The sequence below is a fragment of the Massilia sp. 05N420 genome (assembly GCF_056397205.1).
The window spans coordinates 113,544-169,481 of record NZ_JBFTMX010000016.1 but is presented as its reverse complement, the minus strand read 5'-3'; the positions used below and the strand labels follow the sequence as shown (position 1 = coordinate 169,481).

Annotated in this window: 50 protein-coding genes (2 of these 50 running past the window's edge); 22 read left to right on the top strand and 28 right to left on the bottom strand. The window is 65.5% G+C overall.

Going from position 1 to position 55,938, the window contains the following annotated elements; genetic code table 11:
* The 3 genes in view from AC1DIX_RS13265 to AC1DIX_RS13255 are tightly spaced (at most 60 nt apart) and all read right to left on the bottom strand, a layout consistent with a single transcriptional unit that may run on beyond the window.
* A protein-coding gene (locus AC1DIX_RS13265; RefSeq protein WP_477324837.1) for a glutathione S-transferase family protein crosses the window boundary here: on the bottom strand, positions 1–580 show its 5' portion. The gene continues 38 nt to the left of window position 1, outside the view; only the first 580 of its 618 coding nucleotides appear in the window; it begins with the start codon at positions 578–580; its stop codon lies beyond the left edge, outside the window.
* A 60-nt stretch (positions 581–640) separates the two neighbouring features.
* A complete protein-coding gene (locus AC1DIX_RS13260) occupies positions 641–1,333 on the bottom strand; it encodes a helix-turn-helix transcriptional regulator (RefSeq protein ID WP_477324835.1) in 693 nt (230 codons plus the stop codon).
* A complete protein-coding gene (locus AC1DIX_RS13255) occupies positions 1,330–1,866 on the bottom strand; it encodes a DinB family protein (RefSeq protein ID WP_442122307.1) in 537 nt (178 codons plus the stop codon). Before AC1DIX_RS13255 ends, AC1DIX_RS13260 begins: the two co-directional genes overlap by 4 nt.
* A 166-nt stretch (positions 1,867–2,032) precedes the next feature.
* On the opposite strand from AC1DIX_RS13255, the gene AC1DIX_RS13250 reads away from it, so the two are divergent.
* From AC1DIX_RS13250 to AC1DIX_RS13235, 4 genes are read left to right on the top strand one after another with little or no spacing between them, the layout of a single operon-like run.
* A complete protein-coding gene (locus AC1DIX_RS13250) occupies positions 2,033–2,287 on the top strand; it encodes a hypothetical protein (RefSeq protein ID WP_477324833.1) in 255 nt (84 codons plus the stop codon).
* Between the two features lie 11 nt (positions 2,288–2,298).
* On the top strand, positions 2,299–3,189 hold the full coding sequence (locus AC1DIX_RS13245; protein WP_442122305.1) for a sensor histidine kinase: 891 nt from the start codon (positions 2,299–2,301) through the stop codon (positions 3,187–3,189).
* Positions 3,186–3,974 (top strand): LytR/AlgR family response regulator transcription factor, encoded by a 789-nt coding sequence (locus AC1DIX_RS13240; RefSeq protein WP_477324831.1) that lies wholly within the window; start codon positions 3,186–3,188, stop codon positions 3,972–3,974. Before AC1DIX_RS13245 ends, AC1DIX_RS13240 begins: the two co-directional genes overlap by 4 nt.
* A gap of 54 nt (positions 3,975–4,028) precedes the next feature.
* On the top strand, positions 4,029–4,460 hold the full coding sequence (locus tag AC1DIX_RS13235) for a VOC family protein (protein WP_477249958.1): 432 nt from the start codon (positions 4,029–4,031) through the stop codon (positions 4,458–4,460).
* Between the two features lie 13 nt (positions 4,461–4,473).
* Here AC1DIX_RS13235 and AC1DIX_RS13230 read toward each other — a convergent pair whose 3' ends face one another.
* Entirely contained in the window at positions 4,474–5,250 is a 777-nt protein-coding gene (locus tag AC1DIX_RS13230; RefSeq protein ID WP_477324829.1) for a DUF2076 domain-containing protein, read from the bottom strand.
* Positions 5,251–5,310: 60 nt separating this feature from the next.
* Positions 5,311–7,068: an ABC transporter ATP-binding protein/permease gene (locus tag AC1DIX_RS13225; RefSeq protein WP_477324827.1), complete on the bottom strand. Its 1,758-nt coding sequence runs from the start codon at positions 7,066–7,068 to the stop codon at positions 5,311–5,313.
* A gap of 245 nt (positions 7,069–7,313) precedes the next feature.
* On the opposite strand from AC1DIX_RS13225, the gene AC1DIX_RS13220 reads away from it, so the two are divergent.
* Positions 7,314–7,724: a DUF4259 domain-containing protein gene (locus tag AC1DIX_RS13220; protein ID WP_477324825.1), complete on the top strand. Its 411-nt coding sequence runs from the start codon at positions 7,314–7,316 to the stop codon at positions 7,722–7,724.
* A 31-nt stretch (positions 7,725–7,755) separates the two neighbouring features.
* Here AC1DIX_RS13220 and AC1DIX_RS13215 read toward each other — a convergent pair whose 3' ends face one another.
* From AC1DIX_RS13215 to xapA, 6 genes are all read right to left on the bottom strand, one after another.
* The gene (locus AC1DIX_RS13215) at positions 7,756–8,160 is read right to left on the bottom strand and encodes a cytidine deaminase (RefSeq protein WP_442122300.1); all 405 of its coding nucleotides are present in this window, start codon (positions 8,158–8,160) and stop codon (positions 7,756–7,758) included.
* A 24-nt stretch (positions 8,161–8,184) separates the two neighbouring features.
* A complete protein-coding gene (deoA, locus tag AC1DIX_RS13210) occupies positions 8,185–9,507 on the bottom strand; it encodes a thymidine phosphorylase (protein ID WP_477324823.1) in 1,323 nt (440 codons plus the stop codon).
* 124 nt (positions 9,508–9,631) lie between these two features.
* Positions 9,632–12,010 (bottom strand): aldehyde dehydrogenase family protein, encoded by a 2,379-nt coding sequence (locus tag AC1DIX_RS13205; RefSeq protein WP_442122298.1) that lies wholly within the window; start codon positions 12,008–12,010, stop codon positions 9,632–9,634.
* A gap of 17 nt (positions 12,011–12,027) precedes the next feature.
* A complete protein-coding gene (gene deoC, locus AC1DIX_RS13200) occupies positions 12,028–12,996 on the bottom strand; it encodes a deoxyribose-phosphate aldolase (RefSeq protein ID WP_477324821.1) in 969 nt (322 codons plus the stop codon).
* On the bottom strand, positions 12,993–14,186 hold the full coding sequence (locus AC1DIX_RS13195; RefSeq protein ID WP_477324819.1) for a phosphopentomutase: 1,194 nt from the start codon (positions 14,184–14,186) through the stop codon (positions 12,993–12,995). Before AC1DIX_RS13195 ends, deoC begins: the two co-directional genes overlap by 4 nt.
* A 117-nt stretch (positions 14,187–14,303) precedes the next feature.
* Positions 14,304–15,140, bottom strand: a complete 837-nt coding sequence (xapA, locus tag AC1DIX_RS13190) for a xanthosine phosphorylase (protein WP_442122295.1) — start codon at positions 15,138–15,140, stop codon at positions 14,304–14,306.
* Positions 15,141–15,455: 315 nt separating this feature from the next.
* Between xapA and AC1DIX_RS13185 the strand changes: the two genes are divergently transcribed.
* The 3 genes from AC1DIX_RS13185 to AC1DIX_RS13175 are packed head-to-tail and all read left to right on the top strand — an operon-like array spanning position 15,456 to position 18,412.
* Positions 15,456–16,568 carry a carbohydrate kinase gene (locus AC1DIX_RS13185; protein ID WP_477324817.1) on the top strand — a complete coding sequence of 371 codons (1,113 nt, stop codon included), beginning with the start codon at positions 15,456–15,458 and terminating at the stop codon, positions 16,566–16,568.
* 2 nt (positions 16,569–16,570) lie between these two features.
* Entirely contained in the window at positions 16,571–17,485 is a 915-nt protein-coding gene (locus tag AC1DIX_RS13180) for a pseudouridine-5'-phosphate glycosidase (RefSeq protein ID WP_442122293.1), read from the top strand.
* 21 nt (positions 17,486–17,506) lie between these two features.
* Positions 17,507–18,412, top strand: coding sequence for a LysR family transcriptional regulator (locus AC1DIX_RS13175; RefSeq protein WP_477324815.1), 906 nt, complete (start codon positions 17,507–17,509; stop codon positions 18,410–18,412).
* A 29-nt stretch (positions 18,413–18,441) separates the two neighbouring features.
* On the opposite strand, the gene AC1DIX_RS13170 is transcribed toward AC1DIX_RS13175, so the two are convergent.
* Positions 18,442–18,909 carry a MarR family winged helix-turn-helix transcriptional regulator gene (locus AC1DIX_RS13170; RefSeq protein WP_477324813.1) on the bottom strand — a complete coding sequence of 156 codons (468 nt, stop codon included), beginning with the start codon at positions 18,907–18,909 and terminating at the stop codon, positions 18,442–18,444.
* Between the two features lie 142 nt (positions 18,910–19,051).
* Here AC1DIX_RS13170 and AC1DIX_RS13165 point away from each other — a divergent pair, with 142 nt between their 5' ends.
* Positions 19,052–20,059, top strand: coding sequence for an alpha/beta fold hydrolase (locus tag AC1DIX_RS13165; RefSeq protein WP_477324811.1), 1,008 nt, complete (start codon positions 19,052–19,054; stop codon positions 20,057–20,059).
* A gap of 19 nt (positions 20,060–20,078) precedes the next feature.
* On the top strand, positions 20,079–21,191 hold the full coding sequence (locus tag AC1DIX_RS13160) for a thioredoxin family protein (RefSeq protein WP_477324809.1): 1,113 nt from the start codon (positions 20,079–20,081) through the stop codon (positions 21,189–21,191).
* An 84-nt stretch (positions 21,192–21,275) separates the two neighbouring features.
* Here the strand turns inward: AC1DIX_RS13160 and AC1DIX_RS13155 are convergent, their stop codons facing one another.
* On the bottom strand, positions 21,276–21,866 hold the full coding sequence (locus AC1DIX_RS13155; RefSeq protein ID WP_477324807.1) for a hypothetical protein: 591 nt from the start codon (positions 21,864–21,866) through the stop codon (positions 21,276–21,278).
* A 101-nt stretch (positions 21,867–21,967) separates the two neighbouring features.
* Between AC1DIX_RS13155 and AC1DIX_RS13150 the strand changes: the two genes are divergently transcribed.
* Positions 21,968–22,462 (top strand): hypothetical protein, encoded by a 495-nt coding sequence (locus AC1DIX_RS13150; RefSeq protein ID WP_477324805.1) that lies wholly within the window; start codon positions 21,968–21,970, stop codon positions 22,460–22,462.
* Positions 22,463–22,496: 34 nt separating this feature from the next.
* On the opposite strand, the gene pcp is transcribed toward AC1DIX_RS13150, so the two are convergent.
* The 3 genes from pcp to AC1DIX_RS13135 are packed head-to-tail and all read right to left on the bottom strand — an operon-like array spanning position 22,497 to position 24,830.
* A complete protein-coding gene (gene pcp, locus AC1DIX_RS13145; RefSeq protein ID WP_477324803.1) occupies positions 22,497–23,141 on the bottom strand; it encodes a pyroglutamyl-peptidase I in 645 nt (214 codons plus the stop codon).
* A 4-nt stretch (positions 23,142–23,145) separates the two neighbouring features.
* Positions 23,146–24,114 (bottom strand): DUF979 domain-containing protein, encoded by a 969-nt coding sequence (locus tag AC1DIX_RS13140; RefSeq protein WP_477324801.1) that lies wholly within the window; start codon positions 24,112–24,114, stop codon positions 23,146–23,148.
* A complete protein-coding gene (locus AC1DIX_RS13135; protein WP_442122284.1) occupies positions 24,111–24,830 on the bottom strand; it encodes a DUF969 domain-containing protein in 720 nt (239 codons plus the stop codon). The genes AC1DIX_RS13140 and AC1DIX_RS13135 overlap by 4 nt, the downstream gene beginning before the upstream one ends.
* A 214-nt stretch (positions 24,831–25,044) precedes the next feature.
* Between AC1DIX_RS13135 and AC1DIX_RS13130 the strand changes: the two genes are divergently transcribed.
* Positions 25,045–26,196 carry an NHL domain-containing protein gene (locus AC1DIX_RS13130; protein WP_477324799.1) on the top strand — a complete coding sequence of 384 codons (1,152 nt, stop codon included), beginning with the start codon at positions 25,045–25,047 and terminating at the stop codon, positions 26,194–26,196.
* A 3-nt stretch (positions 26,197–26,199) separates the two neighbouring features.
* On the opposite strand, the gene AC1DIX_RS13125 is transcribed toward AC1DIX_RS13130, so the two are convergent.
* Complete coding sequence (locus AC1DIX_RS13125; protein WP_477324797.1) at positions 26,200–26,502, bottom strand: YciI-like protein; 303 nt, start codon at positions 26,500–26,502, stop codon at positions 26,200–26,202.
* An 87-nt stretch (positions 26,503–26,589) separates the two neighbouring features.
* Here AC1DIX_RS13125 and AC1DIX_RS13120 point away from each other — a divergent pair, with 87 nt between their 5' ends.
* The 6 genes from AC1DIX_RS13120 to AC1DIX_RS13095 all read left to right on the top strand — a co-directional run bounded on the left by AC1DIX_RS13120 (position 26,590) and on the right by AC1DIX_RS13095 (position 33,198).
* Entirely contained in the window at positions 26,590–26,889 is a 300-nt protein-coding gene (locus tag AC1DIX_RS13120) for a PAAR domain-containing protein (RefSeq protein WP_477324795.1), read from the top strand.
* A 168-nt stretch (positions 26,890–27,057) separates the two neighbouring features.
* A complete protein-coding gene (locus AC1DIX_RS13115) occupies positions 27,058–28,119 on the top strand; it encodes an alpha/beta hydrolase (RefSeq protein ID WP_442122280.1) in 1,062 nt (353 codons plus the stop codon).
* A gap of 368 nt (positions 28,120–28,487) precedes the next feature.
* Positions 28,488–29,489 carry a BMP family lipoprotein gene (locus AC1DIX_RS13110; RefSeq protein WP_442122279.1) on the top strand — a complete coding sequence of 334 codons (1,002 nt, stop codon included), beginning with the start codon at positions 28,488–28,490 and terminating at the stop codon, positions 29,487–29,489.
* 110 nt (positions 29,490–29,599) lie between these two features.
* On the top strand, positions 29,600–31,129 hold the full coding sequence (locus AC1DIX_RS13105) for an ABC transporter ATP-binding protein (RefSeq protein WP_477324793.1): 1,530 nt from the start codon (positions 29,600–29,602) through the stop codon (positions 31,127–31,129).
* Positions 31,130–31,140: 11 nt separating this feature from the next.
* Positions 31,141–32,232, top strand: a complete 1,092-nt coding sequence (locus tag AC1DIX_RS13100) for an ABC transporter permease (RefSeq protein ID WP_442122277.1) — start codon at positions 31,141–31,143, stop codon at positions 32,230–32,232.
* Positions 32,233–33,198, top strand: a complete 966-nt coding sequence (locus AC1DIX_RS13095; RefSeq protein ID WP_477249981.1) for an ABC transporter permease — start codon at positions 32,233–32,235, stop codon at positions 33,196–33,198.
* On the opposite strand, the gene AC1DIX_RS13090 is transcribed toward AC1DIX_RS13095, so the two are convergent.
* From AC1DIX_RS13090 to xdhA, 9 genes are all read right to left on the bottom strand, one after another.
* Positions 33,199–34,041: a MipA/OmpV family protein gene (locus tag AC1DIX_RS13090; RefSeq protein ID WP_477324791.1), complete on the bottom strand. Its 843-nt coding sequence runs from the start codon at positions 34,039–34,041 to the stop codon at positions 33,199–33,201.
* Between the two features lie 49 nt (positions 34,042–34,090).
* Positions 34,091–35,152 carry a S1/P1 nuclease gene (locus AC1DIX_RS13085; RefSeq protein WP_477324789.1) on the bottom strand — a complete coding sequence of 354 codons (1,062 nt, stop codon included), beginning with the start codon at positions 35,150–35,152 and terminating at the stop codon, positions 34,091–34,093.
* 36 nt (positions 35,153–35,188) lie between these two features.
* Positions 35,189–36,904: a bifunctional metallophosphatase/5'-nucleotidase gene (locus AC1DIX_RS13080; RefSeq protein WP_477324787.1), complete on the bottom strand. Its 1,716-nt coding sequence runs from the start codon at positions 36,902–36,904 to the stop codon at positions 35,189–35,191.
* A 134-nt stretch (positions 36,905–37,038) separates the two neighbouring features.
* Positions 37,039–40,452, bottom strand: a complete 3,414-nt coding sequence (locus AC1DIX_RS13075; RefSeq protein WP_477324785.1) for a TonB-dependent receptor — start codon at positions 40,450–40,452, stop codon at positions 37,039–37,041.
* 343 nt (positions 40,453–40,795) lie between these two features.
* Positions 40,796–42,295: an adenosine deaminase family protein gene (locus tag AC1DIX_RS13070; protein ID WP_477324783.1), complete on the bottom strand. Its 1,500-nt coding sequence runs from the start codon at positions 42,293–42,295 to the stop codon at positions 40,796–40,798.
* A 45-nt stretch (positions 42,296–42,340) separates the two neighbouring features.
* Entirely contained in the window at positions 42,341–43,651 is a 1,311-nt protein-coding gene (guaD, locus tag AC1DIX_RS13065) for a guanine deaminase (RefSeq protein WP_477324781.1), read from the bottom strand.
* Entirely contained in the window at positions 43,651–44,661 is a 1,011-nt protein-coding gene (gene xdhC, locus AC1DIX_RS13060; RefSeq protein WP_477324779.1) for a xanthine dehydrogenase accessory protein XdhC, read from the bottom strand. The genes guaD and xdhC overlap by 1 nt, the downstream gene beginning before the upstream one ends.
* A 1-nt stretch (position 44,662) precedes the next feature.
* Entirely contained in the window at positions 44,663–47,011 is a 2,349-nt protein-coding gene (gene xdhB / locus AC1DIX_RS13055; RefSeq protein ID WP_477324777.1) for a xanthine dehydrogenase molybdopterin binding subunit, read from the bottom strand.
* Between the two features lie 13 nt (positions 47,012–47,024).
* Positions 47,025–48,482: a xanthine dehydrogenase small subunit gene (xdhA, locus tag AC1DIX_RS13050; RefSeq protein ID WP_477324775.1), complete on the bottom strand. Its 1,458-nt coding sequence runs from the start codon at positions 48,480–48,482 to the stop codon at positions 47,025–47,027.
* A gap of 205 nt (positions 48,483–48,687) precedes the next feature.
* Here xdhA and AC1DIX_RS13045 point away from each other — a divergent pair, with 205 nt between their 5' ends.
* The 4 genes from AC1DIX_RS13045 (at position 48,688) to AC1DIX_RS13030 (ending at position 53,913) form a co-directional block, all read left to right on the top strand.
* Positions 48,688–49,245, top strand: a complete 558-nt coding sequence (locus tag AC1DIX_RS13045) for a ClpP family protease (RefSeq protein WP_442122266.1) — start codon at positions 48,688–48,690, stop codon at positions 49,243–49,245.
* Between the two features lie 61 nt (positions 49,246–49,306).
* Positions 49,307–50,605, top strand: coding sequence for an HlyC/CorC family transporter (locus tag AC1DIX_RS13040; RefSeq protein ID WP_442122265.1), 1,299 nt, complete (start codon positions 49,307–49,309; stop codon positions 50,603–50,605).
* Positions 50,606–50,928: 323 nt separating this feature from the next.
* Complete coding sequence (pilB, locus tag AC1DIX_RS13035) at positions 50,929–52,656, top strand: type IV-A pilus assembly ATPase PilB (RefSeq protein WP_477249998.1); 1,728 nt, start codon at positions 50,929–50,931, stop codon at positions 52,654–52,656.
* A gap of 21 nt (positions 52,657–52,677) precedes the next feature.
* Complete coding sequence (locus AC1DIX_RS13030; protein ID WP_477324773.1) at positions 52,678–53,913, top strand: type II secretion system F family protein; 1,236 nt, start codon at positions 52,678–52,680, stop codon at positions 53,911–53,913.
* 166 nt (positions 53,914–54,079) lie between these two features.
* Here the strand turns inward: AC1DIX_RS13030 and AC1DIX_RS13025 are convergent, their stop codons facing one another.
* Together AC1DIX_RS13025 and AC1DIX_RS13020 are read right to left on the bottom strand one after the other, a co-directional pair.
* On the bottom strand, positions 54,080–54,607 hold the full coding sequence (locus AC1DIX_RS13025; RefSeq protein ID WP_442122262.1) for a DUF1003 domain-containing protein: 528 nt from the start codon (positions 54,605–54,607) through the stop codon (positions 54,080–54,082).
* Positions 54,608–54,955: 348 nt separating this feature from the next.
* Positions 54,956–55,938, bottom strand: the final stretch of a protein-coding gene (locus AC1DIX_RS13020) for a hybrid sensor histidine kinase/response regulator (protein WP_477324770.1). Its footprint extends 1,303 nt past the window's final position; the window shows 983 of its 2,286 coding nt (coding positions 1,304–2,286); its start codon lies off the right edge, out of view; the stop codon is at positions 54,956–54,958.

Here is a 55,938-nt window from a genome sequence, read left to right as displayed (position 1 = left end):
CCTGCACCCGCTCCAGCCAGGCCAGCAGATGCGGGTACTCGTCCAGCGGCAGGCGGGCGCGTTCGCGGTACATCAGCGGGGCGGCCACCGCATAGTCGGCCAGGGTGACGCCCTCCCACACCAGCCAGCGGCGGGTCGCCAGGTGCCTGTCCAGCACGGCGGCCGCCCGGGCCAGGTCGGCGGCGCCGCGCGCCAGCTCGTTGACGTCGGCATCCTGCCCGGTCACCGCCTTCTTCCACACGTTTTCCCAGGCGATCACGCCGATCGCCGGCGAGAAGTGCTGGCAGGCCCAGAACATCCAGCGGTTGACGTCGGCGCGCGCCAGCGGGTCCTGCGGATAGACAGTCTGGCCCGGCTTGCTGTCGGCCAGGTATTGCATGATCGCGCAGGATTCCCACAGCACGAAGCCGTCGTCCACCAGCACCGGGATCTTGTTGTTGTCGTTGACTTCGCCGAGTCGGCGGCGGTCGGCCTCGCTCATCAGGTTGCATTCGATGAGGTCGAGCTGGATGCCGAGGTGGTCGGCCGCCATCAGTGCGCGACGGGCGTTGGACGAAATCGGGTGGTAGTAGAGCTGCATTGCCGTCTCCTTGCGGGTTGAGAATGCGGCAATGTTAGCGACGAGCCATGACAGATCCTGTCAGGAATGATCGGGAATGTCGTACATCGTCCGCCACTGTTTCAGCAGGGCGTGGCGCGGCGTCGGATAGCGTTCGCCGCCCAGCTCGGCGTGCACGATGCGGTCGACGCGGAAATGGCGGATGGCGTCGCGCAGCTCGCACCAGGCCGCCATCACGCGGCGCTCCTGGAAGAAGGCAAGCGCGAACGGCCACACCAGGCGCTCCGAGGGCGTGCCCTGTTCGTCGCGGTAGGCGATATGCAGCTTGCATTGACGCCGGATCGCTTCGCGCGCCGGCTGCACGAAGACATCCGGCTGGGCATTGGCCGGCGCCACAGGCACCCACAGGCTGGTCTCGGCCATGTGGTCGCGCAGGTCGCGCGGAGTGGCGGTCGCGATCTTCGCCAGCGCGCGCCTGGCTGCCTCGCTCAGGCCGGCATCGCCCTGGTGACTCACCCAGCGCGCGCCCAGCACCAGCGCTTCCAGCTCGTCGGCGTCGAACATCAGCGGCGGCAGGAAGAAGCCGCTGCGCAGCAGGTAGCCGACGCCGGCCGATCCATCGACCGGCGCGCCGAGCTGGGCCAGGCTCTGGATGTCGCGGTAGATGGTGCGCTCGGACACGCCCAGCCGTTCGGCCAGGGTGGCGGCCGTGACCGGGCGGCGGCTGCCGCGCAGGGCATCCATCAGCTGGAACAGGCGGCCGGTGCGGGTCATGGGGCGTCCGGCAGCAGCAGGAGCAGGTCGGTCGCGCCGACATCGATGCCCATCTGCGAAAACAGGGTGGTCGCCTGCCCGCGATGATGGGTCTGGTGATTGAAGACGTGCAGGAGCACGTCGCCGAGGACTTTCCTGCTCGGGATGCCCCTGGTCGACGTCCATTCGAAGGCTTCGCCCAACCGCGCGGGCGTGACTTCCGCGCAGAACGCGATGATCGCTTCATCCAGCATGGCCCGGAGTCCGGCCAGTTCGGCCAGGGTGTCGCGCAGCGGCGTGTTCGGAAAGCCCGGCGGCGGCAACTGCTCCACGCACTTCAAGGACGCGAGATCGGGCAGGTAGCGGGCAATCCGCTTGAACCAGAGAATATCGCCGATCGCGATATGGTTGAGGGTGCCGAAAACCGAGCCGAAAAATGCGCCCCGGTCGCGGCGCAGTTCTTCCTCCGGCAAGGCGGCGGCCGCGTCATACAGCTTGCCGTTCATCCATTGGTTGTACGAAGCCAGCTGCGAAAAACAGGTGTTGGTGGTCATGGCGTAGGGAAATATTCCGGGTTTGCAATACTACAATATCCTTCCATTTATCTGTCTGCATGACCGGTCATCCCATGTTTACTGCATTTCGTCGGAGCATGCTGGAACCGCGCTGYGAGCGAGATTACAGTGATTCCATCGAAGCACACCACAGGAGTCCCGAACCATGAAAAGCGCCAACTTCAAAACCTTCTGCGACAGCATGGAAGACGTCGCCCACGACATCGTCCGCGCTTGCCGCCGTGGCGCCCGCACCATCGCCGCCATGCCCTGGCCGGCCATGCTGGTCTGCTGCATCCTGCTGGCTTTCGTGATCAGCATCCTACCGCTGGCCCTGTTCCTGTTCGTCCTGTTCATGGCCGTCAAGGTCGTGGTCGGTGCCTTCGTGATCGACCGCCGCCGCAGCGTGCGCGAGCAGTAAGGAGAAGTATCATGCGTGCCAGCCAGATCAATTCCGGGCTCGATTTTTTACGCGATGCCTTCCGCGAAGCCAGCGTGCTATGGTGGCGCTTCTTCGACTGGCTTGCCGTGGTCGAATGGCGCCAGCTGGCGCTCACCTGGTTCCTCGCCCTGATGGTCTGCGTGCCGCTGAACGTGCCCGAGCCGGCGGTCTGGTACGTCATCGTTTCCTTCGGCGTGAAGGTGCTGGCCGGCGGCAAGCGCAGGGCCGAGCTGGTGGCGAAGGAAGCGACCATGCAGGCGAATGTCGCCACCCTCGAACGCCGCCTGATGGAGGCGCAGATGGCGGCCCTGCAGGCCCAGGTCGAGCCCCACTTCCTGTTCAATACCCTGGCCCTGATCGGCCAGCTGATCGAGACCGATCCGCCGGAAGCGGCGCGGGTGCACGCCCACCTGATCGAGTACCTGCGCTCGACCCTGCCGCAGATGCGCGCCCGCGACGGCGGCACCCTCGGCAAGCAGGTCGAGCTGTCGAAGGCCTACCTGGCCATCATGCAGGCGCGGATGAAGGAGCGGCTGAACGTGCGCTTCGAGGTCCCGATGTTCCTCGGCAGCGCGCCCTTCCCGCCGATGATGCTGCAGACCCTGATCGAGAATTCGATCAAGCACGGGCTGGAGCCGAAGATCGCCGGCGGCACCGTGACCGTGCGCGCCTACGTCGACGGCGCCACCCTGCACGTCGAAGTCTGCGACGATGGCGTCGGCATCGACCCGCACGCCGACGACGGCATCGGCCTGGCGAATATCCGCGAACGCCTGCAGCTGCTGTACGGCGACAAGGCCGAGCTGGTGATCCAGATGCCGCCAAGCGGCGGCGCCTGCGCCCTGATCAAGCTGCCCTACAAGATGATGGAGACCGCATGAGCATTGAGCGCGCGCTGACCGCCATGATCGCCGACGACGAAGCGCCGATGCGCGACCTGCTGCGCGCGCGCCTGGCCGCCGTCTGGCCCGAACTGCGCATCGTCGCCGAGGCGGCCAACGGCGTCGAAGCCGTCGCCCTCGGCGAGCAGCACAAGCCCGACATCGCCTTCCTCGACATCCGCATGCCGGGCATGAGCGGCATCGAGGCGGCGCGCCAGCTGTACCGGCGCTCGCACATCGTGTTCGCCACCGCCTACGACCAGTACGCGCTGGACGCCTTCGAACAGGGCGCCCTCGACTACCTGCTCAAGCCGGTGAGCGCGGAGCGCCTGGCCACCACCTGCGCGCGCCTGCGGACGCGCCTGAAACTGCACGCGCCCGCCCAGCCGGATATCGGCCAGCAGCTGGCGAAGCTTACCTCGCTGCTCGAAAACAAGGGCTCGTCCCAGCCGAAGACCGGCTACCTGCGCTGGATCCAGGCCCAGGTCGGCTCCAGCCTGCGCATGGTGAGCACGCGCGAAGTGCTGTTCTTCCAGTCGGACGAGAAGTACACGCGGGTGCAGACGGCCAGCGCCGAATTCCTGATCCGTAAGACACTGAAGGAACTGGCCGAAGAGCTCGACCCGGACGAGTTCTGGCGCATCCACCGCTCGACCCTGGTGCGCGTGGACGCCATCGGCGAAGTCACGCGCGACTTGCGCGGACGCCATATGCTGAAGCTGCGCGGCCATCCCTTCGAGCTCGAGGTGAGCCGCAATCACACCTATCTGTTCCAGCAGATGTGAATCGCAGCGGCGCGCTGGTAGGATTGGCGCCTCCCCTTTCATGAAGGAGCTGCCATGTCATCCATTGCGATTCCCTGCCTGCGCTACCGCGACGCGGCCGCCGCCATCGACTGGCTGTGCGAGGTCTTCGGCTTCGAATGCCAGCTGGCGGTGCCCGGCAGCGACGGCGCCATCGCCCATGCCCAGCTGACCCTGGACGGCGGCATGATCATGCTCGGTTCGGTCAGCAGCGAAGGCGAATACGGACGCCTGCTGGCCCAGCCGGACGAGATCGGCGGCCGCGAGACCCAGACCGTCTACCTGCGGGTGCAGGACGCCGACCGCGTCTGCGAACGCGCCCGCGATGCCGGCGCGACGATCCTGCAGGAGCCGGCCGACACCGAGTTCGGCAGCCGCGGCTTCCTGTGCCGCGACCGCGAAGGCCATGTGTGGAATGTCGGCACCTACGACCCGTGGCAGGCCGGGGCGCTGTTCGACAAGCCCTGAACAGCCGGGACGATCAGCCGAACAGGCCCTCGTCGGATCCGTCGCCGTCGAAGAAGCCGCCATTGCTGTCCAGGCCGCCACTGTCATCGAGGCCGCTGTCGAACAGGCCTTCCGACGCGACCTCGCCCGAGCCGCTGTCGAGCAGGCGCCTGCCCTGGGAACCGACGTCGCCCAGGCCGGCCTGGTCGGCCAGCGAGCTGCCCGACTGGTCGCTGAACAGGTTGTTGCCCGGGTCGTCGCTGTTCAGCAGGTGGTTGCCGCCCTGGCCGTGGTGGCCGAACATGTTCTCGATGCCCTGGAACAGGAAATTACCGGCCGCGACACCCGCCGCCGTGGCCGCGATCGAGCCCAGCAGGCCGCCGCCAAGGAAGCCGCCGGAGCGCGAGCCGAACATGCCGCCCGACACCGGCGGCTGCTGGTATGGCTGCTGGTATGGCTGCTGGTATTGCTGCGGCGCTTCCTCTCGCTGGTACTCGCGCCGCTCCTGCTGCATCGGCGCACTGGCGGGACGCGTCTCGCCGCTATTGCCCCAGGTATTGGCGTCCAGGAAGCGCCTGTCGCCCTGTTGGGCGCTGCGGAGCTGGTCTTCCAGCTGGGCGATCTGCCCCTTGGCATTCTTCAGCGCCTGCTCCAGCAACAGCGAGCGCTGCACCAGCAGATAGGCGGCGTCCGGCTGCTGGGCAACCGCGCGCTGGATCAGCGCATCGGCTTCCGCATCCTTCTGGATCCCGCGCGCCTGGATCAGCTGGCTCAGGAAATCGTGCAACATCTGTGAATCTTGCGGGCTCATGGCCTTGCCTCCTCAATGTGATTCCGGATAGCCCCCATGTTGGAGGGTGTGGTCAGGATTTCAAGTCACGATCGCCGTTTCGCGCGCTGGCCGCGCCGGAGGCGGCTTGCTTGCGCTGCCGGCAGCTTCGCCGGTTTCGTCGGACGCGCCGTCGAAACGGAAGCCGCCCGCCTCATGCAGTTCCCAGGCCCCCTCCCCCATCAGGTGCAGCACATGGGTGTGATGGCGCAGCACGGCGGGACGGTGGGCGATGCTGATCAGGGTGGCGCCGCTGTCGCGCAGGCGTCCGTAGAGCGAGGCTTCGTTGCCGCTGTCGAGGGCGCTGGTCGCCTCGTCCAGGATTACGATGCGCGGCGCATGCACCAGCACGCGGCCGAAGGCCAGGCGCTGCTGCTCGCCCACCGACAACAGCTTCTCCCAGTCCTGCACCGCCTCCAGGCCGCCCACGCGTTCGGCCAGCTGCGGCAGATGGACCTGCTCCAGGATCGCCAGCAGCTGCACGTCGCTCAGGTCGGACTGCGCACTCGGATAGATGAGCTGGCTGCGCAGGGTGCCATGCTGCAGATAGGGCTGCTGGGGCAGGAAGAAGAACTCTTCAAGCGGCGGATGATGGATGGCGCCGCTGCCCGTGTGCCACAAGCCGGCGATCGCGCGCAACAGCGAACTCTTGCCGCAGCCGCTGTCGCCGGTGATGAGCAGCGCGTCGCCCGGCTTCAGCACCAGGCTCAGGTCCTTGATCAGCACGCGCTCGGATTGCGGCGGATGCAAGGTCAGGGATTCCAGCGCGAGCTGCCCGGCCGGATGCCGCTGGATGCGCGGATGCTGGCCGTCGGCGGCTGCGGTGTCGGGCGCGGCACCGGGGAGCACGAGTTCGGACAGGGCCTCCAGGCGGCTGATGCCCGCCACGAAGCGGCTCAGGCTCTCGAAGTTGTCGACGATGACGCCCACGGCGCCGAGCACCGCGGTGAAGGCACCGGCCGCCTGGATCGCCCGCCCGACTTCCAGTTCCCCGGACAGGACGCCGTCTGCCAGGATCACGCCCGGCAACACCAGGGTGAGCTGGCTGAAGGTGCGCTGGAAAAAGTTGAGGGAGCGCTGCCTCTTGATGAGGCGTCCATAATTCTGGATAACCTTGTCCAGTTTACTGTCGATATGCACCCGCTCCTGGGCTTCGCCGCGGTAGAAGGCGATCGATTCCGCGTTTTCGCGCACGCGCATCAGGCTGAAGCGGAAATCCGCCTCGCGCCTCAGCTGCCAGAAATTCAGGTGGATCAGCGGGGTGCCGAATATCCAGAGGGCGATGACGGTGCCGAACGTCGCATACACGGCCAGCACGCCGACCAGCAGGTGGGAAATCGACCACAGCACAGCGCTGAAGGCCACCAGTTGCATGACCGAACCCAGGAAGATCAGCAGGAAATTGATCGACCTTCCCGTGAAGGTATTGATGTCTTCGCTGATGCGCTGGTCGGGGTTGTCGATCTCGCTGCTCGAACCCAGTTCGTAATACCTGCGCCCTTTCAGATAGCCGTCGAGGAAGCGCCCGGTCAGCCAGCGCCGCCACTGGTTGGCGAACAGGTCGCGCATGTAGTAATAGAAGGCATAGACCGGCACCGCGAAAGCCAGCACGAACAGGCACATCCTCACCGATTTCCAGAAGCGGCCGCCATCCTTGGCCGCCAGCGCCGAGGTCATCTCGCCGGACTGGTCGTTCAGCATGACGGCCAGCTTGGTCTCGACCAGCATCAGCACGATCAGGAGCGCCAGCAGCAGCCAGGCCTTCCCCTTTTCTTCCCCCAGCCAGTAAGGTTTTGCCACACCGATAAATTGCTTCCAAGCAGCGAGCGACAAGGGCGCGGCGCGGCGTCGTTTCTTTGGTGCCGCCGACGCGTCATCGGTCCTGGCGTCGGTTCTGGCGGAGGTGGGCGTGTTCATTTCAAGGGCATAAACGTGGTATCAGCCCCAGCATACGACCAGGAATGAAGGCGTTCGGTGCGGAAACGGACATAGCGGCGATTGATTACAATGACTGAAACCGGTGCCGTATACACAGGGAGAGCCAAATGGGAGCGTGGTCTCACGAGTCATTCGGAAACGATGACGCATGCGATTGGGCAGCACAGCTGGACGAATACGATGACCTGAGCCTTGTCGAGGCGACGCTCGACACCGTGCTCGATGCCGGTGACGACGAGCTCGAGGCGCCGGAGGCGTCCGAAGCCATTGCGGCGGCTGAAGTGGTGGCCCGGCTGCAGGGCAATCCCGGCACGGCGGATGCCTTACCGGAAGAACTCGACGCCTGGGTGGAGCGCATCCGGCTCCTGCCCTCGGCCGACCTTGCGACGAAGGCGCGCCGTGCCCTCGATCGGGTGCTCGCCGGTCCTTCCGAGTTGATGGAACTGTGGGACGAATCCGGGGAATCGGAGGCGTGGCAGGCTTCGGTAAGAGAGCTCAAGGACCGCATACGCATCTGACGACGCGTACGCAGCCTGGGGGTATGACAGCTTACTTCTGCAGATCCCAGCCGCCGAAGGCATTCGGCAGCTGGCCGGCGGCCGTGGTCTCGAGCAGGTCGCCCTTCAGGTTGGTCAACACGACCGGCAGCTCGTTGCCGCCCAGTTCGAGGGTCACCTGGCGGCAGGCGCCGCAGGGGGCGATCGGACCGTCGGTATCGCCGATCACGGCCAGGGCCGTGAAATCGCCCGGCTTGTAGCCGTGGGCGATGGCCGAGAAGAAGGCGGTGCGCTCGGCGCAGTTGCACAAGCCATAGGACGCGTTCTCCACGTTACAGCCGCGGAAGATGCGGCCGTCCTTGCACTCGAGTGCGGCGCCGACCTTGAACTTCGAGTAGGGGGTATAGGCCAGTTCGCGTGCGGCGCGGGCTTCTTCGATGAGTTTTTCGTATTTCATGGGAACTCCAGGCCGTCGTGGTTTTTACGGACGAATGGTCTTGTAGATCATCGGCTGCGCAGCCGGCGCCTCCGCCGCGATGCGGTAAGCCGCCTGCACCTGGCGCACCGCCTGCTCCGCCGCTTCGCTGGAGCGCGCATGCACCAGCGCGATCGGCTGACCCGCATCGACCTTGTTACCGAGTTCGATCAGGTCGGTCAGGCCGACGGCGAAGTCGATCGGGTCTTGCGGACGCACGCGGCCGCCGCCCAGCGCCACCACCGCCAGGCCCAGGCCGCGGCAGTCGGTCGAGTAGGCGTAACCCGATTCCAGGGCCGGCACCGGCACCACGATCGGCGCCTTGGCCAGGTGGGTGTCCGGCTTGTCCATCAGGTCGGCAGGGCCGCCCAGGGCGGTGACCATGCGCGCGAAACGCTCGGCGGCTTCGCCCGAATCCAGGGCGTGCTGCAGCTTGGCGTGGGCTTCTTCGCCGGTCGCGGCTAGGCCCGAGATGACCAGCATCTCGGCGCACAGCGCCATCGTCACTTCGTGCAGGCGCCTTGGTCTCGACTTGCCGGTCAGGTAGTCGATCGCGACGCGCACTTCGACCGCATTGCCGGCCGCCGGGCACAAGGACTCGTTCATGCCGGTCAGGATGGCCGAAGTGCGGGTGCCTGCACCGTTGCCTACCTTGACGATCGACTCGGCCAGCTCCACCGATTTTTCGTAGGTCGGCATGAAGGCGCCGCTGCCAGCCTTGACGTCCATGACCAGGGCGTCGAGGCCCGCCGCCAGCTTCTTCGACAGGATCGAGCCGGTGATCATCGCCACCGATTCGACGGTGGCCGTGGTGTCGCGGATGCTGTAGAAGCGCTTGTCGGCCGGCGCCAGCTGGGCGGTCTGGCCGATGATGGCGACGCCGACTTCCTTCACCACCTTCTTGAACAGCTCGGGATCCGGCACCGTCGAGTAGCCCGGGATCGAATCGAATTTGTCCAGGGTGCCGCCGGTGTGGCCCAGGCCACGGCCCGAGATCATCGGCACGAAGCCGCCGCAGGCCGCGATCATCGGGCCCAGCATCAGCGAAACGACGTCGCCGACGCCGCCGGTCGAGTGCTTGTCGACCACCGGCCCCGGCAGGTTCAGCGATTTCCACTCCATGACCTGGCCGGAATCGCGCATCGCCAGCGTGAAGGCGACCCGCTCGTCCATGTTCATGTCGTTGAAGTAGACGGCCATGGCGAGGGCCGCGATCTGGCCTTCGGTGACTTCACCGTTCGGGATGCCGCGTACGAAGAACTGGATTTCTTCCTTGGTCAGGGTGCCGCCGTCGCGCTTTTTGCGGACGATTTCTTGGGGGAGGAACATGATTGCTTCCTTAAGTGTTAGCTCGTAAACGTCGTTCCCGCGGAGGCGGGAACCCAAGTTTGTTCGCGTTACGCTAGCAGAACTTGGGCTCCCGCCTGCGCGGGAACGACGGGGTAACTCAGTATTAAACGCCGTACGGAATCCAGACGTTCTTAACCTGGCTGGCGTGCTGCAGTACCGTCTTGCCGCAAGCCTGCTTGGCATCGAACCAGTCGCGGCCCTTGGCGCCGCCGGTCCAGGTGCGCTTCAGCGACTCGCTGGAGAGGCGCTCGACTTCCGCGCAACCTTCCGCCGAACCGTCGTGGCGCCACACGGCATCCACGTCGAAGTGCGAAGCCAGGGTGCGGGCCAGTTCGTCGCTGGAGCCGGTGACGATGTTCAGCGCGCCGCCCGGCAGGTCCGAGGTGTCCAGCACCTGGTACAGGTCCAGCGCCGACAGCGGATGCGCTTCCGACGGCACGGCGATCACGCGGTTGCCCAGCGCCAGCGCCGGGGCGACCAGCGAGATGAAGCCCAGCAGCGGGTTCTCGTTCGGGCAGACGATGCCGATCACGCCGACCGGCTCGTTCAGCGCCACGGTAATGCCGTGCATCGGCGGCTGGTGCGCCAGGCCGTCGTACTTGTCGGCCCAGGCGGCCCAGTAGAACAGGCGCTCGATCGAGGCCTGCACTTCGGCCGCGGCGTTCTTCGCGCCGGTCTGCTGGGCGATACGCGACGCGAATTCGTCGGCGCGCACGGCCAGGTTTTCGGCGATGTAGTACAGCACCTGGGCGCGGTTGTGGGCGGTGGCTTTCGACCAGCCGGCCGCCTTGTGCGCGGCTTCGACGGCGTTGCGGATGTCCTTGCGGTTGCCTTCGCCGATGTCGGCGATGAACTGGCCGTTGGCGCCATGGATGGCGCGGCTGTAGGCGCCGTCCGGGCGGGCCTGCTTGCCGCCGATGTAGAGCTTGGCGGTGCGGTCGACGGCGAAGGGAACGCCCTCTTCCACCGGCTTGAGCTTGCCCTTTTCAGGCGCGAGCGGCGCGGCCGGGCGGCGGTCTTCGGCCAGCGGGGTCAGGTACTCGTACATGCCCTCCTTGCCGCCTTCGCGGCCGAAGCCCGATTCCTTGTAACCGCCGAAGCCGCAGGCGGCGTCGAACTGGTTGGCGGTGTTGATCCACACCACGCCGGCCTTGATGGCGGGCGCGACGTCCAGCGCCAGGCTGATCGACTCGGTCCACACGCAGGCGGCCAGGCCGTAGACGGTGTTGTTGGCCAGCTGGACCGCTTCACCCGGGGTGCGGAAGCTCATCGCCACCAGCACCGGGCCGAAGATTTCGGTCTGGGCCACGGCGGCCGAGGTCGAGGCGCCGGTGATCAGGGTCGGCAGGTACCAGGAGCCGGCAACCGGCATGTCGCAGCTCGGCTGCCAGATTTCGCAACCCTCGGCGCGGGCAGATTCCACCAGGCCGGTGATGCGCTGCTGCTGTACCGGATCGACCAGCGCGCCGATGTCGTTCGACTTGTCCAGCGGCGAGCCGACGCGCAGGTTCTGCATGCGCGCCTTGACCTTGGCGATGAAGCGCGGGTAGACCGATTCCTGCACCAGCAGGCGCGAGCCTGCGCAGCAGACCTGGCCCTGGTTGAACCAGATCGAATCCACGAGACCTTCGACGGCGGCGTCCAGGTCCGCGTCTTCGAAGACGATGAAGGGCGACTTGCCGCCCAGTTCCAGAGACAGCTTCTTGCCGGTGCCGGCGGTGGCCTTGCGGATGATGCGGCCCACTTCGGTCGAGCCGGTGAAGGCCAGCTTGTCGATGCCCGGGTGGTTGACGATGGCTTCGCCCACGCGGCCGTCGCCGGTGACGATGTTGACCACGCCGGCCGGCACGCCGGCCTGCTGGCAGATCTCGGCGAACAGCAGTGCGCTCAAGGACGTGAACTCGGCCGGCTTGAAGACGATGGTGTTGCCGGCTGCGAGCGCAGGCGCGATTTTCCACGCCAGCATCAGCAGCGGGAAGTTCCACGGCACGATCTGGCCGACCACGCCGACGGCACGGTAGTCGGCGAATTCTTCCGACTGCAGCTGGGCCCAGCCGGCGTGATGGTAGAAGTGGCGCGCGGCCAGCGGCAGGTCGGCATCGCGGGTTTCGCGGATGGTCTTGCCGTTGTCCAGGGTCTCGAGCACGGCGAACAGGCGCGAGTGCTTCTGCAGCAGGCGGGCGATCGCGTACAGGATCTTGGCGCGGCCGTGGCCGCCCATGGCGACCCAGAGCGGCTGGGCGCGGCGTGCGGCTTCGACGGCGCGGTTGACGTCGTCCGAGGTGGCTTGCGTCACCTGGGCAAGTTCGTTGCCGTCGGCCGGATTGAAGGAACCGAAGGTGTCAAGGGCTTCAGTCCAGGCGTTGTCGATGAACAGGCCGAAACGGCGGCCATGCTGGTCCAGCCACGCTTGCGCTTCCTTGGTGCTTTCGGGTGCGGGACCGTAATCCATAGTTTGCAGAATCTCTTTGATAGTAGGCATGACGAATCCGTGAAATCTTAGGGTTGCGCGTGGCGGTGGGCGGCYGAGTAGTAGCCGGTCACGTGGTGCTCGAGCTGGCGCTCGATGTCGGTCAGCAGGCTGGATGCGCCGATGCGGAACAGGTGCGGCTGCAGCCATTCGTTACCCAGCTCTTCCTTCATCACGGTCAGGTACTGCAGCGCGGATTTCGCGGTGCTCACGCCGCCCGCCGGCTTGTAGCCGACCTTGAAGCCGGTACGTTCGTAGTATTCGCGGATCGCACGCACCATCACCAGCGACACCGGGATGGTCGCGTTCACGCCTTCCTTGCCGGTCGAGGTCTTGATGAAGTCGGCGCCGGCCATCATGCAGACCCAGGATGCCTWGGCCACGTTTTCCAGGGTGACCAGGTCGCCGGTCGCCAGAATGGCTTTCACGTGGGCTTCGCCGCAAGCCTGGCGGTAGGCCAGCATCTCGTCGTACAGCGCCTGCCAGTTACCGGTCAGGACGTGCTGGCGGGTGATCACGATGTCGATCTCGGTCGCGCCCGCGGCCACCGACAGTTCGATCTCGCGCAGCTTGGTTTCCATGCTCGACAGGCCGGCCGGGAAGGCGGTCGACACCGCGGCGATCGGCAGTCGGCCTTTCAGGACCTGCACCGCCGGGGTGATCATCTCGTGATACACGCAGACGGCGCCGGTGGTCAGCGAGTCCAGGCCCAGTGCCTGCATCAGGTCGGTGCGCAGCGGACGCATCGCCTTCATGCACAGGCGCTCGACGCGGCCCGGGGTATCGTCGCCGGACAGGGTGGTCAGGTCGATGCATTCGATCGCCTTGACCAGCCAGGCGGCCTGGTAGTCCTTCTTGACCGTGCGGCGGTTCGCCAGGCTGGCGGCGCGGCGGTCGGCGGCGTTGCGGTTGACCTTGAGGTGGTTGATCCAGCCCAGGTCGAGGCCGGTGGCCGTGTTACGCGCAGTGATAATTTTAGAATCGAGGTTCGGGCTCATAGCACAGCAGTTCCGTTCGAGAGAGGTTTGACGCCGAGGTGTTTGGCGAGCGTTGCGCCGATATCGGAGAAGGTGTCGGCCACCGGCAGTTCCTTCGCGGGCGCGGCCGGGCCGAAGAACAGCATCGGGATGTGTTCGCGGGTGTGGTCGGAGCCGGGCCAGGTCGGGTCGCAGCCGTGGTCGGCGGTGATCACGACCAGGTCGCCGGGCTGAAGCTTGGCCATGAATTCGGGCAGGCGCGCGTCCAGCTCGTGCAGCGCGTTCGAGTAACCGGCGACGTCGCGGCGATGGCCGAAGTGCATGTCGAAGTCGACGAAGTTCACGAAGGTCAGCGACTTGTCGCCGGCGGTGTCCGCGACTTCCAGCAGGCGGTCGAACAGCGCCATATTGTCGGCGCCCTTGATCAGTTGGGTCACGCCCTGGCCGGCGAAGATATCGCTGATCTTGCCGAGCGCGATGACCTCGCCGCCGGCGTCCTTGACGTGGTCCAGCAGGGTCGGCGCGACCGGCGGCACGGCGTAGTCGTGACGGTTGCTGGTGCGCTTGTAATCACCGTTTGCGCCGGTGAAGGGACGCGCGATCACGCGGCCGATATTGTAGGGCTTGACCAGCTCGTACGCGGCTTCGCAGACTTCGTACAGGCGCTCGAGGCCGAAGTGTTCTTCGTGCGCGGCGATCTGCAGCACCGAGTCGGCCGAGGTGTACAGGATCGGCTTGCCGCTGGCGACGTGCTCGTCGCCCAGCTCGTTGATGATGGTGGTGCCGGAAGCGTGGCAGTTGCCCAGCCAGCCCGGTACGCCCGTCAGCTCCTGCAGTTTATCCGTCAGCTCTTTCGGGAAGCTCGGCACGGTCTTGGGGAAGTAGCCCCAGTCGAACAGCACCGGCACGCCGGCGATTTCCCAGTGGCCGCTCTGGGTGTCCTTGCCGGTCGACTGCTCGCGGGCGACGCCCCAGGCGCCGCTGAAGCCGTCGCGTTTCTCGAAGCCGGCCGGCCATTCGCCGCTGGCTTTATGCGCCGCGGCGCCGAGGCCGATGGTTTCCAGGGTCGGCAGCGACATCGGCTTGCCTTCCCTGGCGGCCCATTCGGCGATGTGGCCGAGGGTGTTGGCGCCGGTGTCGCCGTACTTGCCGGCGTCGGGCAGTGCGCCGAGGCCGAAGGAGTCAAGCAGGAGGATGAATGCGCGTGACATATAGTTATCTCACATAGAAATTGCTAGCTCGTCGCCCCCGCGAAGGCGGAGGTCCAAGTTTGCCTGCGTTTCGACTGCTCGACAAACTTGGGTCCCCGCCTGCGCGGGGACGACGTATTAGGCGTTAGCGGTCGTACCCAGACGTTCAATAAACGCGTGCATCAACGCCACCAGATCCTTGGCCGCCACCGCAGCATACTTCAGGGTCTGCTCGTGCGACAGCGGGAACGGGGTCAGGCCTTCGGCCAGGTTGGTGATGGCGGAGACGCCGGCGACTTTCAGGCCGCAGTGGCGGGCGGCGATCACTTCCGGGACCACCGACATGCCGACCACGTCGGCGCCCATGGTGCGGAAGGCGCGGATCTCGGCCGCGGTTTCGAAGTGCGGGCCCGGGGTCGACAGGTAGACGCCTTCGTGCAGGGTGATGCCCTTCTCTTTCGCCACGGTCTTCACCAGTTCGCGGGTGTCAAGGTCATAGGCGTTGGCCATGCTGAAGAAGCGCGGGCCGAAGCGGTCGTCGTTCGGGCCGGCCATCGGGCTGCCCGGCAGCAGGTTGATGTGGTCGGAAAGCAGCACGATGCTGCCGGCGTCCACTTCCGGACGCAGCGAACCGGCCGCGTTGGTCACGAACAGCAGTTCGCAACCCATCAGTTTCAGGGTACGGACAGCGGAAGTCATCACGCTGGCGCCGTAGCCTTCATAGAAGTGGCCGCGGCCCTTCATGCAGGCGACCGGCACGCCGGCCAGGGTGCCCAGCACCAGTTCGCCGGCGTGGCCGTGCACGGTGCTGATCGGGAAGCCAGGCAGGTCGGCGTAGCTGATCGCCACCGCGTCCGTCATCTGCTCGGCCAGCACGCCGAGACCGGAGCCGAGGATGAGCGCCACACGCGGCGTGAAACCGGGCTTGCGGGCACGGATGACGTCGGCGGCTTCGAATGGGGTGTTGCTGAGCATGGATGGCTTCCTTGTGATATTCGCTGGATTGGGCTTATTGCGGGTATTCGTGCTGGCAGACCGGAGAAGCTGAAAGAGCGTCAGGCGCTCAAGGTGTTGCACAGAAAGCGGGAGCCCGGTGCACCAAATAAATCAAACTATGCATTATCGTGGATTGGTATGGCAAATACCAAATTTTTGCTCGATTTATATGTAGAAGGTATAAATGGGCTATGCTGCATGTTAGCCCCCGGAGACAGCCTCGGATTGACGCCGACCAAACAAGTGTTTAAGATTAAAAACAATTGTTTATAGCCTCCTTGAATCGGAACCACCGTGAGCGAACACTCAAAAAAACAACAGTTGCTTGAGCTGATCCGCGCGAACCCCTTTATTTCGCAGCAGGATCTGGCTGCCAGCCTGGGGCTGTCGCGCTCGGCCGTGGCCGGCTATATCGCCGGCCTGATCCGCGAACGCAAGCTGCTGGGACGCGCCTACGTGCTGCCGGACCGCCGTCCCGTCACCTGCATCGGCGCGGCCAACCTCGACCGCAAGCTGCGCTCGCTGGCCGGCATCGCCATGCACACCTCGAACCCCGCCATCCAGAGCGAATCCTTCGGCGGCGTCGCCCGCAACATCGCCGAAAACCTCGCGCGCATGGGCACGCCGGCCGCCCTGCTGACCGCGACCGGCAAGGACAGCTCGGGCGCCGCCCTGCTCGCCCACGCAAAAAGCCTCGGCATCGACCTGGGGGGCACGCTGCAGCTGCCCGACCTCGCCAGCGGCACCTATACCGCGGTGCTGGACCAGGATGGCGAGATGGTGGTCGCGCTGGCCGACATGGCCCTCTACGACCGCCTCGATCGCGCCTTCGTCGACAGCTGCCAGGCCCGGCTCGCGACCAGCGCGCTGGTGGTGGCCGACCTCAACCTGCCGCTCGACACGGTCGACGCCGTGATCGCCGGAGCGCGCCGTGCCGAGGTGCCGCTGGTGCTGGTGGCGGTGTCGGAGCCGAAGATGGCGCGCCTGCCGCGCGACCTGTCGGGCGTGCGTCTCTTGATCCTGAACCGCGGCGAACTCGCGGCACGGGTCGGGCGCGAGCTCTCCAGCGAAACCGAGCTCGACGCCGCGATGGCCGAAGTGCGGGCCCAGGGCGCGCGCGACCTGATCGTGACGCGCGGCGCCGATGGCGTGCTGTTCACGCGCGGCGGCACGGGTGAGGACCAGATCGTCCGCCTGTACGCGCCCGGCACCGACGTGGTCGACGTCACCGGCGCCGGCGACGCCTTCGCGGCCGCCGTGTGCTGGTCGCTGGTCCACGACGGCGAAGACCTCGAACTGGCCTGCCGGCGCGGCCTGAAACTGTCGGCGCTGACCCTCGGCGTGACCGAGACGGTGCATCCGCGCCTCGGCCCGGACACTCTTACGAACATGAACCTCCAGGACTGACCATGCAAGCCTTTCTCCAGTTTTCTCCCGAAGTGCAGGCCGCCCGCGCCGCCGGCAAACCCGTCGTCGCCCTCGAGTCGACCATCATCTCGCACGGCATGCCCTACCCGCAGAACGTGCAGACCGCGCGCGAAGTCGAGCAGGTGATCCGCGACGCCGGCGCGGTGCCGGCCACCATCGCCATCATCGACGGCCGCATCTGCATCGGCCTGTCCGACGACCAGCTCGAGCAGCTGGGCCAGTCGACGGACGCGATCAAGGTGAGCCGCCGCGACCTGGCCTACGTCCTGGCCACCAGAAAGCTCGGCGCCACCACCGTCGCCGCCACCATGATCTGCGCGAAGCTGGCCGGCATCGAAGTCTTCGTCACCGGCGGCATCGGCGGCGTGCACCGCGGCGCCGAGACCAGCTTCGACATCTCGGCCGACCTGCAGGAACTGGCCCGGACCGGCGTCGCCGTGGTCTGCGCGGGCGTCAAGTCCATCCTCGACATCGGCCTGACCCTCGAATACCTCGAGACCCACGGCGTGCCGGTGGTGAGCGTGGGCCAGGCGGCCTTCCCCGCCTTCTTCACGCGCGACAGCGGCTTCAAGGCCGACTTCCAGCTCGACACGCCGGAAGAACAGGCGCGCTTCATCCGCACCAAGTGGCAGCTCGGCCTGGAGGGCGGCGTGGTGGTCAGCAATCCGGTGCCGGAAGTCTCGTCGATGAAGAACGAGGAGATCGATGCCATCATCGCCCAGGCCCTGGCCGAAGCGGCGCAGCAGGGCGTGAAGGGCAAGCTCGTCACGCCCTTCCTGCTGGCGCGCATCAAGGAACTGACGGGCGGCCGCAGCCTGGCCACCAACATCGCCCTGGTCAAGCACAACGCCCTGGTCGGCGCCAAGCTGGCCGTGGCGCTGCACGCCACCCATTAACGACAGCCTGACGGGTTCTCCATGTCGATCGACCTGAAGCAGTTGAAGTATTTCCTCGCGGTGGCCGAAGAGAAAAGCTTCAGCCGCGCCGCCGAGCGCCTGCACATCTCGCAACCGCCGCTCTCGCAGCAGATCATGAAGCTGGAGAGCGAGCTGGGGGTGCGCCTGTTCGCGCGCACCACCCGCAGCTTCGAGCTGACGGTGGCCGGCAAGGCCTTCATGCAGGAAGCCTCGGACCTGCTGGGGCGGATGCGGATGGCGGTCGACACCATCCGCCAGATCGACCGCGGCGAGGTCGGGCGCCTGCGCGTGGGCATCGTCGGCTCGGCGATGTGGGGCCCGATACCCGGCCTGCTGGAACAGTTCCAGAGCCAGTTCCCGCGCGTGACCTGGACCATCCACGAACTCGGCCCGAACGAGCAGTGGGACGCCCTGCGCGGAAAACAGATCGACGTCGGCTTCTGGCGCGAGCCGAAGCGCGACGAGGACGAACTGAAGCACGCCGGCCTGCGCCAGGACCTGTGCTTCCAGGAGAACTACTGCGTGGCGGTGAACGTCCAGCATCCGCTGGCGCGCAAGGACCGCATCGAGCTCACCGACATCGCCGGCGAGCCGCTGCTGATCCTGCACCTGGACCAGTCGGCTGAGCCGCGCTACCTGATCCAGTGCTGCGTGAACGCCGGCTTCCAGCCGACCATCTTCCAGGAGGCGGCCGAGCCGCAGACCCTGCTGGCGATGGTGGGCGCGGGCCTGGGCGTGGCCCTGATGCCGGAGACCACCGGCCGGATCGGCTGGCCGGGCGTGCGCTTCCTGCCGATCAGGGACATTCCGCCGTCGGCGAACCTGTACATCACCTATCCGATCCAGGACGACGCGCCGGTGGTGCGGGCCTTCCTGAAGATCGTGAATCCGGAAGGCGAATCCTAGGAATCGATCCCGGTAGGGATAGGCTCCACTCAAGCCGGCGGACTGGCCGCATCCATCAGGTTCGTCCGCAGATTGACGATGGCCTTCTGCAGGGTCCGGAACTCTTCCGGGGTCAAGCCCGCGGCCCTGGCCGTGACCTCGCGGTAGTCGAAGGCTTTTTCCCGCAGCTGGCGTCCGGCCTCGGTCAGGGACACCCGCACGCTGCGCTCATCCTCCGCGTCGCGCTCGCGGCGCACATATCCCATCGCTTCCAGGCGCTTGAGCATCGGCGTGAGCGTGCTCGGCTCCAGGAACAGGTTTTCGCTGAGCCCCTTGACCGTCTGCCGGTCCTGTTCCCAAAGTGCGATGATGGTCACGTACTGGGGGTAAGTCAGCCCCAGCTGCTCCAGCACCGGCCGGTAGACGCGTGAATAGGCCAGGTTGGTCGAGTAAATGGCAAAGCACATGAAGTCGCCGAGTTTTGCGGCGTCCTTGCGCTTCCGATCGTCCTTGCTCATTTGACATCCCCGAAAAATAATTATCGCGATAACGATTATCGTACTTGAAAAGCGCGGAGGCTTCGTATAAATTTACGATCATAATAATTATCGTCATAAGTAATTCCAGAAAGTTCTCCTTCAACCGCCATCGGAGTCAAGCATGAGCAAGCACGACAAGCAGTCCAGCATCCGCAGCCTGGCAGCGGCAGCCGCCCTGGCCGCCGCATCCTTCGCCCTGCCCGGCGCGGCGCAAGCGGCAAGGCCGGCGCCCGGCTTCGCCTCGATCAAACAGGTGGACGCGGGCGTCCTGAATGTCGGCTACGTGGACGAAGGTCCGGCCACGGGTCCCGTCGTGATCCTCCTGCACGGCTGGCCCTACGACATCCACAGCTACGTCGACGTCGTGCCCCTGCTGACCAGGGCCGGCTATCGCGTGATCGTGCCCCACCTGCGCGGTTATGGCAGCACCCGCTTCCTCGACGCCCACGCCGTCCGCAACGGCGAACCGGCGGCGCTCGCGGCCGACGTGGTCGCGCTGATGGATGCGCTGAAGATCGACCGCGCCATCCTGGCCGGCTACGACTGGGGCGCGCGCACGGCGGACATCGTCGCCGCCCTGTGGCCGCAGCGCGTCAAGGGCCTGGTCTCGGTGAGCGGCTACCTGATCGGCAGCCAGGAAGCGGGAAGGCAGCCGCTGCCGCCYGCCGCGGAACAGCAGTGGTGGTACCAGTTCTACTTCGCCACCGAGCGCGGCCGGGTCGGCTACGAGAAGAACCGCCACGATTTCGCCAAACTGATCTGGCAGACCGCCTCGCCCCGCTGGCACTTCGACGACGCCACCTTCGAGCGCAGCGCCGCCTCGCTGGACAATCCGGACCACGCCGCCATCACGATCCACAACTACCGCTGGCGGCTCGGCCTGGCGGAGGGAGAAGCGAAATACGCGGGGCTGGAAGCCAGCCTTGCCGCATCGCCGGCCATCACGGTCCCGACGATCACCCTGGAGGGCGACGCCAACGGCGCGCCGCATCCGGAGCCGGCGGCTTACGCGAAGCGCTTCACCGGCAAGTACAGACATGAACTCATCCGCGGCGGCATCGGCCACAACCTGCCGCAGGAAGCGCCGCGCGCCTTCGCCGACGCCGTGATCGACGTCGACCATCTCTGAGACGGAGAGCAGACCCGCCATGTTCGAATTCAAACGCTTGCTGCGCCATCCCCTGCGTTGGCTGTCCGGCGCCGTCCTTGCAGCGGCCGCCGCCGGCGCCGCCTTCTCGATGATGATGCCGGCGGCCGGCGCGGCCGGCGCGGCCGATACCGGCTACCGCAGCGGCTTGCCGGTACTCGGCGCCCTGCCGCCGCTGGACGGCGCCGTGACCTGGCTGAACTCCCCTGCCCTCAGCGGCAAGGCTTTGCAGGGCAAGGTGGTGCTGGTCGATTTCTGGACCTATTCCTGCATCAACTGCATCCGCACCTTGCCCTACCTGCGCGCCTGGGAACGGAAATACCGTGACCAGGGCCTGGTCGTGGTCGGCGTCCACACGCCGGAGTTCGACTTCGAGAAGGAGATCGCGAACCTCAACCAGGCCCTTGCGCGCTTCATGATCGACTACCCGGTGGCCGTGGACAGCGACAGGCGCATCTGGACCGCCTTCCGCAACAACGCCTGGCCCGTGTTCTACATTGCCGACGCCCGCGGCCGGCTGCGCGCGCGTGTCGTCGGCGAAGGCAACTACGAGAAGACGGAACGCATCATCCAGTCCCTGCTGGCGGAAGCGGGCAAGGCCGGCGCGCCGGACACCCTCGTCACGCCGCGCGCCGCCGGCGAACAGTCCGCCCCCGACCTCGCGCACCTGGGGTCCGGCGAAACCTATGTAGGCTATGCGCAGGCGTCCAATCTGGCCGGTGGCGGGCAGCTCGAACGCGATGCGCCGCACGATTACGCGAGGACGGAGGTCGGATCGAACCAGTGGAGCCTCGTCGGCAACTGGACCGTCGGCGCCGAGCGCGCCCGCCTGAACCACGCGGACGGCAGCATCGTCCACCGCTTCAGTGCGCGCGACCTGCACCTGGTGCTGGGACCGGGACCCGGCGGCAAGCCGGTGCGCTTCCAGGTACGCATCGACGGCCGCGCGCCCGGAGCGGATCACGGTTCGGACACCGACGTCGACGGCAACGGCAGCATCGGCGATACGCGGCTCTACCAGCTCGTCAGGCAGTCCGGCGCCGTGAAGGAACACCTGTTCGAGATCCGCTTCCTCGACGCCGGCGCCAGCGCCTTCGCGTTCACCTTCGGCTAATCACCTTCGGCCGTGCAGTACGACCTGGTGGAGCAGGTGCAGGTGGGCGTGTTCAGGCCTTGAAGGGCGCGCACCTTGCCCGTTTTACAGCGAGGGCTTCACGGTTTCCTTTGCCTTGCGATCCGCCTGCACCAGTTCGGAAGGCCGGGGATCGTAAAGCTCGACCTTCGTCGACGTGATCCGGAGGCGGGCCCCGGCCGAGAGGCCACTATCGTCCTGGCACGCCGGACCGCCTGGCCACGATGGATGGGGGCTTTCGCACCACTCCGGGTCCGGTCCCATCTGGATGATGTTCGTCGGCTCGCCGTACTTGGCAATGGCGTTGGCGCGCAATGCCTTTACGTTGTCGTTATTCCAGGGCATTTCATAAATCACCCTTTCGACCACAATCGCGCCGCCTGGAATCGCCCGGACGTGGACCGAGGTTTTACCGGCCGGCGCTTCACAGTGCATATACAGCTTGTACTTTTTCCCTGGAAGGTAGGGATTCGGCTCGGCGAACGGTGTCACATCGAATTTGCCGTGGTCGCGCTGGCACTTCGCTTGCAAGGCGGCCGTGGCTTCGCTGGGGCTCATCCCCAGCCTGACACCGCCGAGATCGAAGGCCCTGACGTCCGTTGCCGATGCAAGGCCGCTCAAGAGCATCGCGGACAAGAATACTGCGGTTTTTTTCATCAATCTGATTCACGCTTGAAAAAGTTGCCTCAAGGAACATTCTAAGCGATGCAAGCGCGTAATATGTCGCCTATTGCTTACAGAACGATGAAAGGCCACACGTGCATACGAATCTGAGCGCTGCTCAATCCGACTTTCTCTACAATTTGTACCTGGTGCTGCGCGAAGCGCCGTTGTCGGTGCACGGACGTTACCGCACCTTCGAGACCGCCGCCGTCGATATGCGCCCCTGGCACGTCGAGGCCATTTCGCTCGATGCGCTCAGGCACCTGGTAAAAGAGCGCAAGCCAAAGGGACTCCGGCGCGGTCACAGGATGGCGCGCAAGGATCGTGGCAAACACTTGTTCGCCGAGGGCGCCCCGGTCATGACCAAGGACGAGATGCTGCACTTCTTCTTCGAAAACGACCTTGTCACCCTGGTCACCGGCCCCGAAAACGGAAAGGATGGCATTGCACATTGGTCGGCGCAGATTCCGGTACCGGAAGGCCGCCTGAAGGGCGGATCTTATTCCCCTCGCGTCAATCGCGAGGATCTGGACTGGGCTGAAGGCGAGCTGCGCCGTTATGTAGCTGGCCAGCTGGCCGCCGCGGCCTGACCGCTTTCGAGCCCGAGGCGGGTTCCCGGCGCACTCAATGCGTCGCCCCACCCGCCAGCGCCACGTCGGCGTCCACTGACAGCGCCACCTCGACCGCAATCCGCAAGCCCGCCACGACCTCCTCCAGTGCCATCGACGGCGTCGGTTCGGGCCAGGCCGCGGCCTGCTCGGGCAGGAAGGGCACGTGGATGAAACCGGCCTTCACGCCCTGGCCGCGCAGGTGGTGCATCAGCGCATAGAAGACGTGATTGCAGACGAAGGTGCCGGCGGTCTGCGACACGCCCGCCTTCAGGCCCTGCTCGCGCATCGCCGCCACCATGGCCTTGATCGGCAGGGTCGTGAAGTAAGCGGCCGGGCCGTCCGCGACGATCGGCGCGTCGATCGGCTGCTGTCCGGCGTTGTCGAGGAAGCGCGCGTCGTCGACGTTGATGGCGATGCGCTCCATCGAGATCTCCGGACGCCCGCCGGCCAGCCCCACCGCGATCGCGATGTCGGGGCGGACTTCGTCGACGAAGCCGAGCAGCGCCTCGGCGGCGCGGCCGAATACGCAGGGCAGCAGGCGCACCTCGACCTTGAAACCATCGCCGGACCAGCCCTCCAGCAGGCGCACGGCTTCCCATGCCGGGTTGATGGAGGCGCCGTTGAAGGGCTCGAATCCGGTGAGCAGGACAGTTTTCATGAGCTTATCGATACATCAGGAAGTAGAGCAGGACGATATTCGCCAGCAGCAACGGCAGCGCGGTCGGCAGCTGGGCCTTGATCACGGCGTTCTTGTCCGGCAGCTCGAGCAGGGCCGCCGGGACGATGTTGAAGTTGGCGGCCATCGGCGTCATCAGGGTGCCGCAATAGGCGCTGAACATGCCGATCGCCGCCATCACGGCCGGATTCGCATGATACACCCCGACCAGTATCGGAATCCCGATGCCGCCGGCGATGACCGGGAAGGCGGCGAAGCCGTTGCCCATCACGACCGTGAACAGCGCCATCCCGATGCAGAAGGCGGCGCAGGCGACCAGGCGCGAATCCATCGGAATATACGAGGTCGTGATGTAGGCCACGGCCTTGCCGACGCCGGCCTCGGAAAACAGCAGCCCGAGCACGGCCAGCATATGCGGCAGCACCACCGCCCAGCCCATCGCGTCGATCAGGCGGCGCGCCTCGCGCACGCCCTGCAGCGGCGTGGCGCGCGTCAGCCAGCAGGCCAGCGCCAGGGCCACGATGGAGCCGCAGCCCATGCTCACCAGGGTCAGGTTCTTCGGATCGAGCAGCGGCGCGCTGTAGGCTCCCAGGTCGATGCGTACGTCCTTCAGCAGGGTCGAGCCGATCATCGTCACCACCGGAATCGCGAGCGCCGGCACCAGCAGCCTGTGGCCGAGCCGGGCCGCGCTGGCGCGGCGCGCGTCTTCCGGCGGCGGATTCGCCTTCCCTCCCCGCACCAGGCCGACGCCCGCCACCAGCGCCATCGCGACCATGAGCAGGCCGGTGACGGCCGGCGGCGTGCGCCCGCCCGCCAGGTAGAGCAGCGCGTACAGGCCCCAGAACAGCGCGCTCGTGAAGCGGAGCGGATTGCTGCGGTCGCGCAGGTTCATGATGGCCGTGGCCGCGAACAGCAGGCCGACCAGCACGTAAAAATCGTCGAGCGCGAGGATCATTGCGTGACTCCGTCGGCCACGTGGCGCGGCCTGCCCGTGCAGCGCAGGATGCGGGCATCGAGCCGGCGCAGGTTCCAGGCGTGGATCAGGAAGGCCGTGACCGCGGTCGGGATGCCCCACATCGCCATGCGCAGGGGATCGACTTCGAGCCCTTCGGCGCGCAGGATGGTCTGCATCAGCACGATGGCGCCGAAGGCCACGAACACGTCTTCGCCGAAGAACAGGCCGACGTTGTCGGTGGCGGCGCTCATCGCGCGGATGCGCTGGCGCATCGCCTCGTCCAGGTTGGCGCCGCGCGCTTCGGCGGCCGCCTCGGCCATCGGCGCCAGCAGCGGCCTCACCATGTTCGGATGACCGCCGAGGCTGGTCAGGCCAAAGGCGGCGGCGAGTTCGCGCACCAGCAGGTAGACCGTCAGCAGGCGCCCGGTGGTGGCGGAGCGGATCTTCGCGATGCTGGCCTGGGCGTGCTCGCGCAGCCCGGCGCGCTCGAGCAGGCCGATCGCGGCCAGCGGCAGCAGCAATATCAAGGGCAGGTTGCGGGTCTTGACGAAAGCGGTGCCGAGCGATTCCAGCAGGTGGACGAGGGACAGGCCGCCGGCCAGCCCGGTCACGCCGCAGGCGGCGATCACGACCAGCACCGGATTGGCGCGCAGCAGGAATCCGGCGACGACAACGGCAATGCCGAGCAGCGGCCACAGGTTGACAGCGGTGTGCATGGGTCTCCGTATGGATTTTTTTATCGTGGAGATATTACCTCAGCATAGGGCGCGTCCAACGAATGGATGAGATCCGCCATCGCAGCCCGCGCCGCCGTGGCTTTTACATCGGAAGAACGGCCACTGCATGAACGCGCCACTCCCGCATTGCGTGTGCACATGACAAGGCGGCGCCCACCCGCTATGCTCGGTGGGTCATCCAAGGGAGGCAGCCATGAATTCGCTATTACGCAGAGTCTCGCTGCTGGCCGCGCTCGGCCTCGCCAGTTGCGGCGGCGACATCGGCATCGGCATCGGGGTCGTCTGGCACGACGGTCCCCAGTACCCGTGGCCCAACCACCCCGACTGGCCCAGCTGGCCCGACCGGCCGCAGGGCGCGACCGGACTCTTCCCCATTGCCGGGGACGTCTGCGGCGTCTGCGGCGGTTCGAAGGACGGCACCGGGTCGGCGGCCCGCTTCAATGCGCCGGAAGRCATCGCCGCCGACACCGCCGGCAACCTGTATGTGGCGGAGCCGGCCAGCGCGACCGTCCGCAAGGTCACGCCCCAGGGCGCGGTCACGACCCTGGCCGGCGCCCTCGGCGCGGTCGGCTATGCGGACGCCAACGGCGGCGCGGCGCGCTTCAACGGACCGAGCCGGCTGGCGGCGGATTCCCAGGGCAATGTGTATGTGACCGACACCGGCAACTCGGTGGTGCGCAAGATCACGGCGGCCGGCCTGACCGGCACGGTGGCCGGCAACGGCACCTGCGGCAGCGTCGACGGGCGCACGACGTCCGCCCAGTTCTGCAATCCGAAGGGCATTGCGCTGGACCGCCGCGGCAATCTGTGGATCGCGGATACCGGCAACCACACGGTGCGCCGCATCGATATCGACGGCAAGGTCAGCACCGTGGCCGGCTCGCCGGGCGTGTGCGGCAGCGCGGACGGGCGCGGCGGCGCAGCCCGCTTCTGCAATCCGCAGGACGTCGGCGTCGACGAATGGGACAACGTCTATGTGGTCGACACCGGCAATTCGACCGTCCGCATGATCAAGACCGACGGGACGGTATCGACCCTGGCGGGCCAGGCCGGCCAGTGCGGGGCGGTGGACGGCAGCAGCACCGTGTCGCGGCTGTGCGCGCCGAGCGGCATCGCGGTCGAGGGCAACGACTTGTATATCGCGGACACCGGCAACGCCACCATCCGCAGGATCAACCTCGACAACGTGACCAGCACGGTGGCGGGCGTGGCCGGCCGCCAGGGCATCCAGCTGGGCGCCCTGCCCGGCGGCCTGGACCGGCCGATCGGGGTAGCGCGCGCACCGGACGGCTCGTTCGCGCTCACGACCCATAACCTGGTCGTGAAGCTGCTGCCGGCGAAATAAGTTTTACTCGGGCCGGACAGGATTGCTGGCATCCTTGCCCACCACCGTGGTCCAGGGACGCACGCGCCAGCTCGTCACCAGGCCCTGGACGACGTAGGGGTCGGTCTTGGCGAAGCGTTCGGCGACTTCCGGCGAGTCGCCGCTGAACAGCAGGACGGCGGTGTCGGCCGGATCGGCCAGGGCGCCGGCGATCACGAGTTCGCCGCGCTGCTCGGCCTCCCAGGCCAGTTTCAGGTGTTCGTTGCGGAATTCGCCGCGGCGCGCCAGGTAATCGGGCGCCAGTTCATACATCAGCAGGTAGTGCACGGAGTCTCCCAGACATGGATTCGACAAGACCGGGGCATCTTAACGCATCCCAATGCGGGCCGGCCGGAGGCTGGCAGCATGGCGCCCATGAAACGACATCACATCACACTGGGCGCACGCACGACGGCCGACGGCGTCGTCACCTCGGCCTCGAGCTTCATGTCGATCGACGGCGCCCGCATCGCCCTCGAAGGCGATGAGATCAGCTGCCATGGCTGCGGCGGCACCGGCACCATCCAGTGCACCGGGCCGCGCACGCAAGAGCGCTTCAACGACAGGCTGGTGGCGCTGGAGGGTGACCTGTGCATCTGCAACTGCGCGACGCCGCCGACACTCCTCCCCAGCCAGGGCTCGCGCTACCAGACGGTCGAGGACACGGCGGCCTGAGCAGGCCCTGCCCTGTAGCTTTGCGCCAGCCATGCTATCGTTGCGACATGGCAACGTCGCTTGGGTAATTACTCCGCTTCTATGGCTTTGTACCTCAGCGCACAGAACGTTTCAGGATGGCAGAGGTAGACTAGTAGCATGGACACCAGGAAAAAAGTAGCGGCAGGGATGGCTGGCTTTGCCAGCATGCTGTGGCTGGGCCTCACGGCTGCGGTCGCGGCCAACCAGCGCCGCCTCGTGTTCAATCCTACCGTCGAGCGCGAAGTCAAAAGCCCGCGCAGCAGCGGCCACCGCACCCGTCCCGTGGTGTTGCGCGCCGCCGACGGCACCCGTCTCTGCGGCTGGCTGATGACCCCGCAGATCCCTGGCCCGCATCCGGCCGTCGTCTATTTCGGTGGCCGCTCCGAGGAAGTCTCCTGGGTGGTGCGCGATGCCGGCAAGCTCTTCCCCAACATGGCCGTGCTGGCCGTGAATTACCGCGGCTACGGCGATTCGCATGGCGACCCGGACGAGATCCACATGGTCGAAGACGGCTGCATGCTGTTCGACTGGATGGCCGCACGCGCCCACGTGGACGCACGCCGCATCGCCGTGGTCGGTCGCAGCCTGGGTTCCGGCGTCGCCGTGCAGGTGGCGAAGGAGCGTCCGGCGCATTCGGTGGTCCTGATCACGCCCTACGATTCGATCCTGGCGATCGCCAAGCGCAAGTTCCGCGTGATGCCGATCGAGTACATGCTGCGCCACCGCTTCGAGTCGATCAAATATGCGCCCGCCCTGAAGGCGCCGACTTATGTATTGCGCGCGGAAAGCGACGACGTGGTGCCGCATTCGCATACCGACCAGCTGGTGGCCAAGCTGGCCCAGTTGTGCGGAGACGACATCGTGCCCGGCTCGGACCACATGGACATCCCCTACCTGGAAGGCACCCAGAGCCGCATCGCCGGCTTCCTGAGCTCCCAGTTCGCCAAACCGCTGGAACAGGCCGCGGCGGCGGGTAGTCGCGCGCCTGACGCGGCGCCGGCAAGCGCCGCATCGAGCGCGCCGATTCCGGCGCCTGTCATCGCCTCCGTCGCTACCGATGGCGCGCCGGCGCCTCTCATTCCCGCTCCCGTCGCGGCGATTGCCGTCACGGCCACCCTCCTTCCCAACCCGGCCGATGCCATCCCGCTGCCCGCCATGGACGCCAGTCCCAACCTGGCCGCACTGCCGATCCAGGTAGCCGTCAAGTAAGCGACAGTAAGCGACAAGCCGGCGCGCATCAGCCTCGGCCAGCCTTTCGCAGCTGTCAAGACGTGTGGTTTTCTGCAAGAAACCACCGAAAAGTGGCACTATTTATATTTCCAGTAAATAAATTGCGAAGTAAAATCGTATTTGCCACGAATAAACAGACTGATGCATAGTTAAACGTCAAGGACGAATACGATGCTCAACCGCGTGGCCGACTCTCCGGTCTTGCCCGCCTCGGCCAGATTACACAATCGACACCACAGGATTCAACAAGGTTTGACACAGTCCGCGAGGAGACCCGCGGATGGCTGGTCCTTGCTTTGCCGCGTAGCGCGCAAGCTTGCAGGTCCTTCCAGATTCAGGAAAAACAGATGAAATTCAAGCAACTCAGTCTGGCGATCGCGGCACTCTGCATCAGCGCCAGCGCATCGGCCGACATCGCCGGCGCCAAGCTGGCCATCGTCTATGACGCCGGCGGCAAGTTCGACAAGTCCTTCAACCAGTCGGCGGCCGAAGGCGTGACGCGCTTCACGAAGGAAACCGGCATCAAGGTGTTCGAAGCCCAGGCAAACTACGACACCCAGGCCGAGCAGGTGCTGCGCGCCCTCGCGCGCAAGAAGCTGACCCTGATCGTGTCGATCGGCTTTTCCCAGACCCAGCCGGTGCAGAAGATCGCCGCCGAATACCCGAACGTCCATTTCGTCATCATCGACGGCAATGCCCAGGGCAAGAACGTCAACTCCGTGCTGTTCAAGGAACAGGAAGGTTCCTATCTGGTCGGCGTGGCCGCCGCCATGGCGTCCAGGACCAAGACCATCAGCTTCGTYGGCGGCATGGACATTCCGCTGATCCGCGCTTTCGCCTGCGGTTACGTGCAGGGCGCCCGGTCGATCGTCCCGAAGATCCCGGTCCTGCAGAACATGGTCGGCACCACCAGCGCGGCCTGGAACGACCCGGCCAAGGGCGGCGAACTGGCGCGCGCGCAATTCGACCGCGGCTCCGACGTCGTGTTCGCGGTGGCCGGCGGCTCCGGCATGGGCGCCCTCCAGATGGCCAAGGAAAAGGGCAAGCTGGCGATCGGCGTCGACTCGAACCAGAACTACCTGTATCCGGGCACCATGCTGAGCTCGATGGTCAAGCGCGTCGACAACGCCGCCTACGACGCCTTCATGAAGGCGAAGAACGGCCAGTTCACCTCCGGCATCACGTATGAGGGACTGAAGGAAGGCGGCGTCGACTGGGCGCTCGACAAATACAACCGGGCCCTCATCACGCCCGAGATCGAGAAGCGCGTGCTCGCCGCCAAGGACGACATCATCAGCGGCAAGATCAAGGTGGTCGACTACCGCGCGTCGAATTCGTGCCCGCAGTAGGCGAATGTTTGTTTTACGTAGGAAGCGCGCCGCGCCGGCCTGAAACCGGCGCGGCGCGCTTTTGAATGAATGCTTTCCATAATTACTTTGTCTAACGAAAACGGATCGCTATGCATCCAGCCGTAGAATTCCGCAATATCAGCAAAGCCTTCGGGGCGGTACAGGCGAATGCCGATGTCAGCTTCTCGATCGCCAAGGGTTCGATCCATGGTGTGATCGGTGAAAACGGCGCCGGCAAGTCGACCCTGATGAGCATCCTGTACGGCTACTACAATGCCGACAGCGGCCAGGTCCTGATCGACGGCCAGGCGCAGGATATCCGCACCAGTAACGAAGCGATCGCCCTCGGCATCGGCATGGTGCACCAGCACTTCATGCTGGTCGAGAACATGACGGTGCTCGACAACGTCATGCTCGGCAACGAGGGCGGCTTCAAGCTGTCCGCGCACCGCGCCGGGGTCGAGGCGAAGCTGCGCGAGATCTGCGAACGCTACCGCCTCGACGTCGATCCGCTGGCCACCGTCCACGACCTGTCCGTGGGCGCCCAGCAGCGCGTCGAGATCCTCAAGCAGATCTACCGCAGCGCCAACATCCTGATCCTGGACGAGCCCACCGCCGTCCTGACCGCCCAGGAAACCGCCTCGCTGTTCGAGATCCTGCGGCTGTTCAAGGAACAGGGCAAGACCATCATCCTGATCACCCACAAGCTGCAGGAGATCATGGAGATCACCGACGAGGTGACGGTGATGCGTGCCGGCCGCGTGGTCGGCGCCGTCAAGACCCCGGAGACCTCGAAGGAACAGCTGGCCAACATGATGGTCGGCCGTCCGATCCAGAGCGAGCTGCCGCGCGCGCCCTACAATCCGGGTGCCGAAGTGCTGAAGGTCTCGAACGTCCAGCTGAAGGACGCCAACGGCGTCGCGCTGCTGTCGGACATCGACTTCACGCTGCGCGCAGGCGAAGTGGTGGCGATCGCCGGCGTGTCCGGCAACGGCCAGAGCGAGCTGCTCGAGATCCTGTCCGGCATGCGCCTGCCGACTTCCGGCAGGGTCGAGTTCCTGGGCCAGGACCTGCCCTACGCCGGCCGCGCGAACGCCGACGGCCTGCCGGCCACCTTCCGCAAGCTGGGCATCGGCCACGTGCCGGAAGACCGCCTGCGCGACGGCGTGATCAAGGATTTCTCGGTCATGCAGAACACCGTGTTCGGCTACCAGGACCACGTCAAGAACCGCTGGGGCCTGTTCGACTTCAGGAAGATCGCCCAGCGCTGCGCCGGCCTGATGCAGGCCTTCGACGTCCGTCCGAACAATCCGGACCTGCGCATCGGCCTGCTCTCGGGCGGCAACCAGCAGAAGGTCGTGATCGCGCGCGAAGTCGCGGCCAGGCCGAAGATGATGCTGGTCGGCCAGCCGACCCGCGGCGTCGACATCGGCACCATCGAGAGCATCCACACCCAGCTGCTGCGCCTGCGCGACGAGGGCGTGGCCATCCTGCTGTCCTCGGTGGAACTGGAAGAAGTGCGCGCGCTCGCCGACCGCATCCTGGTGATGTCCGGCGGCCGCATCACCGGCATCCTGCCGATCGATGAATTCGACACTACCCGCATCGGCCTGCTGATGGGCGGCTTGCACAAGTCCTGACGGTAAGAGACATGAAAAAGACTGAACTCCCTCGCTGGGCCACGGGTTTCGCCCTCCCCATCCTGAACCTGCTGTCGGCGCTGCTGGTGGCGGGCCTGGTCATCCACCTGCTCGGCGAAAGCCCGTCGGAATCGCTGCACATCCTGATCGACAGCGCGATCCTCGATCCGGAAGGCCTGGGCTACACCCTGTTCTATGCCTCGACCTTCATCTTCGCCGGCCTCGCGGTGTCGATCGCGATGCAGGCCGGCCTGTTCAACATCGGCGCCGAAGGCCAGATGTATGTCGGCGGCCTCGGTCTCACGCTGGCCGTGCTGGCCTTCGATGCCCACCTGCCGGGCTGGCTGATGATCCCGGTCGCGATGATCGGCGCCGCCCTGTTCGGCGCGCTGTGGTCCTTCCTGCCTGGCTACCTGCAGGCCAAGCGCGGCAGCCACGTGGTGGTCACGACCATCATGTTCAACTTCATCGCCGCCAGCCTGATGAACTACGTGATCCTGAAGATGATCCCGGAAGGCCAGCAGAACCCGGCCTCGCGCGTGTTCGCCGACAGCGCCTCGCTGCCGCTGCTGAACAAGATCTTCCCCGTGTTCGGCGACACCCCGCTGAACATCAGCTTCCTGCTGGCGATCGCCGCACTGGTCGTGTATGGCGTGATCGTCTGGCGCTCGTCGTGGGGCTACAAGCTGCGCGCGACCGGCCTGAATACCCACGCCGCGCACTACGCCGGCGTGCGGATCGACCGCATGATCATCGTCACCATGCTGGCTTCGGGCGCACTGGCCGGCCTGGGCGCGGTCAATTCGGTGATGGGCTCGACCCACTACCTGTCGCTGAACTTCCCGGCCGGCGCCGGCTTCGTCGGCATCGCGATCGCGCTGATGGGGCGCCAGCACCCGGTTGGCATCTTCCTGTCGTCGGTGCTGTTCGGCGCCCTGATCCAGGGCGGCTTCGACCTGTCGCTCGAGAAGCCGAACATCCCCCAGGAGACCTTCATCTTCATCCAGGGCCTGATCATCCTGTTCTGCGGTGCGATGGAGAATTTCTACGCGCCGGCGCTCCTGAAACTGATCAACCTGACCCGCACCAGCAAGGAAGCATAAATGGAAGACTTTCACATCGCCAGCATCGTGGTGTCCATGATCCGCAACGCGCCGGTGCTGATGTTCGCCGCAATGGCGGGCCTGTTCGCCGAACGTTCCGGCGTGGTCGACATCGGCCTCGAAGGCAAGATCCTGGCCTCGGCCTTCGTCTCGGCCTCGGTCGCCTACGTCACCCAGAGCCCGTGGCTCGGCATCCTGGCCGGCGTCGGCGTATCAAGCGCCCTGGCCATGGTCCAGGCCTTCGTCTCGATCACCCAGAAGGGCAACCAGCTGGTGTGCGGCATCGCGATCAACATCGCCATGAGCGGCCTGACCTTCGTGCTCGCCCAGTTCTTCTTCCATGAAGGCGGCCGCACGCCGGACCTGCGCGAGGCGCGCCTGTTCGACGTCACCCTGCCCGGCACCGAGCTGCTTTCCAACATCCCATTCATCGGCTGGCTGTACGGCCACGTGATCGGCGGCCAGTCGGTGCTGGTCTACGTCGCCTTCCTGCTGGTGCCGGTGGTGCACTGGACGATCTACCACAGCCGCTTCGGCCTGCGCCTGCGCGCCTGCGGCGAGAACCCGCACGCCGCCGACGCCGCCGGCGTCTCGGTCGAGCGCACCCGCTACCTGGCGATGCTGGTGGCCGGCGTGCTGTGCTCGTTCTCGGGCGCCTATCTCGCCATCGTCCAGAGCGGCTTCTTCCTGCGCGACATGTCGGCCGGCGCCGGCTACCTGGCCCTGTCGACCCTGGTGTTCGGCAACTGGCGTCCGCTGCACACCGTGCTGGGCTGCCTGATGTTCGGCCTGTTCGGCGCGATCCAGATCCAGCTCGAAGGCGTCGAGCTGCCGGTCGTGGGCAGCATCCCGGGCTCGCTGGTGCAGATGATCCCGTATGTGGTGACCGTGATCGTGCTGGCCGGCCTGATGGCCAAGTCGGTGGCGCCGAAGGCGATCGGCAAGCCGTTCGTCAAGTCGCGCTGATCACTCGGCGCTGCGCGCTCGTTCCTGCGAGCGCGCGAAGGTCCACGCAAATCCGATACCGGCCGATGTGCCGGTATTTTTTTTCATCAGCGGACTGTCCTGGTTCGCCGCGCCCGAGTAGGTTTCATAGCGGACGAAGCCGAACATCCTCAGGTCGGGGTTCAGGCGGTAGGTGCCGAACAGCCCGGTGCGCACCAGCAGCAGGCCGCTGTCCGCCTTGTAGGCCGGCCGCTCGACGGTCGCATACTGCGGCTGCACTTCATAGAAATAACGGTTGATGCGGCCGTCGCCGAACACGGCGCCGAGCTGGGCTTCCATGGTCCAGCGCGCGGCTTCGCCACGCTTCTCCCACACCAGGCGCGGCTCCATGGTCCAGCCCTGGCGCCGCAGCCCGCCACGAGCCTCGATCACGGCGCGCAGCGGCAGTTCGAAACGCAGCCTGCCGCGCTCGCCGAGGTCGGCGAACTTGTATTTCACGCGCGGGCCGAACTCGACCAGGGTGCCGAGGTCGGGCATGCCGCGCCGCGCCTCGACGTCCTTCGAATGCGCGGGCAGCGAGCCGGCGAAGCCGACGTCGAATTCCACCTTGTCGGTGTTCACCAGGCGCGCGCCGATGCCGTTCTGGTCGGCGCGGAAGACCTTGCCGCGGTAGATCAGGTAAGGCAGGGCCAGGCCGCGGTTCGAGCGGTCGTCGGCACCCGGATAGGCTGGCGTGCTGAAGGCGGCGGCGCCGATGCCGGCTTCCCACAGCGGCAGGTCGCGTTCTTGAGGCTGAGCCTGGGCGGCGGCGATGCCGGGCAGGATGGAGGCGGCCGCGAGGGCCAGGAGGGATAGTTTGTGCATGGGCGCCATTTTAACGGCGCCCATGTGCGCGTGGTGCGTGCGGTAACGATTATTGATAGATGGCTTGCAACACCTGCGCCAGGTGATAACCACCCTTGATCAGCTGGGTCTTGGCAATCGCGGAGCTCGGCACCGGATAGTTCTGCGGTACTTCCAGGCTCCAGGTGTAGTAGGTCTCGCCCTTCTTGCCGGTCTGCGGGGTGATCTTGCCGACGGTGACGCCGTCGAACACCTGCTTCGACACCGCCAGCGCATCGTCCGCCCATTGATAGGGCCAGGTGGCCAGGTCGCCGGTGGAGCGGGCGACGTCCGGCTTGCTGTCGATCGCGGCCTGGGCGAATTTTTCCGGCGTCTTCGTCTGGATGCGACGGAAGGCGTAGTTGACGGTGGTGCTGTCCCAGTAGGAGTGGAAGGGCTTGGTCAGCGCCTTGGGCACGCCTTCCTTGACCGGCTTGGCTTCTTCCGGCGGGATCACGCTGGACAGCTTGGCGACCAGGCCGGCGAGCTTGGCGTCGTCCATCAGCAGGTTGTTGCCGCCGCGCGAATCGAAGATCGCGGTTTCGTCGATCTCGGCCTTGGTCTTCGGCACCACGAACTTGCCGTCCTTGTCGACGAAGGCGGCGCCCACGTGCAGCGGCTGGTGGATGTCGCCCGTCATGTGGGTCAGCAGGATCAGGGCCTGGCGCGGGGTGAACTTGTGCGGGTTGGTGGCCGGGGTGTCCTTGCCCTGCAGGACGGCGATTGCCTGCTTCAGGGTCTGCACGATGTCGTCGTCGGCGGTGCCGGCGGCGCCGTCATGATAATGATCCAGCTGGAACGGCACGTCGGTGTAGTGGTACTCGCTGTGCTTCGGGTTGGCGTTCACGTACTCGACCATGTCCGGGGTCTGCGGGCCGCACCAGTTGCCCTTCACGCAGTCGGGCCAGGTGGCGATCGATTCCAGGGTCTCACCCGGCAGCAGGATGGCTTTCACCTGCTGCTCGGCCCTGGTGCCCTTGATCAGCTTGTCGGCGATGGCGCCGACCGCGCGGTGGCCGTCGTTGCCCCAGGCGAGGGCATCGGTCGAGGCGAAGGCGCCGGCCAGCGCGAGTACACAAACGAGTTTTTTCATGACGGTTCCTTGTCTGGACGTTTCATCGAACGGTGCTCAGCGCACCTTGTTGATTCGGGGCTGGGGCGCGGCCATGCCGGTCGCACCGATGCCCGGGTTCTGTTTCAGCCAGGCGATCAGCGCGTCGAGGTCGCGCATCCCGGTGTCATGGCGGTTGACGCCCTGGGCCAGCGCCGGGAAGTTGTCGCCGCCTTCGGCCAGGAAGTTGTTCGCCACGATGCGGTAGGTCTTGCCCTCCTCGACCGGCTTGCCGTCCACCTTCAGGCTGCCCGGCACCAGGCGCTGGCCGACCGGACGGGTGCTGTCCCACGAATAGGACAGGCCGCGCGAAACCTGCAGCATGTACTGGCTGTTGTCCGGACGGTCCCACTGCTGCTCCAGCATGGCGCGCAGCTGGGCGCCGGTGATGTCCAGCACCACCAGGGTATTCCCGAACGGGAGCACGGCCTGGGCCTGGCCGAAGCTGACCACGCCGCCCTCGCCCGCTTCCAGGTCCTTGCGGATGCCGCCCGGGTTCATGAAGCCGAGCAGCACGCCCTGGTCGCGGGTCGCCGCCACCGCGGCGTCGGCGATCACGTCGCCCAGCGGCGATTCGCCGGCGTCGCTGTCCTTGCGCGACAGGCCGGACGCGGAGATGCGCGCGATCGGCCTGGCCAGTTCGGCGGCGCTGCGGGCGCGCACGTCCTGCAGGTAGGCCGTCATCTGCGCATCCGGGGTAAAGGCCGGATTGCCAGGCAGGTCGGGCGCCATGACAACGTTGCGGACCTGGATGTCGTCGACCTTGCCGCTGCCCGGCTCGACCGTCATCTTGATGCGCGACAGCACGTGGCCGGCATAGTCGGCCTGCGTCACCACGCGGCCGTCGACCTTGCACAGGTAACCCTTGTGCGAGTGGCCGGTGATGACCAGGCGGATCGCCGGATCGAGCTTCTTGACGATACCGACGATCGGGCCTTCGAGGCCGTCGCAATACGTCTTGTCGAAGGGCTCGCCGGTGTGGCCGCCCTCGTGGATCAGGACCACGAATACCTGCGCACCCTGGGCGCGCATGGCGGGAATCACCTTGTTGATCGACTCGGCCTCGTCGAGGAAGGACAGGCCCTTGATCGAGGAAGACACCGTCACCGACGGCGTGTCCTTCAGCACCGCGCCGATCAGGCCGACCTTGACGCCCTTGACGTCGACGACGCGCCAGGCCGGCACCAGGTTCTTGCCGGTCGCGGCATCGACGACGTTGGCGGCCAGGTAAGTAAAACCGGCACCGCGGAAGTCCTTCGACAGCCGGCAAGCCTTGTCCGGGCGCGGCGAATCGCAGCCGCCGTGCTGCTGGCGCAGCAGTTCCTTGCTGCCGGGGTCGAACTCGTGATTGCCGAGCGAGCTGGCGACCAGGCCCATCCGGTTCATCGCCTCGATGGTCGGCTCGTCCGCGAACATCGAGGACACCGCCGGGCTCGCGCCCACCAGGTCGCCGGCGGCGACGAACAGCAGGTCCTTGTCTTCCTTGCGGAAGGCGTCCAGCGCGCCCTTCAGCACGTCGATGCCGCCGGCGCGGATGTTTTCCTTCTTCTCGCTGCCCATCGGCGCATAGCTGTACCTGCTGGGTTCCAGGTTGCCGTGGAAATCGTTGATGGCGACGATATTGAGTTCGATCGGGCCGCGCGGCGCCGTTGCGGGAGCGCTCGCGCAACCCGCCAGCACCAGGCCGGCTGCCAGCACGGTGAGGCCGGTGCGGAGGGGACGGGAAACGGTCATGAAGTGGTACACCTTATCTTGTTGCGATGGATTGCAAGCCGAAGATTATTGCATGTAATCCAGTCACTGCGGGAAAGAAAAACGGCCGGTGTCGCCACCGGCCRTCTCGATCATCCTGCTACGAAATCAACAGATCAGAAGTCGTAGTGCAGGGTGATTTGTGCTGCCCACTGCGATTCGCCCTTGTTCTGGCGGATGCTGTAGTCGTCGTTCTGGGTGCGCACTGCGTAGACGTAACGGCCCTGTGCATCCAGGCCGGCGTAGTCGACGAAGCCGCGGGTCTGGCCGCCCGAGGACGAGAACGGCATCTCGTTGATGTGGCCCCACTTCTTGTTCAGCAGGTTGCCGACGTTGAAGATGTCGAACGAGACACGGCCCTTGTTACGTGCGAACAGGCCCGGGATCTCCTGGCTGATACGCAGGTCGAAGCTGTTGGTCCACGGTGCGAAGTCGCTGTAACGGTTCACGACGCCGCCGGCCGAGTTCTTCAGCGCCTTGTTGGCGTTGACGATGTCCCAGAAACGCTGCTCGTTGGCGTGGCTGCTTGCGGTATCGCCGTAGAACACGACTTCACCCGAACCGAAGGCCTTCGGGATGTACATCAGGTCGTTGGTCGCGATGCCGTCGCCGTTCATGTCGTTCTTGAAGGTCCAGCTGTACGGCTTGCCGGTACGGCCTTCGTAGAACAGGCCGAAGCGGGTCTTCAGGCCCGAGAAGAATGCCTTCTCGAAGTTGACCGTCGCGTTGACGCGGTTCTTCACCAGGTAGGCCGAGTTCGCTGCCACGTCTTCGTTCGGGTTGAACACCGAGCGTGCACCGAAGTTCGAGCTCGAGGTCGACGAAGTCAGGTTCGACGCTTCGGTCGCATAGGTGTGGGTCGCGGCGATCGACCAGCCCAGGCCACGGGTCATCGGATAGGTCAGCGACAGGGTTTCCAGACGGCTTTCGCCCTTGTCGGTACCGGTTGCCATCAGCACGTTGCCGTAGCCCGCGTTGCTCAGCGCCTTGGTGGTGTTGGTGCAGCCGCTTGCGGTGCTGACCGAGTTGTTACCCACGTTCCAGCACTTGGCCAGCAGGCCGCCGGTGGCGCCGTAGTACAGCTCGCGGCCATCGGTGCCGATTGCGCTCGGCTTGCCCAGGTTCAGGTTCTGGTAGGTGATGCCATCCTTGGTCTTGATGTACAGCGCTTCGGCGCCGGCCACCAGGCCGTACCAAGGCAGTTCCATCTCGAAGGCCAGGTTCGACTTCCAGTTCGACGGCTGGCGCAGGCTCGGGTTCAGCAGGTCGACCGAAGCGGTGGACGGCGCGCCGGTCACGACCTTCTGGGTGTCCGGATTCGGGCTGAAGGTGCCGTCGGTAGCCGGGCAGCGGGTGTTGCCGGTGCCCGAGCAGGTGCTCGAACGGGTGGCGATACCGGCGTTCTGGTACGGGTTGGCGATCCACACGCTGGCCGACGCGCCCTGGAACAGGCCGGCGCCGCCGCGCAGTTGCATCATGCGCGGAGTGTTGAAGCGGTAGTTGAAGCCGAAGCGCGGCTGGAACAGCTTGCTGTTGTCCGGCGTGTAGGTGTTGGCGATGCCGAAGCCGCCGGTCTGGCGGGCGCCGGCTGCACCGGCGACGACCGGCGCGGCGAAGGCGGCGTTGGCCGGCGGTGCGTGGTCGAAGCCGAGCTGGTCGACGCGGAAGCCGTAGTTCACGGTCAGCTGGCGGTTGACCGACCAGGTGTCCTGCAGGAACAGGCCGACGTTCGACATTTCGAACTGGGCGATTGCGTCGTTCAGGGTGTAACCAGCGGCGGCGGTCTGCAGGCTGTACGACGACGGACGGCCACGCTGGAAGTTCTCCAGGACGGCTTTCTCGATCTGGGCCAGCGATGCCGTGCCGCAGTTGATCGTGCTCGAGCCGATCGTGTTGTAGGTGAAGTTGTTGTCGCAGGCGAAGGTGTAGTTACCGTACACGTTCTGCAGGAAGGCGTTGTAGATCTTGTTCTTCTGGTAGTCGCCACCGAACTTGATCTCGTGGTCGCCCAGCGTCCAGTTGGCGCCGCCGTAGTAGTCCTGGGTACGGGTACCCAGCACGTTCTGCTGGCGCGACATCTCGGTACCGGCGTTGATGAAGCGGTTACCGGTGCGGGTGCCGGCCGGCGCATCCGACGGCAGCGGGCCGCTGAACTGGAAGCCGAGGGTCGGCAGGCGCGCATTGTTCTTCGGCACCGAATCGTAGTCACGCTTCGAAGCCTTGAACTCGGTCGAGAAGGTCGGGGTCCAGTCCGAGAAGACCTGGGCGACGACGGTTTGCAGCTGCTTCTGCTGGGTGTACAGGTAGGAGCTCAGCGCGATGCCGGTAGCCGAGTAGCCCGGATAGATCGGCTCGGACTGCGAGGTACGCTGGATGCGCAGGTTGGCGCGGTGATTTTCGTTGATATTCCAGTCGAGTTTCAGCATCTGCTCGCGCGAGCTCAGCTCGCTGCCGCCGGCAACCGGATTGCCGAGGTCGATACCGTAGGTGTTCTTGGCAACGTCACGGACGCGGTTGATTTCGTCCAGGGTGATGCCGGCGGTGGTGCCCTGGCCCTGGCCGACGTAGCCGAAGTCCGGAGCGGCGCGGCTCGAGCTGGTCTCTTCGCTCAGGGCGTAGAAGAACAGCTTGTCCTGCACCAGCGCGCCGGAGGTCCAGACGCCCTTGGTGGTTTCGGTGAACTTCGGCGGGTCGCTGTATTCGCCGCTGGCAGTGTTGAAGCGCTTGCCCGACAGCTGATCGTCACGGTAGACGTAGTAGATGCCGCCCTTCCAGTTGTTGGTACCGGACTTGGTGACAGCGTTGATGTTACCGCCGGTGTAACCCTTCTGGGTCACGTCGTAGTTGGCGATGTTCACCTGCACCGACTGGATCGCTTCGATCGAGATCGGCTGGCGTGCGGTCGGGCTGCCGTTGGCTTCCAGGCCGAACATGTCGTTGATGGCGACGCCGTCGACGGTCATCGAGTTGAAGCGCGAGTTCTGGCCCGCGACGGACATCTCGCCGCGTTMCTTGTCGGTCTGCGACACGCGGGGGTCGGCACGTGCGTAGTCCTGCAGGTTGCGGTTGATCGATGCCTGGGTCTGCAGCACGGCGTTGCTGATCGAGGTGCCGGCGCCCATGTTGTTGCGGTTGAAGATGTCGGCACGTGCGCGGTTGCCGGCAACGGTCACGGTCTGCATCGGTGCGCCGATGGTGGCGTCCACGGCAGCGACTTCGGCCAGCTCCAGGTAGATGCCTTCACGTTTCTCGGTCACGCCGTTCTTCGTGATAATGATCGTGTACGGACCGCCGGTACGCAGGCCGCGCGCGAGGTAGCGGCCTTCGGCGTCGGTGGTGACGTTGCTGACCGAACCCGATTCGGTGTGGATGATTTGCACCGAGGCGCCGGCGGCAGGCTTGCCGTCCGGGCCGGAGATGCGACCGCCAACTGCCGAAGTCGTGTTCTGGGCAAGAGCCGGTGCTCCTGCCAGTGCAATCGACAAAGCCAGCGCCAGCTTGGTCAGCTGGATCCGTTTTTGATAGATCATTGGATTAACCCCAAAAAGACTTAATAATTATTAAGGGACACGTCGTTCCCTCTCTCACAGTACTGCAACCCTTAGGACCGACCGCTTAGCGCCGTCGCCTATACATTCGGTACATCCCTTTACCGCCCTTGCCAAAGCTTCAAGAACAAAAGCGGCGCACGCGATTCTAGCGGCCAAATATTTCCCGGCTGTTACAGCCATTGGTTGCCAGCTTCGTCTTTGCTACTGGTTAATAAAAGACCAATATGCATGAAGGCAAAACTGATAGCAAATACGTTTTCTCTTGGGAATTTATAGCTTGCGCGTATAAGTACCGACGGCTTTACTGCTAACTACATAAAAATCAGCGCTTCGCCGCAGCCTTATCCAACCCGGCAATCTCCGCCTCGAACTTCGCAAAGCGCTGGTCCAGCTGTTTCGTCAGCCGCGCCTTGTCGGCGGCATCCAGGAAGGAATAGCGGATGCTGTTGTAGGACGCCTTCTTGAGCTCGGCGTAGCCCGGCTTGTAGCGGCTGGCGAACAGCACGTATTCGTTGGCCAGGTTGTGGCGGGTCACGCCGGCGTCGTCGGTGGAGATGACGTAGGGAACGCCGTACTTGCGGTACAGGGTGACCGGGTGGTTCTCGCCTTGCACGCCGTTGATGAAGGCGTTCGAGGTCAGGTTGATCTCGACCGGGATGTCCTTCTCGCGCATGCGCTGCATGATGGCGACCGCATTGCTCTCGTGGGCCAGGTCGATGCCGTGGCCGATGCGGTCGGCGCCGGCCAGGTTGACGGCCTGGTCGATGTGGAACTGCAGGTCTTCCGGCGGGACGTCGCCCAGGGCCAGCTCGCCGGCGTGCATCGCCACCTTGACCTTCGGGTAGACCGACTTCAGGAAGCGGAACATCTGCATGTGCAGGGTGTAGTCGCGCATCGACACCATCTGGCTCTCCTGCCCGACGATGTTGACGCCGACGATCTTGCTGTCCTTGCTCGCGGCCTTGAAGCCGGCCAGCATCGAGGAGAATACCTGCGACGGGTTCAGCAGGCGCAGCACATAGGTCTGGTAGCGCATGGTGAAGCGCTCGTCGTCGATACCGGCGGCGGCTTCGTCGATTTTGGCCGTGAAGTCGGCGATCGCCTGGTCGAACTTCTGGTCCGCGTCGAGCTGGGTCATCCAGGCGCGCATCTGGGCTTGGAAAGCCTTGTCGTCGTGGGCGTTCTGCCAGGCCTGGGCGTCGAAGTCCTTGTTGGCGACGAAGGGCGACATCTTGAACATGGTCTCGATGTAGCCGACGTTCTCGCGGATCGCGCGCTCCTTGATCTCGACCAGGCCTTCGTGGAAGTTGGCGTTGGAGACCGGGCCGAAGTAGCCGAAGGTCTGGAAGAACTGGCGGTCCGGCGGCGCCTGCAGGGCGCCGTGGTTATGGAAATCCTTGCTCGACCAGCGCTGCAGCAGCTCGCGGTAAGTGAAATCGTCGGCGTAGACGTCGGCGGTGCCCAGGCAGTTGCGCTCTTTCGCCGGCTTGGCGCGCTCGGCCTCGACCAGCGCCTTGTCGGTCTCGATCCTGTAGGTCTGCTTGTTGACGCAATAGCCCTGCTTGTCGAGGAAGTCGACATAGGTCTCGGCGTAGACGGCGCCGGAATAATGGTGGTGCAGGTCGCCGCCCTTGGGCATCTGGGTGAAGAACATGGTCAGCTCGGCCGTCTTCGGCTCGGCGCCCGCGATCAGGGCCGCGTAATGGCGGGCGGTGGCGGCCTCGTTGGCGTTGGCGGCGGTCGGGCGCGCGCCGGCGTTGGCGGCCAGGGCCAGGCCCAGTGCGACGGCGAGCGGGAGGCGGCGGCTGAATGTGTTCTGCATAAAGTTCTCGTGGCTGATCCAGGGGCGAAACGTCAAGGGTAAACCTCAGGGCAGCGTCCGCTCGTGGACCAAACGGCCGGCCGCGTAGGTGGCGCGGATGGCACGGTCGTCGCCCAGCAGGGCCAGCGCAAACAGGGTTTCCTCGAGCGTATTGCTGTGCGCGGTGCGGCGCTCCAGCAGCGGCGTGGCCTTGGGGTCGAGCACGATGAAATCGGCTTCAAGCCCCGGAACGAAATTCCCGATCGTGCCCTCGAGCTGCATGCTGCGCGCGGCGCCCAGCGTGGCGAGGTAGAACATGCGCAGGGCCGGGAGGTAGCTGCCTTTCAGTCGCGCAACTTTATACGCTTCATTCATGGTTTGCAACATCGAGAAGGAAGTGCCCGCCCCCACGTCGGTGCCCAGCGAGACCAGCGCGCCGGCCTTGTCGGCGCGCGCCATGTCGAACAGGCCGCTGCCCAGGAACAGGTTCGAGGTCGGGCAGTGGGCGATCGCCGAGCCGCTTTCCGCCATGCGGGCGACGTCGGCATCGTCCAGCCAGATGCAGTGTCCATACATGGCGCGCTCACGCATCAGGCCATAGTGGTCGTACACGTCCAGGTAGCTGCGGCGCTGCGGGAACAGCTCGCCCACCCATTTGCACTCGTCCTTGTTTTCCGATACGTGGGTCTGGATGAAGGTGTCCGGATAGGCGCGCGCCAGTTCGCCGGTGGCGGCCAGCTGGGCCTCGGTCGAGGTCGGGGCGAAGCGCGGCGTGATCGCGTACATGCTTCTCCCCCGCCCGTGCCAGCGCTTGATCAGTTCCTCGCTCTCGCGCAGGTCGGCGGTGTCCTGCAGGAAGTCCGGACAGTGGCGGTCCATCAGCACCTTGCCGGCGCCCATGCGCAGGTCGCGCGCCGCGCTTGCTTCGAAGAAGGCGTCGACCGATTCCCGGTGCACGCTGCAGTAGACCAGGGCCGTGGTGGTGCCGTTCCTCAGCAGCTCGTCCAGGAAGAACTCGGCGGTGGCGCGCGCGTGCACGGGGTCGCCGAACCGGCGCTCGGTCGGGAAGGTATAGGTCTCCAGCCAGGGCAGCAGGCCCGGCGCCGGCGAGGCGATCATGTCGGTCTGCGGGAAATGCAGGTGGGTGTCGATGAAACCGGGCGTGATGATCTTGCCGCGGTAGTCGACCGCCTCGGCACCTGCCGGCAGGGTCGGTGCCAGCTTCGCGTAGTCGCCGGCCGCCTTGACGCGGCCGTTCTCGACGATCAGCAGGCCGTCCTCGTGCCAGGCATGGGCGGACTCCAGAAAGGCCGGATCCGCGTGAAAGTGCAGCAGGCTCGCTCGGTAGGCCTGCAGGTTCTGGGTGTCGATCGACATTAGATTCTTCCTGTTGAAGCGATTGTGGCGGCGTGGGCTTCCCACACCATCAGCAGTTGGGCGGCGACGGCGACCGCGATCACGGCGGGCTGCTTGCCTTCGATGCCGGGCACGCCGATCGGGCAGACCATGGCATCCAGGCGGGTGGCGTCCACGCCGCGCTCGCGCAGGCGGTGCTCGAACTGCTTGCGTTTGGTATTCGATCCGATCAGCCCGAACCAGTCTTCATCGAAGGACGGGCGTTTCAGGATCGTTTCGGCCAGGCGCTGGTCGAGCGCATGGCTGTGGGTCATGACGAGGAAGCTGGTGCCCGGCGCAGCGCTTTCCGCCAGCGCCTCCGGGGTGTCGGTGGCTTCGGCGGCGACGTTGGACGGCAGGTTCGCGGGGAACAGGTCCTCGCGCTCGTCGACCCAGGTCACGCGGCAGGGCAGCCCGGCCAGGGCGCGCACGATGGCCGCACCCACATGGCCGGCGCCGAACAGCACCAGGCGCGCGCGCGGGGCTTCGACGGCATCCACCAGCCAGCGGCGGCCGTCCGGCTCGCGCATTATATGAGTAGCGGCGGGGATGCGTGCAAATTCCGGCGCCGCGCCGCCGTGGACCGTTTGCCCGTGCGCGTCGAACAGCGCCACGTCGGGCGCGCCGTCCAGCGCCACCAGGCGCCAGCTGTCCTGATTGACGCGCGCCGCCAGGGCCGCCAGGTGGCCGGCATCCGCCAGCTCGAAGGCGAGGTGCACCACGCCGCCGCAGCACTGGCCGAGGCTGGGGCCGAGCGGGAAGCGTTCCAGGCGCCGGGTCTCGCCCGTCGCCAGCATGGCGCGTGCGGTCTCGACGCCGCGCAGCTCCAGGTGGCCGCCGCCGACCGTGCCCCACTGGCGCACGGCATCGACCAGCATCTTCGCGCCGGGTTCGCGCGGCACCGAGCCTTCGACCGCGGCCACGGTCACCAGGACCCTGGGCGCGGCCTCGGGCCCGGCATCACGTGCCGCCACGAACAGCCAGTCTTCCATCTCAGCCTGCCCGGGTGGCCGCTTCGACGGCGGCGACGGCGTTGAGGATGGCTTCGCAGGTCGCCGGCGCGTTCAAGGGCGGATTGACCTTGTGGCCGCCGACGCTGGAAATCGCATCGCGGATCGCGAAGAACACCGAGAACGGCAGCAGCAGCGGCGGCTCGCCCACCGCCTTCGAGCGGTGGATCGAGTCTTCGACGTTGCGGTTCTCGAACAGGCGCACGCGGAAGTCCTCCGGGCAGTCCGACACCGCCGGGATCTTGTAGGTCGACGGTGCATGGGTCTTCAAGGTGCCGCGCTGGTCCCACCACAGTTCTTCGGTAGTCAGCCAGCCCATGCCCTGGATGAAGGCACCCTCGACCTGGCCGATGTCGATGGCCGGATTCAGGGACTTGCCCGCATCGTAGAGCGCGTCGGCGCGCAGCAGCTTCCATTCGCCGGTAAGGGTGTCGACGATCACCTCGGACACCGCGGCGCCGTAGGCGAAATAGGAGAAGGGACGGCCGGTCATGGTCTTCGGATCCCAGGACAGGCCGGGGGTCGCGTAGTAGCCGTCCGACCACAGCTGGGTGCGCGCCAGGTAGGCTTTCGCCACCAGCTCGTCAAAGGGGATCTCGGCGCCGTTCGCGAATACCGTGTCGGCCGCGAAGCGCACGTCTTCCGCTGCGCCGCCGTGCTGCCTGGCCGCGAATGCCGCCAGCCGCTCGCGGATTCTCCGCGCCGCGTCCTGGGCCGCCTTGCCGTTCAGGTCCGCGCCGGTGGAGGCCGCGGTGGCCGAGGTATTCGCGACCTTGCTGGTATTGGTGGCGGTGATGCGCACGCGGGACAGGTCCACGCCCAGCTCGTGCGCCACCACCTGCATGACCTTGGTGTTGACGCCCTGCCCCATCTCGGTGCCGCCGTGGTTGACGAGGATGGAGCCGTCCACGTACACGTGCACCAGGGCGCCGGCCTGGTTCAGGTGGGTGACGTTGAAGGCGATGCCGAACTTGACCGGGGTGAGCGCCAAGCCCTTCTTCAGCACCGGGCTGGACTCGTTGAAGGCGTCGACGGCGGCGCGGCGCGCACGGTATTCGCTGCTGGCTTCCAGCTCGTCGACCAGTTCGTGGATCACGTTGTCGACGATGACCTGGCCGTAGGGCGTGACGTTGCGCTCCATACCGTCACCACTGCGGCCGTAGAAATTCAGCTTGCGGACGTCGAGGGCGTCGCGGCCGAGGTTCCTCGCGATCTCGTCGAGCACGTACTCGATCGCGATCGCGCCCTGCGGACCGCCGAAGCCGCGGAAGGCGGTATTCGATTGCGTATTCGTCTTGCCGCAGGCGGCGCGGATGTCGACGTCGGCCAGGTAGTAGCTGTTGTCGAAGTGGCAGACGGCGCGCGTGGCCACCGGGCCGGACAAGTCGGCCGAGAAGCCGGCGCGCGAGACCATGTCGACTTTCGCGCCGACGATGCGGCCTTCGCCGTCGTAGCCGACTTCGTATTCATAGTGGAAGCAGTGGCGCTTGCCGGTGACGAGCATGTCGTCGTCGCGGTCGGCGCGCAACTTGACCGGACGGCCGCACAGCCTGGCCGACACGGCCGCCGCCGCCGCCCACAGCGCCGACTGCGATTCCTTGCCGCCGAAGCCGCCGCCCATGCGCCGGCATTCGACCACCACGTGATGCGAGTGCAGGCCCAGCGCATGCGCGACCACGTGCTGCATCTCGCTCGGGTGCTGGGTCGAGCACAGCACCAGCATGCCATCGTTTTCCTGCGGGATGGCGTAGGCGATCTGGCCTTCGAGATAGAACTGCTCCTGGCCGCCGACGTGCAGCTCGCCCTTCACCCGGTGCGGCGCGCGCTCGAAAGCCGCCTGCGCATCGCCGCGCGCCAGCCGCATCGGCGGCAGCACATAGCTTTGTGCGGCGCGCGCGGCCTGCGGCGTCAGGATGGCCGGCAGCTCGTCGTAGGCGACCACGCCTTTCTTCGCGGCACGGCGCGCGTTGTCATGGCTGTCCGCCACCACCACGAACAGCGGCTGGCCCACGTACTGGACCAGGCCGTCGGCCAGGATGGGATCGTCGTGGATGATGGGGCCGCAATCGTTGGTGCCGGGGATGTCCTGCGCGGTATAGACCGCGACCACGCCGCGGCTGGCACGGACTGGCGCCAAATCCATCGAGACGATCTTCGCATGCGGCCTGGCGGAGAGACCCAGGGCCGCGTGCAGGGTGCCGCGCACCTCGTCGATGTCGTCGGTGTAGTCGGCCTGGCCGAGCACGTGCAGGCGGGCCGATTCGTGGGCCCGCGAAACGCCGACCGCGCTCCACGCCGCCGTGTTCAGATCCGGTGCGCTCATGTCGTTCATGGTCAGTGTCTCCTTACGCGAATACGTTCACTGCTTCGGCCGGCAGCGGGTTCTCGGTCCGCGTTTCGAGCCAGAAGCGGCGCAGCAGGTTCTGCGCGCCCTGCATGCGGTAGGTGTTCGAGGCGCGCATGTCGGTCAGCGGTGCATAGTCCTTGGCCAGCGCCGCCATCGCATCGGCCAGCGCGGCCTCGTCCCAGGCGCGGCCCAGCAGCAGGGCTTCGGCTGTCGCCGCGCGCTTCGGCGTCGCGGCCATGCCGCCGAAGGCGATGCGCGCCTGCTTGATGACGCCATCATCGAGTTCGAGGGCAAACGCGGCGCACACGGCCGAGATGTCCTGGTCGAAGCGCTTGGCCAGCTTATAAGTGCGGAAGGCGACGCCCGCGCGCGGCAGCGGAATCCGCAGCGCCTGCACGAACTCGCCCGGCTGCAGGTCCTTCTGCTGGTAGCCGAGATAGAAGTCTTCCAGCGCCAGCTCGCGTTCGCCGTCCGGGCCGCGCAGCACCAGGCGGCTGCCGAGGGCGATCAGCCAGGGCATCGAGTCGCCGATCGGCGAACCGTTGGCGACGTTGCCGCCCAGGGTGCCGGCATTGCGGATCGGCAGGGAAGCGAAGCGTTGCCACAGCTCGGCAAGCGCGGGATAGCGCGCGCAGATCGCCGCATAGGCATCGTTGAGGGACACGCCGGCACCGATCTCGAGCAGGCCGTCGTGCTCGCGCACGGATTTCAGTTCCTCGACGTGGCCGAGATAGACGATGTCGGTGAGCTCGCGCATCTGCTTGGTGACCCAGAGGCCGACGTCGGTCGATCCGGCCAGCAGCACGGCTTGCGGATGGGCGGCGCGCGCGGCCACCAGTTCGTCGACGCTGCGCGGGGCGTGGAAGGTCTGGCCCTGTGCGCTGTAGACGGCGCCGGCTTCGCGTTGCAGGCCGCGCAGGGTGGCGGCCAGCGCCTCGCGGTCGAAGTCCACGCGCGGCAGTTCCGTCATGCGGCGGGCGGCGTCGATGATGGGACGGTAGCCGGTGCAGCGGCACAGGTTGCCGGACAGGGTGTCGTCGATCTCGCGGCGCGAGGGGCAGCCCTGCCCTTCGCACTTCAGATACATCCCCCACAGCGACATCGCGAAGCCAGGCGTGCAGAAGCCGCACTGCGAGCCGTGACACTCGACCAGGGCCTGCTGCACCGGGTGCAGGTCGCCGCCGGCCTGTTGCAGGTCTTCGACGGTGAACAGGGCCTTGCCGTCCAGGGTCGGCGTGAACTGGATGCAGGAATTCACGGCCTTCATCTCGAGCCGGCCGTTTTCCAGCGAACCGATCACCACGGTGCAGGCACCGCAATCGCCCTCCGCGCAGCCTTCCTTGGTGCCGGTGCAATGCAGGTCTTCCCGCAGGTGCTGGAGGACGGTCTGCGTGGGGGCGGCGCCGCTCACTTCGTGGACGGCCCCGCGGTAGAAGAATCGGATCGGTGTGGACATTGTTGCCTCGGATTTAACCCAGCGTGCGAGATTAACATCGGCGGGGGCGCATGATATATCCGGCGGATGATTTTGAATATCATCAATATCGAATAGTTCAACCAAACCTCTTACCCCAGTATATTCCCGGTGCGGGCGCGGCGGCTGAACAAGACGAGGCGAAACGCCGGAACTTGCTATGCTTGAACCGTCTCGAGGAGGAAGCATGGCGCTACACATCGTTCATTTCATTGGTCCCATCAACGCCAACTCGGCCTGCACGGTGCGCAACCTGTGCCTGCAGGCCCTGCAGAGCGGCGCCAGCGAAATCGAACTCCACATGTCCACCGAGGGCGGCAACATGACGGCCGGCTTCGCCCTCTATTTCTTCCTCAAGTCCCTGCCGCTGCCCCTCACCACCTGGAATGTCGGCAGCGTCGAATCGGTCGGGGTTGCGATCTTCCTGGCCGGCCAGAAGCGCTACGCCTGCCCCGGCACCCGCTTCCTGATCCACCCGCTGCACTGGGGCTTCGGCAACCTGGTGGCGGCCGATCATGCCCGCATCTCGGAATGGCGCGACTGCCTGGATTTCGACGCCGAGCGCTATGCCTCGATCTTCGAAGAAGCCACGCGCGGCGCCCGCACGCCCCAGGACATCCGCGGCTTTTTGACGGGCAGTTCGCGTATCTACACGGCCGAACAGGCCGTCGAGGCGGGAATCGTCCACGATGCGCGCCAAGTCCGATTGCCGGAAGCGGGTACGACTTCGCATTGGTGGAACTGAACTTGCAGCCCCCATCCCCGTACCTTAGAATCGACCTCTCCCCGATTCTTCACGGTAAACCTTGGAATCCGTACCCCTTTGGGCGCTCGTCCTCGCCCTCGTTCTCCTGATTCTCTGCTCGGCCTTTTTCGCGATGGCGGAAACGGCCCTGATGGCAGCCAATAAATACCGCTTGCGCCACCTGGCCAAGCGCGGCCACCGCGGCGCCGTCACCACCCTGTGGCTGCTGGAGCGTACCGACAAGCTGCTGTCGCTGGTGCTGATCGCAAATACCCTGATCAATGCGATGGCCACCGCCCTGGTGACGGCGATCGCGATCCTGTTCTTCGGCCACGAGGAAAGCGTCATCACGATCGCCACCGCCAGCGTGGCCTTCCTGCTGATCGTGTTCGCCGAGATCGCGCCAAAAGTGATCGGTGCCACCTATCCGGAACGCATCTCGCTGGGCACCAGCCTGGTGCTGCGGCCGCTGATGAAGCTGGCCAAGCCGGCGATCTGGTTCGTCAACCTGTTCGTCTCCGCCATCTTGCGTCCGCTGGGCATCCGCGGCGGCGCCGACGCCCACCAGCAGCGCCTGTCGCCGGAGGAATTGCGCACCGTCGTGCTGGAGGGCGGCAACTTCATGCCGCAAAAGCACAAGAGCATCCTGCTCAACCTGTTCGACCTGGAAAAGATCTCGGTCGAGGACATCATGACCCCGCGCAGCCAGATCGAAGCCCTGAACCTTGCATCACCGGTCGAGGACATCATGGCCGAGCTGACCACCTCCTACCACCGCAAGCTGCTGGTCTATGAAGGCGAGATCAACAAGGTGGTCGGCATCCTGGCGGTCCGCAAGGCGGTCCGGCTGCTCAACGAAGCGGACGAGCTGACGGTCGACCACATCCGGGGACTGCTGAGCGAGCCCTACTTCATCCCCCAGGACACGGACGTCTTTACCCAGCTTCAGTATTTCCAGGAAAATAAGGAAAGGCTGGGCATCATCGTCGACGAATACGGCGAAGTGCAGGGCCTGGTCACGCTCGAGGACATCATCGAGGAAATGATCGGCGACTTCACCACCTCGACCCCGAGCAATGCGCGCGCCGACGCCATGGCCTGGAACACGAAAGGCGAATGCCTGCTCGAAGGCAGTACGCCTCTGCGCGACATCAACAAGAAGCTGGGCCTGGAACTGCCGCTGGACGGGCCGAAGACGGTCAACGGCCTGCTGCTGGAACTGCTGCAGGAAATTCCCGAGTTTCCGATTGCGCTGAAGGTGGGTCAGTGCGTGATCGAAGTGGTGCAGGTGCAGAATCAGTCAATCAAGATCGTGAAACTGTTGCGGCCGGCTGCCGTCAAACGGTGGCTGGCGGCCTGAAAAGCCGCCACGTCGCCCCCGCGAAGGCGGGGGCCCAGGTTTGTATGCGTTTCCTTAGCTCAAGCAAACTTGGATTCCCGCCTCCGCGGGAAGTCGTTTCCGACAATGTCGGGAACGACGATGTGCTTTTGCCCACCCAGGAGCCGCAATGACCCCAGCCAACAGCTTATCACCTCAGCAATACCATTCCGTCTACGTGGTATGCACGCCTCTTTCCCAACGCCAATCTCTTTACAAATTTGATGCCTGCGGGCATGATCCCAAGCAGCCGCCGGGCATAACCGTCCAGCCCGGCCCCTTGTCGACACTCCGTCCCTGATCCTATGGCAGCAGTCCTCCCCAACACGACCGCAGGCACCGCATTGCCCGGGTTGGCGCGCGCCCTGGTCCAGGCGGGGCGATTGACGCTAGCGCAGGCGGACGGCCTCCAAAAGAAGGCCGCCGCCGACAAGACTGGTTTCATCGACACCTTGCTCGGCGCCGGAATCATCGATGCGCGGGGCCTGGCGGTATTCTGCGCCGAGACCTTCGGCTATCCCCTGCTCGACCTGTCCACCTTCAATGTGGACTCCCTCCCCACCAACGCCATCGATGCCCGCCTGATGCAGGGCCAGCGCGTGGTGGCGCTGTCCAAGCGTGGCAACAAGCTGTCGGTGGCGCTGTCCGATCCGACCAATTCCCAGGCCCTGGACCAGATCAAGTTTCAGAGCGAAGCCTCGGTCGAGCCGGTGATCGTCGCCCACGACACCCTGCTGGCCCTGCTGGCGGGCCTGTCGAAGAACGCCGAACAGAGCATCAGCGAGCTGGTCGGCGACGATGCCGAGATCGAATTCGCCGAGGACGAGCCGCACGCCGCGGCGGTCGAAGCCGCCGCCACCGAAGTCGAGGACGCGCCCATCGTGCGCTTCCTGAACAAGGTGCTGATGGACGCGATCACGCTGGGCGCTTCGGACATCCACTTCGAGCCCTACGAAAAGCAGTACCGGATCCGCCTGCGCGTGGACGGCGTGCTGCGCGACCACCTGGCGCCGCCGCTGTCGATCCGCGACAAGCTGGTCTCGCGCATTAAGGTGCTGGCCAAGCTCGACATCTCGGAAAAGCGCGTGCCGCAGGACGGCCGCATGCGCCTGGTGCTGTCGCCGACCAAGTCGATCGACTTCCGTGTCAGCACCCTGCCGACCCTGTTCGGCGAAAAGACGGTCATGCGTATCCTCGACGCCACCCAGGCGCAGATGGGCATCGACTCGCTGGGCTACGACCCGGACCAGAAGGCGCTGCTGATCGACGCCATCACCCGCCCCTACGGCATGGTGCTGGTGACGGGGCCGACCGGCTCCGGCAAGACGGTGTCCTTATATAGCTGCCTGAACCTGCTGAACAAGCCGGGCATCAATATCTCGACGGCCGAAGACCCGGCCGAGATCAACCTGCCCGGCGTGAACCAGGTCAACGTCAACGAAAAGGCCGGACTCACCTTTCCGGTCGCCCTGAAAGCCTTCCTGCGCCAGGATCCGGACATCATCATGGTCGGCGAGATCCGCGACCTCGAAACCGCCGACATCGCCATCAAGGCCGCCCAGACCGGCCATATGGTGTTCTCGACCCTGCACACGAACGACGCGCCGTCCACGCTGACGCGCCTCATGAACATGGGCGTGGCGCCCTTCAACATCGCCTCTTCGGTGATCATGATCACGGCCCAGCGCCTGGCGCGCCGCCTGTGCACCTGCAAGCAGCCCCTCGACATCGAGCGCGACGTGCTGAAGGCGGCGGGCTTCCGCGACAGCGACCTGGACGGCGAATGGAAGCCCTACGGCCCGGTCGGCTGCGAACGCTGCCTGGGTTCCGGCTACAAGGGCCGGGTCGGCATCTACCAGATCATGCCGATCAGCCCAAGCATCGAGGCCCTGATCCTGGCCAGCGGCAACTCGATGGAGATTGCCGCCCAGGCCGAAAGCGAAGGCGTGAACTCGCTGCGCCGCTCCGGCCTGATGAAGGTGAAACAGGGGCTGACCAGCCTCGAAGAAGTGCTCGGCTGCACCAACGAGTAGTAAACCAATACGGGAAAACACATGGCAACTTCGGCCCAAGTCCGCAGCGCTGGCGGCGCCCAGATCAAGGAGCACGTCTACGCCTGGGAAGGCAAGGACAAGACCGGCAAGACCGTACGCGGCGAGATGCGCGCCGGCGGCGAAACCATCGTCAACGTGACCCTGCGCCGCCAGGGCGTCATGGTCACCAAGGTCAAGAAGAAAGCCTACCGCAGCGGCAAGAAGATCGTCGACAAGGACCTGACCCTGTTCACGCGCCAGCTCGCCACCATGATGAAGGCCGGCGTGCCGCTGCTGCAATCCTTCGATATCGTCGGCAAGGGCCACTCGAATCCGTCGATGTCCAAGCTGATCATGGACCTGCGCGCCGACATCGAGACCGGCACCAGCCTGAACAACGCCTTCCGCAAATACCCGCTCTATTTCGACCCGCTGTTCTGCAACCTGGTGGGCGCCGGCGAACAGGCCGGCATCCTCGAAGACTTATTGACGCGCCTGGCGATCTACAAGGAAAAGACCCTGGCCCTGAAGGGCAAGATCAAGTCGGCCCTGATGTACCCGATCTCGATCCTGGCGATCGCCTTCATCGTCACCGCCGTGATCATGATCTGGGTGGTGCCTGCCTTCAAGGAAGTGTTCACCACCTTCGGCGCCGACCTCCCGACCCCGACCCTGGTGGTGATGGCGATGTCCGACTTCGTGGTGAAGTGGTGGTACATCATCTTCGGTTCGCTGTTCGGCGCCATCTACTTCTTCTTCCAGTCCTGGCGCCGCTCGCTGAAGATGCAGCAGGCCATGGACCGCCTGATGCTGCGCCTGCCGGTCTTCGGCGACGTGATCCGCAAGGCGACCATCGCCCGCTGGACCCGCACCCTGGCCACCATGTTCGCGGCCGGCGTGCCGCTGGTCGAAGCCCTCGACTCCGTCGGCGGCGCCTCCGGCAACGCGGTCTACCTGGACGCGACGAGAAAGATCCAGACCGAAGTCAGCACCGGCACCAGCCTGACGGCGGCCATGCAGAACGCCAACGTGTTCCCGAACATGGTCACCCAGATGGTCGCCATCGGCGAAGAATCCGGCGCCCTCGACGGCATGCTGGGCAAGGTTGCGGATTTCTATGAAGAGGAAGTCGACGAGGCGGTGAGCGCGCTGTCTTCGCTGATGGAGCCGATGATCATGGTTATCCTGGGCGTGCTGATCGGCGGCCTGGTGGTGGCGATGTATCTGCCTATCTTCAAGCTGGGGTCGGTGGTTTAAAACTTTGACATTGTAGGTTCTCAGAATACTTCGCAGTGAATTCGCAGTGATCTCATGGTGTTCGCAGTAGTTTGCTCGGGTTTGGCAAACTACTGCACAAGCGAGATGCCAAGACCTATCGAAAGTGTCCGTCGCGGTGGGGGAATGCCAATATAAGAAATTGCACTCAGTTTTTTTGCTCGTTATCCCGTACGAAATGCTGATGCATTTCCGTCGTCAGCTTTTCGATGCGTTCCGCCATGGCTTTGGTGATTTCCGTCAGCTCTGTATTCTGACGGAGCAGCTCAAGCATCTGCTCGGATTGCTTGGTTGACGCAGTGGCGATTGCTTCGCGGTGCTTGGCATCCGCGTCGGAATGGGCCTTGTCCCGCGCTGCCTGGCGAGTTTGGGCAAGCAAGATAAGCGGCGCCGCATAAGCCGCCTGGAGGCTGAACGCCAAATTCAAAAGAATGAAAGGGTAAAGGTCAAAATGCGTGAAGCCCAGCACGTTTGCTGCGATCCAGACGGCGACGATTAAGGTTTGCCCACCGAGAAAAACCGGCGTTCCGAAGAAACGGGCGAAGGCTTCCGCTCGCAGTCCAAACAAGTCACTGCCAAACGTCTTGAACAAATGTTCGTGCTGACGATGGAAGCGCAAGTGATCGACATCAGGCTCACCTTCCGAAGATAAAGTGTGGACTTGAGACGAGTTCATGACATCCCCTTAAGAAGGCCCGACACGCTCACTATAACTCACATCAAGTTCAAGTCTTGGTGATCTTGCCCTGCTTTTCCCGGACACAGCCTGATGCTTAGTTAGCGTCAGTTTCCAGGGCCTGACGTCGTCGCTTTTTCCTAAACATGCGCGGCGATTTGTACCCTAGCGCCGAATGCGGATGCACCTCGTTGAAGTGCCTGTCATGAAAAAAGCCGGTATGCCGAGATTTAACGGCCTGGTAACCAGGTCGACAGTTTCTTTGATTGAGACCATGAGTTTCTGGCGTCCTAAAACCTGGAGCTTGGACTCGGGCGGCACTTCAGGCATCCGCCTGAAGCAAGGCCCTTACAGCGTCGACGCGCGAACCTCGTGTTTGAACCTCGCCGACAGCACGCGCTGGACTTTGTCGATGTCGACCGGCTTGGTAAGGTGGAGGTCGAAACCCGCCTCGAGGCTGCGCGCCTGATCGGCCTCGCTGCCCCAGCCGGTGAGCGCCACCAGCACCCGAGCCTGCGCGCCCGGCAAGGCCCGTAACAGGAATGCAGTCTCGTAGCCATTCATGCCCGGCATCCCGATGTCGAGGAACACCACCGCAGGGTCATGCCGCTTCACCATCTCTACCGCTGTCTGCCCGTCGTGCGCGAGGAATACCTCGTGGCCGCTCATGTCCAGCACCATGGCCATGGTCTCGGCCGCGTCGCGGTTATCGTCGACGACCAGCACCCTGTGCCGCTCGATGGCGTCCTGACTCGAAGGCGGTGCGGCCTCGGCTGGCTCCGGCATGTCGGCACGCGGCAGCCAGATGCGGAACAGGCTTCCTGCGCCCGGGCCGGCGCTCTGGGCGGCGACGCGGCCACCGTGCATCTCGACCAAGCCCTTGACGACGCTCAGGCCGATGCCCAGCCCGCCCTGTGCATGGTCCAGGTGCTGCTGCACCTGCGCGAACCGGTCGAACACGTGCTCGATCATATCGGGCGGGATGCCGATGCCCGTGTCGGCCACTTCGATGAGCAGCATGCCGGGCTGAGGGGACTCGCCACCGCGCAGCGCCACGCGGCCTCCACGTGGCGTGTACTTCGCCGCGTTGTTAAGCAGGTTGCCCACCACCTGCACTAGCCGGGTCGGGTCACCCGTGACCCATAGCCCCCGATCCACACCTTGCCAAATGACCTCATGGCCCTGCGCATCGAGCAGAGCCTGCACGCCCTCCAGCGCTTGTTCGAGCACGGATTGCAGCGAAAGCGGTTCCTGCTTCAGCAGGATTTTGCCCTGCCGGATGCGGGCAATGTCGAGCAGGTCGTCGACCAAGTGCACCATGTGATCGAGCT

What these genes read in the sequence shown, in the direction of transcription:
- AC1DIX_RS13260 (WP_477324835.1), bottom strand. Translation starts at nt 1,333, where the DNA reads ATGACCCGCACCGGCCGCCTGTTCCAGCTGATGGATGCCCTGCGCGGC.
- AC1DIX_RS13255 (WP_442122307.1), bottom strand. Translation starts at nt 1,866, where the DNA reads ATGACCACCAACACCTGTTTTTCGCAGCTGGCTTCGTACAACCAATGG.
- AC1DIX_RS13250 (WP_477324833.1), top strand. Translation starts at nt 2,033, where the DNA reads ATGAAAAGCGCCAACTTCAAAACCTTCTGCGACAGCATGGAAGACGTC.
- AC1DIX_RS13245 (WP_442122305.1), top strand. Translation starts at nt 2,299, where the DNA reads ATGCGTGCCAGCCAGATCAATTCCGGGCTCGATTTTTTACGCGATGCC.
- AC1DIX_RS13240 (WP_477324831.1), top strand. Translation starts at nt 3,186, where the DNA reads ATGAGCATTGAGCGCGCGCTGACCGCCATGATCGCCGACGACGAAGCG.
- AC1DIX_RS13235 (WP_477249958.1), top strand. Translation starts at nt 4,029, where the DNA reads ATGTCATCCATTGCGATTCCCTGCCTGCGCTACCGCGACGCGGCCGCC.
- AC1DIX_RS13230 (WP_477324829.1), bottom strand. Translation starts at nt 5,250, where the DNA reads ATGAGCCCGCAAGATTCACAGATGTTGCACGATTTCCTGAGCCAGCTG.
- AC1DIX_RS13220 (WP_477324825.1), top strand. Translation starts at nt 7,314, where the DNA reads ATGGGAGCGTGGTCTCACGAGTCATTCGGAAACGATGACGCATGCGAT.
- AC1DIX_RS13215 (WP_442122300.1), bottom strand. Translation starts at nt 8,160, where the DNA reads ATGAAATACGAAAAACTCATCGAAGAAGCCCGCGCCGCACGCGAACTG.
- deoA (WP_477324823.1), bottom strand. Translation starts at nt 9,507, where the DNA reads ATGTTCCTCCCCCAAGAAATCGTCCGCAAAAAGCGCGACGGCGGCACC.
- AC1DIX_RS13205 (WP_442122298.1), bottom strand. Translation starts at nt 12,010, where the DNA reads ATGCCTACTATCAAAGAGATTCTGCAAACTATGGATTACGGTCCCGCA.
- AC1DIX_RS13195 (WP_477324819.1), bottom strand. Translation starts at nt 14,186, where the DNA reads ATGTCACGCGCATTCATCCTCCTGCTTGACTCCTTCGGCCTCGGCGCA.
- xapA (WP_442122295.1), bottom strand. Translation starts at nt 15,140, where the DNA reads ATGCTCAGCAACACCCCATTCGAAGCCGCCGACGTCATCCGTGCCCGC.
- AC1DIX_RS13180 (WP_442122293.1), top strand. Translation starts at nt 16,571, where the DNA reads ATGCAAGCCTTTCTCCAGTTTTCTCCCGAAGTGCAGGCCGCCCGCGCC.
- AC1DIX_RS13175 (WP_477324815.1), top strand. Translation starts at nt 17,507, where the DNA reads ATGTCGATCGACCTGAAGCAGTTGAAGTATTTCCTCGCGGTGGCCGAA.
- AC1DIX_RS13170 (WP_477324813.1), bottom strand. Translation starts at nt 18,909, where the DNA reads ATGAGCAAGGACGATCGGAAGCGCAAGGACGCCGCAAAACTCGGCGAC.
- AC1DIX_RS13160 (WP_477324809.1), top strand. Translation starts at nt 20,079, where the DNA reads ATGTTCGAATTCAAACGCTTGCTGCGCCATCCCCTGCGTTGGCTGTCC.
- AC1DIX_RS13155 (WP_477324807.1), bottom strand. Translation starts at nt 21,866, where the DNA reads ATGAAAAAAACCGCAGTATTCTTGTCCGCGATGCTCTTGAGCGGCCTT.
- pcp (WP_477324803.1), bottom strand. Translation starts at nt 23,141, where the DNA reads ATGAAAACTGTCCTGCTCACCGGATTCGAGCCCTTCAACGGCGCCTCC.
- AC1DIX_RS13140 (WP_477324801.1), bottom strand. Translation starts at nt 24,114, where the DNA reads ATGATCCTCGCGCTCGACGATTTTTACGTGCTGGTCGGCCTGCTGTTC.
- AC1DIX_RS13135 (WP_442122284.1), bottom strand. Translation starts at nt 24,830, where the DNA reads ATGCACACCGCTGTCAACCTGTGGCCGCTGCTCGGCATTGCCGTTGTC.
- AC1DIX_RS13120 (WP_477324795.1), top strand. Translation starts at nt 26,590, where the DNA reads ATGAAACGACATCACATCACACTGGGCGCACGCACGACGGCCGACGGC.
- AC1DIX_RS13115 (WP_442122280.1), top strand. Translation starts at nt 27,058, where the DNA reads ATGGCTGGCTTTGCCAGCATGCTGTGGCTGGGCCTCACGGCTGCGGTC.
- AC1DIX_RS13105 (WP_477324793.1), top strand. Translation starts at nt 29,600, where the DNA reads ATGCATCCAGCCGTAGAATTCCGCAATATCAGCAAAGCCTTCGGGGCG.
- AC1DIX_RS13100 (WP_442122277.1), top strand. Translation starts at nt 31,141, where the DNA reads ATGAAAAAGACTGAACTCCCTCGCTGGGCCACGGGTTTCGCCCTCCCC.
- AC1DIX_RS13095 (WP_477249981.1), top strand. Translation starts at nt 32,233, where the DNA reads ATGGAAGACTTTCACATCGCCAGCATCGTGGTGTCCATGATCCGCAAC.
- AC1DIX_RS13090 (WP_477324791.1), bottom strand. Translation starts at nt 34,041, where the DNA reads ATGCACAAACTATCCCTCCTGGCCCTCGCGGCCGCCTCCATCCTGCCC.
- AC1DIX_RS13085 (WP_477324789.1), bottom strand. Translation starts at nt 35,152, where the DNA reads ATGAAAAAACTCGTTTGTGTACTCGCGCTGGCCGGCGCCTTCGCCTCG.
- AC1DIX_RS13080 (WP_477324787.1), bottom strand. Translation starts at nt 36,904, where the DNA reads ATGACCGTTTCCCGTCCCCTCCGCACCGGCCTCACCGTGCTGGCAGCC.
- AC1DIX_RS13070 (WP_477324783.1), bottom strand. Translation starts at nt 42,295, where the DNA reads ATGCAGAACACATTCAGCCGCCGCCTCCCGCTCGCCGTCGCACTGGGC.
- guaD (WP_477324781.1), bottom strand. Translation starts at nt 43,651, where the DNA reads ATGTCGATCGACACCCAGAACCTGCAGGCCTACCGAGCGAGCCTGCTG.
- xdhC (WP_477324779.1), bottom strand. Translation starts at nt 44,661, where the DNA reads ATGGAAGACTGGCTGTTCGTGGCGGCACGTGATGCCGGGCCCGAGGCC.
- xdhB (WP_477324777.1), bottom strand. Translation starts at nt 47,011, where the DNA reads ATGAACGACATGAGCGCACCGGATCTGAACACGGCGGCGTGGAGCGCG.
- xdhA (WP_477324775.1), bottom strand. Translation starts at nt 48,482, where the DNA reads ATGTCCACACCGATCCGATTCTTCTACCGCGGGGCCGTCCACGAAGTG.
- AC1DIX_RS13045 (WP_442122266.1), top strand. Translation starts at nt 48,688, where the DNA reads ATGGCGCTACACATCGTTCATTTCATTGGTCCCATCAACGCCAACTCG.
- pilB (WP_477249998.1), top strand. Translation starts at nt 50,929, where the DNA reads ATGGCAGCAGTCCTCCCCAACACGACCGCAGGCACCGCATTGCCCGGG.
- AC1DIX_RS13030 (WP_477324773.1), top strand. Translation starts at nt 52,678, where the DNA reads ATGGCAACTTCGGCCCAAGTCCGCAGCGCTGGCGGCGCCCAGATCAAG.
- AC1DIX_RS13025 (WP_442122262.1), bottom strand. Translation starts at nt 54,607, where the DNA reads ATGAACTCGTCTCAAGTCCACACTTTATCTTCGGAAGGTGAGCCTGAT.